The 57038-nt window shown below is 73.0% G+C and carries 49 protein-coding genes and 3 pseudogenes (1 of these 52 cut by a window edge); 27 read left to right on the top strand and 25 right to left on the bottom strand.

Features of this window, described 5'->3' with window-relative positions:
* Positions 1–175: 175 nt before the first annotated feature.
* The 4 genes and pseudogenes from ACFYNS_RS28255 to ACFYNS_RS28270 all read left to right on the top strand — a co-directional run.
* Positions 176–1027 (top strand): hypothetical protein, encoded by an 852-nt coding sequence (locus ACFYNS_RS28255; protein WP_388605642.1) that lies wholly within the window; start codon positions 176–178, stop codon positions 1025–1027.
* Between the two features lie 35 nt (positions 1028–1062).
* Positions 1063–1908: a DegV family protein gene (locus ACFYNS_RS28260; protein ID WP_388605644.1), complete on the top strand. Its 846-nt coding sequence runs from the start codon at positions 1063–1065 to the stop codon at positions 1906–1908.
* A 1117-nt stretch (positions 1909–3025) separates the two neighbouring features.
* Positions 3026–3727 (top strand): ComEA family DNA-binding protein, encoded by a 702-nt coding sequence (locus ACFYNS_RS28265; protein ID WP_360297647.1) that lies wholly within the window; start codon positions 3026–3028, stop codon positions 3725–3727.
* A gap of 119 nt (positions 3728–3846) precedes the next feature.
* A pseudogene (locus ACFYNS_RS28270) lies at positions 3847–6489 on the top strand (ComEC/Rec2 family competence protein); the annotation flags it as partial.
* Between the two features lie 79 nt (positions 6490–6568).
* Here the strand turns inward: ACFYNS_RS28270 and ACFYNS_RS28275 are convergent.
* Positions 6569–6814: a hypothetical protein gene (locus tag ACFYNS_RS28275; RefSeq protein ID WP_360297661.1), complete on the bottom strand. Its 246-nt coding sequence runs from the start codon at positions 6812–6814 to the stop codon at positions 6569–6571.
* Positions 6815–7335: 521 nt separating this feature from the next.
* On the opposite strand from ACFYNS_RS28275, the pseudogene holA reads away from it, so the two are divergent.
* A pseudogene (gene holA / locus ACFYNS_RS28280) lies at positions 7336–8259 on the top strand (DNA polymerase III subunit delta); the annotation flags it as partial.
* Between the two features lie 331 nt (positions 8260–8590).
* Here holA and rpsT read toward each other — a convergent pair.
* The gene (gene rpsT, locus ACFYNS_RS28285) at positions 8591–8857 is read right to left on the bottom strand and encodes a 30S ribosomal protein S20 (RefSeq protein WP_074998680.1); all 267 of its coding nucleotides are present in this window, start codon (positions 8855–8857) and stop codon (positions 8591–8593) included.
* A 254-nt stretch (positions 8858–9111) separates the two neighbouring features.
* Here rpsT and lepA point away from each other — a divergent pair, with 254 nt between their 5' ends.
* The 3 genes from lepA (at position 9112) to ACFYNS_RS28300 (ending at position 15955) form a co-directional block, all read left to right on the top strand.
* The gene (gene lepA / locus ACFYNS_RS28290) at positions 9112–10986 is read left to right on the top strand and encodes a translation elongation factor 4 (protein ID WP_360297644.1); all 1875 of its coding nucleotides are present in this window, start codon (positions 9112–9114) and stop codon (positions 10984–10986) included.
* A 291-nt stretch (positions 10987–11277) separates the two neighbouring features.
* Positions 11278–13170, top strand: a complete 1893-nt coding sequence (locus tag ACFYNS_RS28295; protein WP_388605646.1) for an AMP-dependent synthetase/ligase — start codon at positions 11278–11280, stop codon at positions 13168–13170.
* 796 nt (positions 13171–13966) lie between these two features.
* On the top strand, positions 13967–15955 hold the full coding sequence (locus ACFYNS_RS28300) for a SpoIIE family protein phosphatase (protein ID WP_388605647.1): 1989 nt from the start codon (positions 13967–13969) through the stop codon (positions 15953–15955).
* Between the two features lie 178 nt (positions 15956–16133).
* Here ACFYNS_RS28300 and hemW read toward each other — a convergent pair whose 3' ends face one another.
* The 3 genes from hemW to ACFYNS_RS28315 all read right to left on the bottom strand — a co-directional run bounded on the left by hemW (position 16134) and on the right by ACFYNS_RS28315 (position 19209).
* Positions 16134–17381, bottom strand: a complete 1248-nt coding sequence (hemW, locus tag ACFYNS_RS28305; RefSeq protein ID WP_388605649.1) for a radical SAM family heme chaperone HemW — start codon at positions 17379–17381, stop codon at positions 16134–16136.
* A 194-nt stretch (positions 17382–17575) separates the two neighbouring features.
* Positions 17576–18424 carry a DUF3097 domain-containing protein gene (locus ACFYNS_RS28310; RefSeq protein WP_388605650.1) on the bottom strand — a complete coding sequence of 283 codons (849 nt, stop codon included), beginning with the start codon at positions 18422–18424 and terminating at the stop codon, positions 17576–17578.
* A gap of 41 nt (positions 18425–18465) precedes the next feature.
* A complete protein-coding gene (locus ACFYNS_RS28315; RefSeq protein WP_388605652.1) occupies positions 18466–19209 on the bottom strand; it encodes an MBL fold metallo-hydrolase in 744 nt (247 codons plus the stop codon).
* Between the two features lie 279 nt (positions 19210–19488).
* Between ACFYNS_RS28315 and hrcA the strand changes: the two genes are divergently transcribed.
* From hrcA to ACFYNS_RS28345, 6 genes are all read left to right on the top strand, one after another.
* Positions 19489–20505 (top strand): heat-inducible transcriptional repressor HrcA, encoded by a 1017-nt coding sequence (hrcA, locus tag ACFYNS_RS28320; protein ID WP_026004907.1) that lies wholly within the window; start codon positions 19489–19491, stop codon positions 20503–20505.
* A gap of 1 nt (position 20506) precedes the next feature.
* On the top strand, positions 20507–21640 hold the full coding sequence (gene dnaJ / locus ACFYNS_RS28325) for a molecular chaperone DnaJ (protein WP_360298832.1): 1134 nt from the start codon (positions 20507–20509) through the stop codon (positions 21638–21640).
* A gap of 88 nt (positions 21641–21728) precedes the next feature.
* Positions 21729–22814, top strand: coding sequence for a nitronate monooxygenase (locus tag ACFYNS_RS28330; RefSeq protein ID WP_388605654.1), 1086 nt, complete (start codon positions 21729–21731; stop codon positions 22812–22814).
* A complete protein-coding gene (locus tag ACFYNS_RS28335) occupies positions 22811–23548 on the top strand; it encodes a 16S rRNA (uracil(1498)-N(3))-methyltransferase (protein ID WP_360298838.1) in 738 nt (245 codons plus the stop codon). Before ACFYNS_RS28330 ends, ACFYNS_RS28335 begins: the two co-directional genes overlap by 4 nt.
* A 54-nt stretch (positions 23549–23602) precedes the next feature.
* Positions 23603–23986, top strand: a complete 384-nt coding sequence (locus ACFYNS_RS28340; RefSeq protein ID WP_074998670.1) for a histidine triad nucleotide-binding protein — start codon at positions 23603–23605, stop codon at positions 23984–23986.
* A 14-nt stretch (positions 23987–24000) separates the two neighbouring features.
* The gene (locus tag ACFYNS_RS28345; protein ID WP_360298841.1) at positions 24001–24975 is read left to right on the top strand and encodes a ribonuclease Z; all 975 of its coding nucleotides are present in this window, start codon (positions 24001–24003) and stop codon (positions 24973–24975) included.
* Between the two features lie 52 nt (positions 24976–25027).
* On the opposite strand, the gene era is transcribed toward ACFYNS_RS28345, so the two are convergent.
* The 3 genes from era to ACFYNS_RS28360 all read right to left on the bottom strand — a co-directional run bounded on the left by era (position 25028) and on the right by ACFYNS_RS28360 (position 27372).
* Positions 25028–25999, bottom strand: coding sequence for a GTPase Era (era, locus tag ACFYNS_RS28350; RefSeq protein WP_360298843.1), 972 nt, complete (start codon positions 25997–25999; stop codon positions 25028–25030).
* Positions 26000–26087: 88 nt separating this feature from the next.
* Positions 26088–26459, bottom strand: coding sequence for a cytidine deaminase (locus ACFYNS_RS28355; RefSeq protein ID WP_276475329.1), 372 nt, complete (start codon positions 26457–26459; stop codon positions 26088–26090).
* A gap of 31 nt (positions 26460–26490) precedes the next feature.
* A complete protein-coding gene (locus ACFYNS_RS28360) occupies positions 26491–27372 on the bottom strand; it encodes a helix-turn-helix transcriptional regulator (RefSeq protein ID WP_388605656.1) in 882 nt (293 codons plus the stop codon).
* 84 nt (positions 27373–27456) lie between these two features.
* Between ACFYNS_RS28360 and ACFYNS_RS28365 the strand changes: the two genes are divergently transcribed.
* Positions 27457–28938: an MFS transporter gene (locus tag ACFYNS_RS28365; protein ID WP_388605658.1), complete on the top strand. Its 1482-nt coding sequence runs from the start codon at positions 27457–27459 to the stop codon at positions 28936–28938.
* Between the two features lie 46 nt (positions 28939–28984).
* On the opposite strand, the gene ACFYNS_RS28370 is transcribed toward ACFYNS_RS28365, so the two are convergent.
* The 6 genes from ACFYNS_RS28370 to ACFYNS_RS28395 form a co-directional block, all read right to left on the bottom strand.
* The gene (locus ACFYNS_RS28370) at positions 28985–29800 is read right to left on the bottom strand and encodes a hypothetical protein (RefSeq protein ID WP_388605660.1); all 816 of its coding nucleotides are present in this window, start codon (positions 29798–29800) and stop codon (positions 28985–28987) included.
* A gap of 105 nt (positions 29801–29905) precedes the next feature.
* A complete protein-coding gene (locus ACFYNS_RS28375) occupies positions 29906–30268 on the bottom strand; it encodes an MmcQ/YjbR family DNA-binding protein (protein ID WP_360298856.1) in 363 nt (120 codons plus the stop codon).
* A gap of 67 nt (positions 30269–30335) precedes the next feature.
* Positions 30336–31673, bottom strand: coding sequence for a hemolysin family protein (locus tag ACFYNS_RS28380; RefSeq protein WP_360298859.1), 1338 nt, complete (start codon positions 31671–31673; stop codon positions 30336–30338).
* The gene (gene ybeY, locus ACFYNS_RS28385) at positions 31670–32170 is read right to left on the bottom strand and encodes an rRNA maturation RNase YbeY (protein ID WP_360298862.1); all 501 of its coding nucleotides are present in this window, start codon (positions 32168–32170) and stop codon (positions 31670–31672) included. The genes ACFYNS_RS28380 and ybeY overlap by 4 nt, the downstream gene beginning before the upstream one ends.
* 12 nt (positions 32171–32182) lie before the next feature.
* Positions 32183–34270 (bottom strand): PhoH family protein, encoded by a 2088-nt coding sequence (locus ACFYNS_RS28390; RefSeq protein WP_388605678.1) that lies wholly within the window; start codon positions 34268–34270, stop codon positions 32183–32185.
* Positions 34271–34558: 288 nt separating this feature from the next.
* Positions 34559–35344 carry a helix-turn-helix domain-containing protein gene (locus ACFYNS_RS28395; RefSeq protein WP_388605680.1) on the bottom strand — a complete coding sequence of 262 codons (786 nt, stop codon included), beginning with the start codon at positions 35342–35344 and terminating at the stop codon, positions 34559–34561.
* A 226-nt stretch (positions 35345–35570) separates the two neighbouring features.
* On the opposite strand from ACFYNS_RS28395, the gene ACFYNS_RS28400 reads away from it, so the two are divergent.
* The 3 genes from ACFYNS_RS28400 to ACFYNS_RS28410 are packed head-to-tail and all read left to right on the top strand — an operon-like array spanning position 35571 to position 38008.
* The gene (locus ACFYNS_RS28400; RefSeq protein ID WP_360298002.1) at positions 35571–36230 is read left to right on the top strand and encodes a DUF4097 family beta strand repeat-containing protein; all 660 of its coding nucleotides are present in this window, start codon (positions 35571–35573) and stop codon (positions 36228–36230) included.
* Between the two features lie 27 nt (positions 36231–36257).
* Complete coding sequence (locus ACFYNS_RS28405) at positions 36258–37223, top strand: ATP-binding cassette domain-containing protein (protein ID WP_360297999.1); 966 nt, start codon at positions 36258–36260, stop codon at positions 37221–37223.
* Entirely contained in the window at positions 37220–38008 is a 789-nt protein-coding gene (locus tag ACFYNS_RS28410; RefSeq protein WP_360297997.1) for an ABC transporter permease, read from the top strand. The genes ACFYNS_RS28405 and ACFYNS_RS28410 overlap by 4 nt, the downstream gene beginning before the upstream one ends.
* Positions 38009–38179: 171 nt before the next feature.
* Here ACFYNS_RS28410 and ACFYNS_RS28415 read toward each other — a convergent pair whose 3' ends face one another.
* Positions 38180–39412, bottom strand: a complete 1233-nt coding sequence (locus tag ACFYNS_RS28415; protein WP_388605662.1) for a carbohydrate kinase family protein — start codon at positions 39410–39412, stop codon at positions 38180–38182.
* 307 nt (positions 39413–39719) lie between these two features.
* Between ACFYNS_RS28415 and ACFYNS_RS28420 the strand changes: the two genes are divergently transcribed.
* On the top strand, positions 39720–40520 hold the full coding sequence (locus ACFYNS_RS28420; RefSeq protein ID WP_360297994.1) for an HAD family acid phosphatase: 801 nt from the start codon (positions 39720–39722) through the stop codon (positions 40518–40520).
* Positions 40521–40608: 88 nt separating this feature from the next.
* Here ACFYNS_RS28420 and ACFYNS_RS28425 read toward each other — a convergent pair whose 3' ends face one another.
* Positions 40609–40887, bottom strand: coding sequence for a protealysin inhibitor emfourin (locus ACFYNS_RS28425; RefSeq protein ID WP_360297992.1), 279 nt, complete (start codon positions 40885–40887; stop codon positions 40609–40611).
* 86 nt (positions 40888–40973) lie between these two features.
* A complete protein-coding gene (locus ACFYNS_RS28430) occupies positions 40974–42071 on the bottom strand; it encodes a M4 family metallopeptidase (protein WP_388605664.1) in 1098 nt (365 codons plus the stop codon).
* A 370-nt stretch (positions 42072–42441) separates the two neighbouring features.
* Here ACFYNS_RS28430 and leuA point away from each other — a divergent pair, with 370 nt between their 5' ends.
* The 5 genes and pseudogenes from leuA (at position 42442) to ACFYNS_RS28455 (ending at position 48669) form a co-directional block, all read left to right on the top strand.
* Positions 42442–44235, top strand: a complete 1794-nt coding sequence (gene leuA / locus ACFYNS_RS28435) for a 2-isopropylmalate synthase (RefSeq protein ID WP_360297987.1) — start codon at positions 42442–42444, stop codon at positions 44233–44235.
* A 270-nt stretch (positions 44236–44505) separates the two neighbouring features.
* Positions 44506–45171: a TerB family tellurite resistance protein gene (locus ACFYNS_RS28440; RefSeq protein ID WP_388605666.1), complete on the top strand. Its 666-nt coding sequence runs from the start codon at positions 44506–44508 to the stop codon at positions 45169–45171.
* A gap of 130 nt (positions 45172–45301) precedes the next feature.
* A complete protein-coding gene (locus ACFYNS_RS28445; RefSeq protein WP_388605668.1) occupies positions 45302–46723 on the top strand; it encodes a glycoside hydrolase family 1 protein in 1422 nt (473 codons plus the stop codon).
* A 188-nt stretch (positions 46724–46911) separates the two neighbouring features.
* A pseudogene (gene recO, locus ACFYNS_RS28450) lies at positions 46912–47658 on the top strand (DNA repair protein RecO); the annotation flags it as partial.
* A gap of 171 nt (positions 47659–47829) precedes the next feature.
* Positions 47830–48669, top strand: a complete 840-nt coding sequence (locus tag ACFYNS_RS28455) for an isoprenyl transferase (protein WP_360297979.1) — start codon at positions 47830–47832, stop codon at positions 48667–48669.
* Positions 48670–48729: 60 nt separating this feature from the next.
* On the opposite strand, the gene ACFYNS_RS28460 is transcribed toward ACFYNS_RS28455, so the two are convergent.
* Together ACFYNS_RS28460 and ACFYNS_RS28465 are read right to left on the bottom strand one after the other, a co-directional pair.
* A complete protein-coding gene (locus ACFYNS_RS28460; protein WP_388605682.1) occupies positions 48730–49041 on the bottom strand; it encodes a DUF4190 domain-containing protein in 312 nt (103 codons plus the stop codon).
* Complete coding sequence (locus ACFYNS_RS28465; protein WP_388605684.1) at positions 49038–49217, bottom strand: hypothetical protein; 180 nt, start codon at positions 49215–49217, stop codon at positions 49038–49040. The genes ACFYNS_RS28460 and ACFYNS_RS28465 overlap by 4 nt, the downstream gene beginning before the upstream one ends.
* Positions 49218–49340: 123 nt before the next feature.
* Between ACFYNS_RS28465 and ACFYNS_RS28470 the strand changes: the two genes are divergently transcribed.
* Positions 49341–49994 (top strand): TetR family transcriptional regulator, encoded by a 654-nt coding sequence (locus ACFYNS_RS28470; protein WP_388605670.1) that lies wholly within the window; start codon positions 49341–49343, stop codon positions 49992–49994.
* 6 nt (positions 49995–50000) lie between these two features.
* On the opposite strand, the gene ACFYNS_RS28475 is transcribed toward ACFYNS_RS28470, so the two are convergent.
* Together ACFYNS_RS28475 and ACFYNS_RS28480 are read right to left on the bottom strand one after the other, a co-directional pair.
* A complete protein-coding gene (locus ACFYNS_RS28475) occupies positions 50001–50756 on the bottom strand; it encodes an ABC transporter permease (RefSeq protein ID WP_360297973.1) in 756 nt (251 codons plus the stop codon).
* Positions 50749–51690, bottom strand: a complete 942-nt coding sequence (locus ACFYNS_RS28480; protein WP_388605672.1) for an ATP-binding cassette domain-containing protein — start codon at positions 51688–51690, stop codon at positions 50749–50751. The genes ACFYNS_RS28475 and ACFYNS_RS28480 overlap by 8 nt, the downstream gene beginning before the upstream one ends.
* 135 nt (positions 51691–51825) lie before the next feature.
* On the opposite strand from ACFYNS_RS28480, the gene ACFYNS_RS28485 reads away from it, so the two are divergent.
* Positions 51826–52617, top strand: a complete 792-nt coding sequence (locus tag ACFYNS_RS28485; RefSeq protein WP_360297969.1) for a TetR/AcrR family transcriptional regulator — start codon at positions 51826–51828, stop codon at positions 52615–52617.
* A gap of 139 nt (positions 52618–52756) precedes the next feature.
* On the opposite strand, the gene ACFYNS_RS28490 is transcribed toward ACFYNS_RS28485, so the two are convergent.
* The 4 genes from ACFYNS_RS28490 to ACFYNS_RS28505 form a co-directional block, all read right to left on the bottom strand.
* Positions 52757–53170: a transcriptional repressor gene (locus ACFYNS_RS28490; RefSeq protein WP_360297967.1), complete on the bottom strand. Its 414-nt coding sequence runs from the start codon at positions 53168–53170 to the stop codon at positions 52757–52759.
* A 108-nt stretch (positions 53171–53278) separates the two neighbouring features.
* Entirely contained in the window at positions 53279–54208 is a 930-nt protein-coding gene (locus ACFYNS_RS28495; protein ID WP_360297964.1) for a metal ABC transporter permease, read from the bottom strand.
* Positions 54205–55005 (bottom strand): metal ABC transporter ATP-binding protein, encoded by an 801-nt coding sequence (locus tag ACFYNS_RS28500; RefSeq protein WP_388605674.1) that lies wholly within the window; start codon positions 55003–55005, stop codon positions 54205–54207. Before ACFYNS_RS28500 ends, ACFYNS_RS28495 begins: the two co-directional genes overlap by 4 nt.
* An 11-nt stretch (positions 55006–55016) precedes the next feature.
* A complete protein-coding gene (locus ACFYNS_RS28505) occupies positions 55017–56021 on the bottom strand; it encodes a metal ABC transporter substrate-binding protein (RefSeq protein ID WP_388605675.1) in 1005 nt (334 codons plus the stop codon).
* Between the two features lie 207 nt (positions 56022–56228).
* On the opposite strand from ACFYNS_RS28505, the gene ACFYNS_RS28510 reads away from it, so the two are divergent.
* A protein-coding gene (locus ACFYNS_RS28510) for a glycine--tRNA ligase (protein WP_360294676.1) crosses the window boundary here: on the top strand, positions 56229–57038 show its 5' portion. 573 nt of this gene lie beyond the right edge of the window; 810 of the gene's 1383 nt are visible here — the first part of the coding sequence; it begins with the start codon at positions 56229–56231; its stop codon lies beyond the right edge, outside the window.

Below are 57038 nucleotides of genomic sequence, written 5' to 3' on the forward strand. Positions count from 1 at the left end.
GCGCGCCCCGGGGGGGGGGGCGGCGGGGGGGGCGGCGCGGCCGCGGCGTCGCCCCCCCCCCCCCCCCCCCCGCCCGGCCGGCGGCCCCCCCCCCCCCCCCCCCCCCCCCCCCCCCCCCCCCCCCGCCCGTTTACGCTGAACGGAGAAGGGGCGACGGACGACTAAGGAGCGATCTGTGGACGTGGGAGTCGTCATCGGCCTGATGTTCGTGCTCGCCGTTTTCATCTTCGGCACGATCATCACGCTGCGTGTCGTGCGAGCCGTCAAGCGCGGGGTGGAGCGCACCGGGGCGCAGGTGCGGCGCACGACGGAGGAGACCCTGCTCAAGGCCCGCTCGGCACAGCCCGGTCCGGTCGGCCAAGCAGCCCGCATCCGCCTGGAGTTGCGCTCCTCGATCGACAGCACGCGGGCGGCGCTGGAGACCGAGGCGCAGCACGACCAGGGCCTCGGCGAAGCCGTCGAACTCCTCGACAGTCTGCACGAGCACGCGCGCCACCTGGACCGGGAACTGCGCGTGCTGATGGAGCGCGAGCCGGACCACTCCCGCATCGCCGCCCGGCTGCCGGAGGCGCGCGAACGCATGCGGCACATCAAGGAGTCCGCGGACTCGCTGCGCTTCGCCGCCCAGGACCGGGCGCGCCGGTTCGACGCCGAGGGGCTGGGCGCCCTGCGGGACCGGATCGACATCGAGTCCGGTGCGCTGCGCCACTGGGCGCCGGGCCCCGGCGGCCAGCGGCACGAGGCCGCCGCTGCCGACGGCTCCCCCGCCACGGAGGCCGCGGCCGACCGCCGTGCCGAACCGTCTGCGCCGGACGCCCACTCGGAGACGCAGGAGAAGCACGAGAAGTCTGCTCAGCCGGCTCAGCCGGCTCAGCCGGAACTCGGGCCGTCCGGGCAGGGCTCCGGCCTCTCGGCCGCCGACCTGACCGGCTCGGACCTGACCGGCTCCGATCCGGTCGGCCGGGCGGCCGACCGCAGGGACACCACCGGGGTCTTCGAGAAGCGGCGGCCGCGGAACGCCTCCTGAGGCGCTCCGTTCGCCCGCCCGATACCCTCCGTTCCATGCACGGCCCTCTCGCGATCGTCACGGATTCCACCGCCTACCTGCCGCCGGAGGCGCTGAGCAGGCATGGGATCGAAGCCGTGCCGCTGACCGTCGTCCTCGGCGACCGGGCCCTGGAGGAGGGGACGGAGATCTCCGCGCGGTCACTGGCCACCGCGCTGCGCGAGCGGCGCCCGGTCACCACCTCGCGGCCCAGCCCCGAGATGTTCGCCCGCACCTACCGGGCCGCCGCCGAGGCGGGCGCGGCGGGAGTCGTCTCGCTGCACCTGTCCGCCGAGTTCTCGGGAACCTACGACGCCGCGGTGCTGGCCGCCGCGCAGTCGCCGGTTCCGGTGCGGGTGGTCGACACCGGGGTCGTGGCCATGGCGCTGGGGTTCTGCGCGCTGGCCGCAGTGGAAGCGGCCGAGGCCGGTGCCTCGCTGGACGAGGCGGTGGCAGCCGCCGAGAAGCGTGCCGAGGGCATCTCTGCGGTTTTCTATGTCGACACTCTGGACTACCTGCGCAGGGGCGGCCGGATCGGCGCAGCCCAGGCGCTGCTGGGCTCCGCGCTCGCCGTCAAGCCGCTGCTGGAGGTCGCGGACGGCCGGATCGGGATGCTGGAGAAGGTGCGGACCGCCTCCAAGGCCATCGGGCGGCTGGAGGAGATCGTCGTGGAGCGCGCCGGGGACGCGCGGGTGGACATCGCCGTGCACCATCTCGCCGCCGCCGAGCGCGCCGAACAGCTCGCCGAGCGCTTCCGGGCCCGGGTGCCCGGCCTGCGTGAACTGCATGTGAGCGAGGTCGGAGCGGTCATCGGCGCCCACACGGGTCCGGGGCTGCTGGGAGCCGTGCTTTCCCTCGGATGAGTGAGCGAGATATCCACAACCCGCGGGTTTTCCACCGGAACTGAGCAAGATCACCGGCAGCTGTCGAGGCTGCCTACCGTCGGTGGGCATGAGCGAACGAGCAGCGGGAGCAGCCCCCACCCGGGCCCGCCGAGCCCGACCGCAGGAGCCGTGGGAGACGTCGTGGGGGATGCCGCCCCCGGACATTCCGGGGGAAGGCGAAAGCGCCAGGAGCCGCCGCGCGGAGCGGGACGGTGAACGCCCGGACGGTGGAGGGAAGGGCGGACGACGCGGAGAGCGGGACGGGGCGCCCCCTGGCGGTCGTCGGGAGGCCGGACCACGAGGAGAACAGGACGGTGGACCGGACGCGCCACGGGAGCCGTACGCGGCGGGCGCCGCTGCCGAGCCCCCGGGCACGGGCGGTCGCCCCCGGCGCCCGTCGCGGCGCCGACCGCCTCGGGGCCCCAGGGCCGCTCCGGGCACGCGTCCGACCCGACGGGGCACGCACCGGCTGCCGGTGCGCCCACCGGCCGCGGGGCCCCACGCGGCGGCCCGTGCCCGGTCGCTGCTGACCGAGCAGCCTCCCACCGGCGCCAACCCGCCCGGACCGGACCTCCGGGACCGGCCACCGAGCGAGCGGCGCGCCGATCGCCACCGTGCCGCTCTCCCGGATCCCCGCGGGCCCGCCATCGCACCGGACGCGAGTGAGCGGCGCGTCACCGAGGACCCGAGCAAGCTGCGCACCACCGAACCGGACGTCGCTGTCATGCCGCGAGCCGAGGCCGTCGCAGCGGCGCGTTCGGCCGTGCGGCGAAGCAGGGAGCGCAGGCACCGACGCGCAGCGCCGGAAGGCCCGGCCGGTGCGCAGAGCCCGTCGCCGCTCGCGCCACAGCCGCCCGGATTCGGACCGGGTGAGGGCATCGAGCGCCGCGGGAATTCCTTCACGGAGCGGCGGGATCGGCCGGAAGCGGATCCGCTGGTCCCGACCCCGGTCCGGGTCCCGGCCCCGTCTTCAGGCCCGTCTCCGGGCCCGGCCCCGTCTCCTGCCCGGGACTCGGACCCGGCCCCGGCCCCGCCCCCGCCCCCGGACTCGGAGCCCGCTGCGGCCCTCCCCGCGCGGGAACGCTGGGGGCTCGCGGTGGCGGACCGGATGCCGGCCTGGCTGCGAGTGCGCTGCGGTATGGAGCCGAAGACGCTGGTCGCGCTCTGTCTGGTGCTGCTGGTCGGACTCGGCTTCGCGGTCCACCACTTCTGGACGGGTCGGCCGCAGGGCGTTCCCGTCCCCGGCGTCTCCGGCCCGTCCGGTGCGCCCGCCGGAGCCTCCGCGCATCCTGGGAGGAGCGCTGGGCCCTCGACGGCTCCTGTCGCCGACGGTGCGGCACCCAGCGGGCGGCTGGTGGTGGACGTGTCCGGGAAGGTGCGCGAGCCCGGGCTCCAGCAGCTGCCCGCCGGCTCGCGCGTGGCCGACGCGCTCGAGGCCGCCGGGGGGCTCCGCAAGGGAGCGGACACCGAGGGACTGAACCAGGCCCGGCCGTTGGTCGACGGTGAGCAGATCGTGGTGGGCGAGCCGGGCCGGTCCCGAACCGCCGGGAGTGCCGCCCCGAGTGGCGGCACTTCGGGGTCCGGAAGCGCGGGCGGCCCCTCGGGTGCCATGGTCAGCCTCAACTCGGCCACCCGGGAGCAGTTGGAGACGTTGCCGGGCGTCGGGCCGGTCCTGGCGCAGCACATCGTGGACTACCGCACGCAGCACGGTGGGTTCCGTTCAGTCGACCAGCTCAAGGAGGTCAACGGCATCGGGGAGAAGCGGTTCGCGGACATCCAGCCGCAGGTGACGCCGTGAACCGTCGTCGAACACTCGCCGGATCCAACGCCTGCCCGACCCGCGCGGCCTCGCGGGCCGGCCCCCGCAGCGCCGCCGACAAGGGGCCGGAGCCTGATGGTTCGGCTGCCGGTCGGCCGGTGCGGGACGGGGCGGAGCCACCGGATCTGCGTCTGGTGCTGCCCGCCGGGGCGGCATGGGTGGCCGCGGCCCTGGCTCTTGGCGCCACGGCGGAACAGGCGGTGCTCGGCGTCATCCTCTGCGCGGTCGCCGGGCTGGCCCTGCTGGCCGGGGCCCTCCGGCGCCGGGGCCCCGCGACTCCGTCGCCCACCGGGCCGGGACGCGCCGGGTCCGGCGGGCGCGGCGCCGCCACGGCGCGGGGCGCTGCCGGACGCGGCCCCGGCCGGAGGGGTTCGGCGGGCCCGACGCTCTCGGTAAGCGCTGCGGTGGCCCTGCTGTGCGCCGCGGCAGCGGGCGGAACGGCGGCCCTGCACGCGGCCGATCTGCACCGGGGCCCGTTACCCGGACTCGCCGCCGACCACGCGCGGGCGACGGTCGAGGTCGCCGTCACCGAGGACCCGCACCCCACGCGGCCCAGGACGCTCGGTGCACGGCAGCTCGCGGGAAGGGTGGTGGTCCGCGCCGACGCGACCGCGGTGGTGGGCGCATCCGGCAGCCGGACGCGTCTGCGGACGCCGGTGCTGCTGCTGGTGCGCCCCGAGCGGGACGGCGGCCCGGCCGACCGGAAGCGGACCGGGGCCGAAGACGCCCGGGAATCCGGCGGTGGCCGGGAGGCGGACAGCGCGGCGCGGAGCGCGTGGTTGCGGCTGCTGCCCTCCACCCGGCTGCGGGTGGAGGCCGACCTGATGCCCCCTGCGCCGGGCGGGCGGGGCGGTCAGGACATCGCGGCGGTACTGCGGGTGCGGTCCGGCCCGCCGCGGATCGTGGCGGGCCCCACCGCGGTCCAGCGGGCAGCGGGTGCGCTGCGCGCCGGACTCCGGGAGGCGAGCGAGGGGCTGGAGGCGGACGCGCGGGGGCTGCTGCCCGGGCTGGTGGTCGGGGACACCTCCCGGCTGAGCCGGGAGCTGGCGGACGCCTTCCGGGCGGTCGACATGACGCACCTGCTCGCGGTGAGCGGAAGCAACCTCTCGATCATGCTGGCTCTTCTCATCGGTCCGCCCGGCCTCGCCCACCGGGCGGAGCGGCGGGGTCTCGCACCCCGGATCGGCCTTCCGCTGCGGGCCACCGCGGTGGTGGCCGCGCTGCTGACGCTGGGATTCGTCGTGGTGTGCAGACCGGACCCGAGCGTGCTGCGGGCGGCGGCCTGCGGACTGATCACGGTGTGGGCCATCGGTACCGGGCGGCGGCGCTCCCTGCTGCCCGCGCTGGCAGCGGCCGTGCTGCTGCTGGTGTGCTACGACCCGTGGCTGGCCCGCGACTTCGGATTCCTGCTCTCCGTGCTGGCCACGGCCTCCCTGCTGACGGTGGCACCCCGCTGGTCGGAAGCGCTGCGGCGGCGCGGCTGGCCCGGCAGGGCAGCGGAGGCACTGGCCGCCGCGGCCGCGGCGCAGGCAGCCTGTGCACCCGTGGTGGTCGTGCTGGCCGCGCACGTGAGCCTGCTCGCGGTGCCCTGCAACCTGCTGGCGGAGTTCGCGGTCGCACCGGCCACCGTGCTGGGATTCGCCGCGCTCGCGGCGGCCCCGGTCGCGATGCCCGCAGCGGAGGGGTTCGCCTGGCTGGCGGGATGGCCGGTGCGTGCCGTCGCCGGTGTCGCGCGCACGGGCGCCGGCCTGCCGGGCGCGGAGATCGGCTGGCCGGGTGGCTGGACGGGCGCGCTGGCGCTGGCGGCCCTGCTGGCCGGGGTACTTGCGGTGCTGCACGTGTCCGCGGCGTGCCGCCCCTGGCTGGGGGCCGCCTGCGCGCTGGGTGTACTGATGGCCGTGCTGCGCCCTCTTCCGCTGGTGCGGCCGTTCACCGGGTGGCCTCCCACGGGCTGGCGAATGGTGGCCTGCGACGTCGGGCAGGGGGACGCGCTGGTGCTCGCGCTGGACGGGGAGCGGGGCGGCGCGGGCGGGGCGGTCGTGGTGGACGCGGGACCCGAACCCGGCGCCGTCGATCGGTGCTTGCGAGATCTCGGAGTGCGCAGCGTTCCGCTGGTCGTCCTGACCCACTTCCACGCCGACCATGTGGCCGGGCTCCCCGGGGTGCTGCGCGGGCGAAGCGTCGGGGAGATCCGCACGACAGCGCTGGCGGAGCCGCCCGGCCAGGCGGCGTTCGTGCGCGGCACGGCCCGCGGCGCGGGAGTTCCGGTACGCATCTCGCACGCGGGGGAGCGGCAGCGTGCCGGGGACCTGCGGTGGGAGGTGGTGTGGCCCCCGCCGGAGCCGGCGGGCGGGGGTGCTGCCGGAAGCGGTGCCAGTGGCGGCGGAACCGATGGCGACGGAGCCAACGACGCCAGCGTCACCCTGCTCGTCCGCGTGGCGGGCCTCCGCCTCTTCCTCCCCGGCGACCTCGAACCCGAGGCGCAGCAGGCGCTGCTCGCCGCGCGGCCCGACCTGCCGCGGGTGGACGTGCTCAAAGTCGCGCACCACGGGTCGCGCTTCCAGGCCCCGGCACTGCTGCGGCGGCTCCGGCCCCGGGTGGCGCTGGTCTCGGCGGGCCGGGAGAACCCGTACGGGCACCCCGCGCCCGAGACGCTGGACGCGTTGGCCGCTGCGGGCGCCCTCGTGGCGCGGACGGACCGGCACGGGGCGCTGGCGCTGACCCGGCGCCCGGACGGCACCCCCGCCGTGGTGACCCGGCGGGGCACCCCCGGCGCCGCCGACGCCCCCGCGCGTCCTGCCGCGACCCCCGGCGGGCGGGTCAGTCGCGCTCCAGCCAGCCCTCGTGCGCTGCCGCGACCTCTTCCAGCAGGGCCGGGTCACAGGCGGCGGGCGGATCTTCGAGCACCACCAGCCACTGGGCGTCCTCGGCGTCGTCCTCTCCGGCGAGGGCGTCGCGGACGAGGTCGGGCTCCTCGGCGAGTCCGAGGCGCTCCTCCAGCGTCGCGGCGACCGCCTCGGCCGCCTCCCGGTCGGGAAGCACCAGCACATGCCGTACGTCATTCACCGGGGCATTCTCTCAACCGCCCCCCGGGGCCCCACCCGACCCCACCCGGCAGCCGACCGGCCCCGCCCGGCAGCCGACCGCAGACCACCACGCCCCTGCCCGTCCTGCGGCCCGCGGTGGTCCTCCCGGTGCCTGATTCGCCTCCTGGCCCCGGTAGAGCCTCTGGCCCCGGGGCCGACCCCTCGGTACCGTCCCGGCCCTCGGCCTGTCCTCGATCCGCCACCGGCGCTCGGGTTTCCCGAGCCGGGGCCGGGCCCGCCGGCCCCCCCGGGCTGCGGCCGGAGGGTCCGGCTCCGGCTCGGATCCGCGTTCCGGCGAGCCGATCGCGTCGGGTGCCCGGCCCGCCGGTGCCCGGCCCGCCGGTGTCCCGGAGGTGCGGGTGCACCGGATCGGAGACGTGGACGGCGGAGGCTCTTCGGGCCGTTGTGTCGGTGCGGCGTGGGATGCTGTTCGCGATGGCTGGTACGCGTAAGAAGACCTCGGACGATCCGCTCGCCCCCGTGACCGTGGCGGTGGGGCAGGAGGAGCTGCTCATCGAGCGTGCCGTGCGGGTGGTGATCGATGCCGCACGCGCCGCGGACGCCGACACGGACGTGCGGGACCTGGCGCCCGGCGAGCTCCAGCCCGGCACGTTGGCCGAGCTGACCAGCCCCTCGCTCTTCGCCGAGCGGAAGGTCGTCGTGGTGCGCGCTGCGCAGGACCTCGCGGCGGAGACGGCCAAGGACGTGAAGGCGTATCTGACGGCGCCGGTGGAGGAGATCACCCTGGTGCTGGTGCACCCGGGCGGTGCCAAGGGCAAGGGGCTGCTGGACGCGGCGCGGAAGGCGGGTGCGCGCGAGGTCGAGTGCCCGAAGATGACCAAGCCCGCGGACCGGCTCGCCTTCGTCCGGGGCGAGTTCCGCGCCCTGGGACGGTCGGCGACGTCCGAGGCGTGCCAGGCGCTGGTGGACGCCATCGGCAGTGATCTGCGCGAGCTGGCCTCTGCCTGCCGGCAGCTCACCGCCGATGTCGAGGGCACCGTCGACGAGGCCGTGGTCGGCCGGTACTACACCGGCCGGGCCGAGGCGTCCAGCTTCACCGTCGCCGACCGGGCGGTCGAGGGGAAGGCCGCCGAGGCGCTGGAGACGTTGCGCTGGGCGGTCTCCACGGGAGTGGCACCGGTGCTGATCACCAGCGCACTGGCACAGGGGGTGCGGGCCATCGGCAAGCTGGCCGGGGCTCCACGCGGGGCGCGGCCGGGCGATCTCGCGCGGGAGCTGGGCATGCCCCCGTGGAAGATCGACCGGGTGCGTCAGCAGACCCGCGGCTGGACGCCGGACGGGGTGGCCGTCGCGCTGCGGGCCGTCGCCGCGGCGGACGCGGCCGTCAAGGGCGGCGGGATGGATCCGGAGTACGCGCTGGAGAAGGCCGTCGTCACCATCGCGAGCGCTGCCCGCTCCCGCTGACCGCGCACCCGCCGTCGCCTCCCGCGGGTGTCCGCCTCCCCTGCGCCCTGGGGGCGGGTGCCCCGGGCGCCCGGGGCTGCGCCGTCGGCCCACCGCGATGGGCGGCACGACAAAGGCCCCGCCCGAGCCCTGGGGAGGGGCTGGGGCGGGGCCTTCGCTGTCTGTCCGGTGCGCCGCACCCGCGTGGCGAACGCAGGCCGCGTGCGGCGCCCTGTCTCAAGCGGTTGCTCGGACGTACGGCGGATGAGAGAGGGCCCGCCACATGTCGTCCGAGCGGTCAGTCCGAGCGGTCAGGGAGACCGACGAGCTGCGGAGTGCTCCGAGAGGGCGGTCAGCCCTTGAGGGTGGCCACGTGCTTGGCCAGCGCCGCCTTCTTGTTGGCGGCGTTGTTCTTGTGCAGGACACCCTTGCTGGCGGCCTTGTCGAGCTTCCGGGCGGCGACCTGCTGCGCCTCGGCCGCCTTGGCGGCGTCACCGGCGGAGACGGCCTCGCGGGTGCGACGGATCGCGGTCTTCAGCTCGGACTTCACGGCCTTGTTGCGCTGCCGGGCCTTCTCGTTGGTCTTGATCCGCTTGATCTGGGACTTGATGTTCGCCACGAATGAGCCTTTGCGGTTCGGAGTTTCAAACGCTGGTGCCGAGCAGGCACCCTTCAGTGCCATAAGGCACAGTCGGTCAGGCTACCAGTCGGGGCAGCACCCCTCCCAATCCGGCCGGTGCCCCGTGCGCATGGGACCATGGGATGCGACACATCCGTCTCGACGGGCCCGCACCGGGCCGCCGAAGGTGTTCGAGACCTCGCCGTAAGAACCGACAGCCCGAAACCGACAGGCCAGAACCGACAGGACACTGCGTGCCCGCGACCCCAACGAACGCGCCGGAGCCGAGCCGTACCGACCCGGCGCTGATCCGTAACTTCTGCATCATCGCGCACATCGACCACGGCAAGTCCACGCTTGCCGACCGGATGCTCCAGCTCACCGGCGTCGTGGACAAGAGGCAGATGCGTGCGCAGTACCTCGACCGTATGGACATCGAGCGCGAGCGGGGCATCACGATCAAGTCCCAGGCCGTGCGAATGCCCTGGGCCCCCACGGACGACGCGTCCACCCCGCACGTCCTGAACATGATCGACACCCCCGGGCACGTGGACTTCACCTACGAGGTCTCCCGTTCGCTCGCGGCCTGCGAGGGGTGCATCCTCCTGGTGGACGCCGCGCAGGGGATCGAGGCGCAGACCCTCGCCAACCTCTACCTGGCGATGGAGCACGACCTCACGATCATCCCCGTGCTGAACAAGATCGACCTGCCCGCGGCGCAGCCGGAGAAGTTCGCCGCCGAGCTGGCGCACCTCATCGGCTGCGAGCCGGGTGACGTGCTGCGCGTCTCGGCCAAGACCGGTGAGGGCGTCGAGGAGCTGCTGGACCAGGTCGTGCGCCAGGTCACCCCGCCGACCGGGAACGCGGAGGCGCCGGCCCGCGCGATGATCTTCGACTCGGTCTACGACGCGTACCGCGGTGTGGTCACCTACATCAAGGTCGTCGACGGGATGCTCGGCAGGCGCGAGCGGATCCGGATGATGTCCACCGGGGCCACGCACGAGCTGCTGGAGATCGGTGCGAACTCACCGGAGATGACGCCCGCCGACGGGCTGGGCGTGGGCGAGGTCGGCTATCTGATCACCGGGGTGAAGGACGTCCGCCAGTCCAAGGTGGGCGACACCGTCACGCTGCTGGCCAAGGGCGCCGAGAAGCCGCTGCCCGGCTACAAGGACCCCAAGCCGATGGTGTTCTCGGGCCTGTACCCGCTGGACGGCTCCGACTACCCCGAGCTGCGCGACGCCCTGGACAAGCTGCTGCTCAACGATGCCGCGCTGACCTACGAGCCGGAGACGTCCGCGGCGCTGGGCTTCGGCTTCCGGGTGGGCTTCCTGGGACTGCTGCACCTGGAGGTGATCCGGGAGCGGCTGGAGCGGGAGTTCGGCCTCGACCTGATCGCCACGGCACCCAACGTGATCTACCGCGTGGAGATGGAGGACGGCACCGAGCATGTGGTGACCAACCCCAGCGAGTTCCCCACCGGGAAGACCACCACGGTGCACGAGCCGGTGGTGCGGGCGACGCTCATCGCGCCCAGTGAGTTCATCGGCGCGATCATGGAGCTGTGCCAGTCGCGGCGCGGCTCCCTGCAGGGTATGGACTACCTGTCCGAGGACCGGGTGGAGCTGCGGTACACGCTGCCGCTCGCGGAGATCGTCTTCGACTTCTTCGACGCGCTGAAGTCCAAGACCCGTGGCTACGCCTCGCTGGACTACGAGCCGACCGGCGAGCAGACGGCCGACCTGGTCAAGGTCGACATCCTCCTCCAGGGCGACAAGGTGGACGCGTTCTCCGCGATCGTGCACAAGGAGAAGGCGTACTCCTACGGCACCCGGATGGCCAACAAGCTGCGGGAGCTGATTCCGCGGCAGCAGTTCGAGGTGCCCATCCAGGCGGCTGTCGGCGCCCGCATCATCGCCCGCGAGACGATCCGCGCGATCCGCAAGGACGTCCTGGCCAAGTGCTACGGCGGCGACATCTCGCGGAAGCGGAAGCTGCTGGAGAAGCAGAAGGAAGGCAAGAAGCGGATGAAGGTCGTCGGGCGGGTGGAGGTGCCGCAGGAGGCGTTCATCGCGGCGCTCTCCAGCGACGACTCCGGCGGCGACGCCAAGGCCAAGGCCAAGAAGTAGTCCGGCGCGCGCCGCGGAGGCGGCCGGTCCGCACCCCGGCCGCCTCCGCATCCGCCTCCGCGTCCGCCTCCGCCGTGCCGCTGCCGTCGGCCCGGCGGCGGCTCTGTCGGCGGTATCCGTGTGCGCTCCGCAGCAGCCCCCTTACGTAGCGGTAGACCCCTTACGTAAGGGGGCTGCTGCCTTTACTCTGATCACTGCTCAGTAGTTACTCGTGAGTCAATAAGCGCGAGCCGACACGCAGCAGGACGAGAAGCAGGACGACCAAGCAGGACGCGGGTCCCGGAGGATGTCGTGAGCGAGCCACAGTCCCTGATCGAGAACCGGCCGCCTTCCGTGGCCACGCTCTTCCTGGAGCGGGTCGAGGCCACACCCGACGCGGAGGCGTACCGCTATCCGGTGATCCGGCCCGCGGGCGAGGACCAGGGCCCGGACGAGTGGCGCTCCTACAGTTGGCGCGAGGCGGCCGAGCGGGTGTTCTCGATCGCGGCGGGGCTCATGGACCTGGGGGTGCGTCCCGAGGAACGGGTCGGCATCGCCTCCAGCACCCGGGTCGAGTGGATCCTCTCCGATCTGGGCATCCTGTGCGCGGGCGCCGCCACCACCACCGTCTACCCCAGCACCAACGACTCCGAGACGGCCTACATCCTCGCCGACTCCGACAGCAAGGTGCTGATCGCCGAGGACGCCGATCAGCTCGCCAAGGTCCGCGCGCACCGGGACGAGCTGCCGAACCTGGCGCATGTGGTGCTCGTCGACGGGGAGCCCGGAGCCGAGGACGCGGCGGGCGACTGGGCGCTGAGCTTCGCGGAGCTGGAGCGGCGGGGCGCCGCCTACCGGGAGAAGCACCCCGACGCCGTCACCGAGACGGTCCAGGGGCTGCGCTCGGATCAGTTGGCCACCCTCATCTACACCTCCGGTACGACCGGAAAGCCGAAGGGTGTCCGGCTGGCACAGGACGCCTGGTCGTACATGGCCCGCGCGGTGCCGCAGACGGGCCTGCTGAACAGTGACGACGTGCAGTACCTGTGGCTGCCGCTGGCGCATGTCTTCGGCAAGATGCTGATCTCCGTGCAGATCGACTCCGGACACGTCATCGCGGTGGACGGCCGGGTCGACAAGATCATCGAGAATCTCCCGATCGTCCAGCCGACGAAGATGTGCGCGGTACCGCGGATCTTCGAGAAGGTCTACAACGGCGTCGCGCAGAAGGCGCGGGCCGGCGGCGGCGCCAAGTACACGATCTTCCAGTGGGCGGCCGAGGTGGCCCGCGAGTACGCGCGGACGACACAGGACAACCAGCGCCGCACCGGGGTGCCGGACGCGCCCACCGGGCTCAAGGTCAAGCACGCGCTGGCCGATCGGCTCGTCTACAGCAAGCTGCGGGACGCGTTCGGCGGCCGGATGGTCGGCTGCGTCTCCGGTTCGGCCGCGCTCGCGCCGGACCTGGGCTACTTCTTCGCCGGTGCGGGCATCCCGGTCCTGGAGGGCTACGGACTCACCGAGTCGTCCGCCGCCAGCTTCTGCAACCGCACCGACAACTTCCGCACCGGCACCGTCGGCAAGCCGATGCCCGGCACCGAGGTGCGGATCGCGGACGACGGCGAGATCCTGCTGCGCGGTCCCGGCATCATGCAGGGGTACCACGGGCTGGCGGACAAGACCGCCGAAGTGCTGGAGGAGGACGGCTGGTTCCACACCGGCGACATCGGCGAGCTGTCGGACGACGGCTACCTGCGGATCACCGACCGCAAGAAGGACCTGATCAAGACCTCCGGGGGCAAGTACATCGCGCCCGCCGAGGTGGAGGGCCAGTTCAAGGCGATCTGCCCGTACGTCTCCAACATCCTGGTGCACGGCGCGGGCCGGAACTACTGCACCGCTCTGATCACACTGGACGAACCGGCGATCACGGCGTGGGCGGCGGACCACGAGGACCTCAAGGGCAAGCCCTACGCCGAGGTGGTCGCCTCCGAGCAGGTGCGCGCCCTGGTGGACGGCTATGTCGAGCAGCTCAACGCGGGGCTCCAGCGCTGGCAGACGGTCAAGAAGTTCCGGGTCCTGCCGCGCGATCTGGACATCGAGCACGGTGAGCTGACGCCCAGCCTGAAGATGAAGCGCCCGGTGGTGGAGCGGGAGTACGGCGAGCTGATCGAGGAGATGTACGAGGGCACTCGCGAACGCTGAGGCCCCGGGCCGCATGCCACGGCCCGCAGCTCGACGGGGGGTGCGGCAGCGGCCCGCCCCCTACGGCGCGCGGGCCGTGGAGCGGTGGCCGTCAGGATCCGCGCGACGCGTCCGGGGACGCGGCCGGGGCAGCCGCTTCGCGGGCCGGCCGCGTGTCGGCGCATCCGCCCGCCGCCGGGCGGGGCTCCACCGTCGACAGCCGCCCGGCGGTGGCGTCGGGGAAGCGGAGCAACCGGCCGCCCCCGCGGTGCGGATCGCGGAAGAAGGACACCTCGGTGCGCCACCCAGGCGCCGAACGGTTCGGGCACGCAACCCGCCGCCCTCCGTCGCGTAGTCGGGCGGCCGGCGTATCCCGGGCCCCGTGCTGTGGCCCCCGGAGCCGGTCGGCAAGATGCTCGGGGTGTGACCCGGTCCGCTCGCCGCGCCTGATGCGCTTCTGCTGTCTCGAAACCGTCCACCCCGGGCACCACCGTGTCCAGCAGCGTCGACGCGAACTCCTGCCGCAGCAGCGCCCGTCGGTGTGGTCCTCGCCGCCCCGTCCGCTGTCGCCGTTCCGGCCGGTCGCGGGCCGAGCGCCGAGCGTGGATCCCGAATCGGGGGCCGGGAAGAGAAGCAGAGTATCCGGCTGCCGGGCGATGTCAACCGCGCACGGGCGAGAACGGCAGTCTTCGGCCACCATTTCCGTGACTCGGCGCATATGAGCGGGCCCCTTCTGTCACCCTTGCTCTACCGCGCCGAGCGTGGTGAGGGAACGGCCGGGGGGTGTGTGCCCGGGAAAGGCCCGGGGAGGGGTGCGATGAACAGCGTGGACGAGGCGCGGATGGCGCAGTTGGTGGAGATGAAGGACAGCGCCGCGGCGGACACGGGGGTCTTGGTGCACGGCGGGGGCGGGATGCCGCATGCCGTGCGGACGGAGCTGCCGGGCAATGCGCTCGCCGCGGGCGCGGCCCGCCGCTTCGCCCGGGTGGCGCTGGGCCGCTGGGGCGTGCACGGCACCCCGGCGGACGACGCGGTGCTGCTGGTCAGCGAACTGGTCACCAACGCGGTGGTGCACGCGGGGACATCAGTCGGGGTGGAGTGCCGTTACGCGGCGGGGGTCGTCTACACGGAGGTCGCCGATCGCCATCCGGCCCGCCGGGTGGCCGCGCACGGCGAGGAGGGGCACGGCCTGCGGCTGGTCGGTGCGCTCGCCAAGGAGTGGGGTATCAGCTACCGCAGGGACCGCAAGTCGGTGTGGTTCCAACTCGGCACGGCAGCCCGCCCTCCGGACGCGGACGCGGACGAAGACGCTGAGGCAGTCGCAGCGACAGCCGCAGGCACTCACGCGGCCGCCGACGCCGTACGGGAGACGGACGCCGTACGGGAGAGGCCGCGCGTGCCCGTCGCGGGCGGTGCGGCATCCGGCGCCCTTCCCGGCAGTGCCCTGCGCGAGGGGCCCGGCGACGGCCTGTCGCGGAGCCCGCACCCGTGCCCGCCCGGAAGCCCGCCGGAGGGGCCGGGCGGCGCCGGGCCCGCCGCGCAGTGCCCGGCACCCCGGCTCCCGCACCGGGACTGGATGTGCAACGGCGTGCTCTCCTTCCTCGCGGAGGCGTCCGACCTGCTGGCCGGGCACACGGACGAGGACAAGGTCGCCTCGCTCGCCGGGCAGTTGATGGTGCCCCGCTTCGCCGACTGGTGCGCCGTGTGGCTGCGGGACGACGAGCGCTCCCGGCTGCCCCGGCTGGCCCGGGTCTGGCACGCGCAGGAAGGCCGGATCGAGGAGCTGCGCGCCCGGCTCGCCGAAGAACCGCCCGCCCCCGCGGACCGTGTGCTGCCGGGGCAGGCGTCCCCCTGGCGCTGGCCGGAGGGCGCCGCGGAGGGCGGCGGCAGCGGCGCCTCGGCCCGGTGCGATCTGGTCGTCGGCGGCCGCCCGGTGGGCACGCTGGTGATCGGCCGTGCCGGGCTGCTGCGGATACCGGACGAAGTGCTGGGTCTGATGGAGGACTTCGCCCGTCGGGTGGCGCTCGCGGTGCTCTCCGCCCGCCGATACGCGCTCCAGGAGAACATCAGCCGGATCCTCCAGCGCGGGCTGCTGCCCAGCGAGGAGATGCACGTTCCCGGTCTGGACACCGCGCTGGTCTACGAACCGGTCGGGGAGGGCACATGGGCAGGTGGCGACTTCTACGACCTGCTGCGGTTGCCCGATGGCCGCTGGCGGTTCGCACTCGGTGATGTCTGCGGCAACGGCCCCGAAGCCGCCGTGGTCACCGGACTGGCCCGCCCGGTGCTGCGGCTGCTGGCCCGCGAGGGCCACTCCGTGCCCGAGACCCTGGACCGGCTCAACCGGGAGGTCGGTGAGCAGGCCCGGTTCCTGTCCGTCGTCTACGGGGAACTCGCCTTCCGCGACGGCCTGGTGGACTGCACGCTCACCTGCGCCGGGCATCCGCTGCCGCTCGTCCGGGACGCTGCGGGGCAGGTGCGGACCGCCGCGCTGCCGCAGTTACTCCTCGGGGTCGCCCAGCAGGTCAGCTACGAGTGCCAGTCCTTCACGCTGCACCCCGGCGACACGCTGCTGTGCGTCACCGACGGGGTGACCGAACGGCGCTGCGGCCGCCGGCTGTTCGACGACAGCGACGGGCTGGCGGCCCGCTTCGCCGACTCCGCGGGGCTGGACGCGGGCGGCACGGCCGAGCGGCTGCGCCGCGCGGTGTACGCCTTCGCGCCGGATCTGCCCGCCGACGACCTGGCGATGCTGGTGCTGCGGCTGCCGGAGGCCACCGGCGCCGCCGCCGCGCACACCGGCTGACCGGCCGGCATCGCGCGGCGCGACCGGGAACCGCGTCGCGCGCCCGCGCGGGCGGCTCTGGGCGCGCTGCCCGAGCGGCCTCATGGGCACCCGCGCGCCCGCGCCCGCGCGGGCGGCTCCCGGTGGCGACCGAGTCGTCCCAGCAGTAGCCCCGCACTCGCGCGCCCGCGCGGGCGGCTCAGTCCACCAGCTCCCGGACGACCGCGTCGGCCAGCAGGCGGCCGCGCAGCGTGAGCACGGCCCGGCCCGCTGCGTACGGGCCCGGTTCCAGCAGCCCGTCGGCGCGGGCCCGGGCGGCCGCCCGGGCGCCGTCGGGGGCCAGCAGCGAGAGGGGGCAGCCCTGGCGGAGCCGCAGCTCCAGCAGGATCCGCTCGACCCGCCGGTCCTCGGCGCCGAGCAGCTCCCGGCCCGCACCGGGTGAGCGGCCCTCGGCCAGCGCCCGCGCGTAGCCGGCCGGGTGCTTGACGTTCCACCAGCGCACCCCGCCGACATGGCTGTGGGCGCCCGGCCCGGCGCCCCACCAGTCGGCGCCCGTCCAGTACAGCTCGTTGTGCCGGCACCGGGCGGCCGGGTCGCCCGGTGCCGCCCAGTTGGAGACCTCGTACCACTCCAGGCCGGCGGCGGTCAGCCGCTCCTCGGCGATCAGATAGCGGTCGGCGTGCACGTCGTCGTCGGTCATCGGCACTTCGCCGCGCCGCACGCGCCGGGCGAGCCGGGTGCCCTCCTCCACGATGAGCGCGTACGCCGAGATGTGGTCCGGGCCCGCGGCCAGCGCGGCGTCGAGGGAGGCGCGCCAGTCCTCGTCCGTCTCGCCCGGCGTCCCGTAGATCAGATCCAGGTTCACGTGCGCGAAGCCTGCCTCGCGGGCCTCCGCGACGCACTCCTCCGGCCGGCCGGGTGTGTGGGTGCGTTCCAGCACCCGCAGCACGTGCTCGCGTGTGCTCTGCATGCCGAAGGAGATCCGGTTGAACCCCGCCTCCCGCAGCTCGGCCAGATAGCCCGGGTCGACCGAGTCCGGGTTCGCCTCGGTGGTGATCTCGGCGTCCTCGGCCAGTCCGAACTCCTCCCGGACGGCCGCCAGCATGCGGCCCAGGTCGGCGGCGGGCAGCAGGGTGGGGGTGCCGCCGCCGACGAACACCGTCCCGACCCGGCGCGGATCCTCGCCCAGCACCCGGCGGGCCAGCCGGATCTCCTCGATGAGGCTGTGTGCGTAGTTCTCCTGCGAGGCGGCCACCCCGCCGTCGGCACCGCGCAGCTCGGTGGCGGTGTAGGTGTTGAAGTCGCAGTAGCCGCAGCGGGTGGCGCAGTACGGGACGTGGATGTAGACGCCGAGCGGGCGTGCGCTGTGGGCGCCGCGGGTCAGCGCGTGCGGGGGGAGCGAACCGTCGTGCGGTACGGGCTCGCCGTCGGGCAGTGCGGAGGGCATCCGTCCATTGTCCCCGGTCCGCGTGCGGATGTGGCAGCCGCCGGTTCCGGGGGCCGCACGGGCGCGCCCGGACCGGCCGCGGGCACCTCGCGCGTGCCCGGACCGGCGCACCCTCCCGCGGTCCGGGCGCGCCCGCTCCCGCGGTCCGGGCGCGCGCCTCCGCGGGCCCGGGGCCGGGCGGCTCGCCGGGCCGGTCAGGTGTGGTCCGGGGCCGTCACGAAGTCGATCAGTTCCTCCACGCGGCCCAGCAGCGCCGGCTCCAGGTCCTTGTAGCTGCGCACCCGGCCCAGCAGCTGCTGCCAGGCGGCCCCGGTGTGCTCCGGCCAGCCGAGGGCGCGGCACACCCCGGTCTTCCAGTCCTGGCCGTGCGGAACGTGCGGCCAGGACCGGATGCCCGCCGACGCGGGTTTCACCGCTTCCCAGATGTCGATGTACGGGTGCCCCACCACCAGCACGTGGTCCCCGCAGACCTCCGCGGCGATCCGGGACTCCTTCGAGCCGGGCACCAGGTGGTCCACCAGCACTCCGAGGCGGGCTCCGGGGCCGGGCGAGAACGCCTCCACGACGGCGGGCAGGTCGTCGACGCCCTCCAGGTACTCCACGACCACCCCCTCGATGCGCAGGTCGTCGCCCCACACCTTCTCGACCAGTTCGGCGTCGTGCCGCCCCTCGACGTAGATCCGGCCGGCGCGTGCCACCCGGGCCCGGGCGCCCGGTACGGCCAGCGAGCCGGAGGCCGTCCGCGGCCGCCCGGCCGAGGCGCCCGCGTCGGGCCCGCTGCCGGGCGTGGGCCGCACCAGCGTCACCGTCCGCCCCTCCAGCAGGAAGCCCGCCGCCGCCATGGGGAAGACCCGGTGCTTGCCGAAGCGGTCCTCGAGGGTGACGGTCGGGCCCTCGGCGGTCTTCTCGCACCGCACGACGGCCCCGCAGAAGCCGGTGCTGATCTCCTCCACCACCAGGTCCGGCTCGGCGGCCACCTCCGGCACGGCTCGGGGCCGCTTCCACGGAGGGGTCAGGTCCGGATTGTCGTAACGGCTGCGCATGCCGCTCATTCTGCTACGTGCCCCGCGGCCGGCTGCCTCCCTCACGGCGTGGAGCGGCGCGCCAGCTCGTCCCGCTGCGTGCGTACGAACGCCGCGTCGACCAGCGCTCCGTGTCCCGGCACGTACACCGCGTCCTCGCCGCCCAGGGCCAGCAGCCGGTCCAGCGCGACAGGCCAGCGGGCGAGGTGGGCGTCCGCGCCGGCCTGCGGCGCACCGGACTCCTCCACCAGGTCGCCGCAGAAGACGACGTCGGGGGAGCCGGGCACCAGGACGGCCAGGTCGTGCTCGGTGTGCGCGGGGCCCACGTTCACCAGCACGACCTCGCGTCCGCCCAGGTCGAGGGTGAGCTGCCCGCTGACCGGATGGTGCGGGCGCACCAGCACGTCGGCCGCCTCGCCCGCCTCGTCCTCCAGCAGGCCGTGCGCCACGGCGTCGTCGCGGAGCACGTCGGTGCTGCGGGCCAGCAGTTCGCGGACACCGACGGCCGCGTACACCTGGGCGCCGGAGAAGACGGCGGTGCCGAAGATGTGGTCGAAGTGCGGGTGGGTGAGGACGATCCGTGTCACCCGGCGCCCCAGCAGCGCGGCCACGTCGGTGCGGATTCCGGCGCCCTCCCGCAGGCTGGACCCGGTGTCGACGAGCAGCGCGCCGCTGTCCCCGGCGACGGCTCCGACCGTCGCGTCCCACTGCGGCAGCCTGCGCCGCAGCACCCCGGGGGCGATCTGCTCCCAGCGGCTGGCGGCGGCCGACGGGTCCTGCCTGGCGTCTTCTGCGAACGGCTGCATGGGACGACGCTAACCGCAGCGCCCGGGTGCGGCGCTCTCGGCCGCTCCGGAAGCAGCTCCGGAAGACGGCCCGCCAGCGGCCTCCGAAGCCGCTCCCGGAAGCCGCGTCCGGGAGTGCGTGCGGGGTACCGTCGGGCCCGCGGGCGGGCGGCCCTTGCCCCGGCTGTGGTGACCGGCCGTACACTGGCCCAGGGGCTTGGCACTCCGGCACGAAGAGTGCCAGGGGACAGCCGCCGGAAACGGGACCTCGGATCAGCGGCCGGACGGGAGGTGTGCGCCGTGCTCAGCGAGCGTCGACTTGAAGTGCTCCGCGCCATCGTCCAGGACTATGTCGGCACGGAGGAGCCGGTGGGCTCCAAGGCCCTCACCGAGCGGCACAACCTCAAGGTGTCCCCGGCCACGGTCCGCAACGACATGGCGGCGCTGGAGGACGACGGATTCATCGCCCAGCCGCACACCAGCGCGGGCCGCATCCCCACCGACAAGGGGTATCGCCTCTTCGTCGACAAGCTCGCCGGGGTCAAGCCGCTCTCCTCGCCCGAGCGCCGTGCCATCCAGAACTTCCTGGAGGGCGCCGTCGACCTCGACGACGTCGTCGGCCGCACGGTGCGGCTGCTGGCGCAGCTCACCCGGCAGGTGGCCGTGGTGCAGTACCCGTCGCTGACCCGCTCGACGGTGCGGCACGTGGAACTGCTCGGGCTGGCTCCCGCGCGGCTGATGCTGGTGCTGATCACCGACACCGGCCGGGTCGAGCAGCGGCTGATCGACTGCCCGGCGCCGATCGGCGAGGCGGTGCTGGCCGACCTGCGCGCCCGGCTCAACAGCCGGGTGGTCGGCGAGCGGTTCACCGAGGTCCCCTCCCTGGTGCAGGACCTGCCGGAGGCGTTCGACGCCGACGACAGGGGCACGATCCAGACCGTGCTGGCCACCCTGCTGGAGACCCTGGTCGAGGAGACCGAGGAGCGGCTGATGATCGGCGGGACCGCCAATCTCACCCGCTTCGGGCACGACTTCCCGCTCACCATCCGGCCCGTTCTGGAGGCGCTGGAGGAGCAGGTCGTGCTGCTGAAGTTGCTCGGAGAAGCCAAGGATCCGGGTATGACCGTACGAATCGGGCATGAGAACCAGCACGAGGGGCTGAGTTCCACATCGGTCGTCTCGGTCGGTTACGGTTCGGGCGACGAAGCAGTCGCCAAACTCGGCGTGGTCGGACCGACCCGCATGGACTACCCCGGAACGATGGGAGCTGTACGCGCAGTGGCACGGTACGTCGGACAGATCCTGGCGGAGTCATAAGGTGGCGACGGACTACTACGCGGTCCTCGGCGTGCAGCGTGACGCCTCGCAGGACGAGATCAAGAAGGCGTTCCGCAGACTCGCGCGCGAGCTGCACCCGGACGTCAACCCGGATCCGAAGACCCAGGAGCGGTTCAAGGAGATCAACACCGCCTACGAGGTGCTCTCGGACCCGCAGAAGAAGCAGGTCTACGACCTGGGCGGGGACCCGGCCTCGGGTGCCGCGGGCGGCGGCGCCGGCGGGTTCGGCGGGGGCTTCGGCAACTTCAGCGACATCATGGACGCCTTCTTCGGCACGGCGGCGCAGCGCGGCCCGCGCTCGCGCACCCGCCGGGGCCAGGACGCCATGATCCGGCTGGACATCGACCTGGAAGAGGCGACGTTCGGCACCACCAAGGAGATCCAGGTCGACACGGCCGTCGTCTGCAACTCCTGCAGCGGCGACGGTGCCGCGCCCGGCACCTCGGCGCAGACCTGCGACATGTGCCGCGGCCGGGGCGAGGTCTCCCAGGTCACCCGGTCCTTCCTGGGCCAGGTCATGACGTCCAGGCCGTGCCCGCAGTGCCAGGGCTTCGGCACCGTGGTGCCCACCCCGTGCCCGGAGTGCGCCGGGGACGGCCGGGTGCGCTCGCGGCGCAGCCTCACCGTGAAGATCCCCGCCGGTGTCGACAACGGCACCCGCATCCAGCTCGCGGGCGAGGGCGAGGTCGGCCCGGGCGGGGGCCCGGCCGGCGACCTGTACGTGGAGATCCATGAGAACGCCCATTCGACCTTCCAGCGCCGCGGCGACGATCTGCACTGCACCGTCACCATCCCGATGACGGCGGCGGCGCTGGGCACGAAGGTGCCGCTGGAGACGCTGGACGGCATGGAGGAGATCGACATCCGTCCCGGTACCCAGTCCGGCCAGTCGGTCCCGCTGCACGAGCGCGGCGTCACCCACCTGCGCGGCGGGGGCCGGGGCCAGCTCATCGTGCATGTCGAGGTGACGACCCCGACCAAGCTGGAGGCGGAGGAGGAGGAGCTGCTGCGGCGGCTGGCCAAGCTCCGCGGCGAGGAGCGGCCCACGGGCCAGTTCCAGCCGGGGCAGCAGGGGCTGTTCTCGCGCCTGAAGGACGCCTTCAACGGACGCTGAGCGCGGGCGGCGGGGCCGCGGGTCCCCCGGGCCGGGGGACCGGGGACGGTGCGCCGGGGCCGTACAGGGGACGTGACAGGATGTGGTCATGTCCACCTCGCCGCCTTCGCTCTCCGAGCTGACTGCGCATCCCCTCATCCAGGCGCCGATGGCGGGCGGGGTCTCCCGCCCCGAGCTGGTGGCGGCGGTGTGCGAGGCCGGGGGGCTGGGCTTCCTCGCCGCCGGATACAAGACGCCGGAGGCGATGTACGAGGAGATCCGGCAGCTCCGGCAGCTGACCGGGCGCCCCTTCGGCGTCAACCTGTTCATGCCGCAGCCCCGCAGCGCCGACCCCGCCGCGGTCGAGGTCTACCGCGAGCAGCTCACGGGTGAGGCCGCCTGGTACGAGACGGAGCTGGGCGACCCGGAAGGCAAGACCGACGACGCCTACGAGGCGAAGCTCGCGATCCTGCACGACGATCCGGTGCCGGTCGTCTCCTTCCACTTCGGCTGCCCCGCCCGCCGGGTGCTGGAGCGGTTCGCGGCGCTGGGCACCTGCACCGTCGTCACCGTGACCTCGGTCGCCGAGGCGCGGGCGGCGCAGGCGGCCGGTGCCCGGGCCCTGTGCGTGCAGGGCGTCGAGGCGGGCGGCCACCAGGGCACGCACCGGGACGATCCGGAGGGCGACCGGGGCAGCGCCGGCATCGGGCTGCTGTCCTTGCTCGCGCAGGTCGGGGAAGCGGTGCAGCTTCCTCTCGTGGCCGCGGGCGGACTGATGCGCGGCCGGCAGATCGCCGCCGTGCTCGCGGCGGGTGCCGTCGCGGCCCAGTTGGGCACCGCGTTCCTGGCCACCGAGGAGTCCGGCGCCCACGCGCTGCACAAGCGGGCGCTGACCGACCCGCACTTCACCCGCACCGAGCTGACCCGCGCCTTTTCGGGGCGCCCGGCGCGCGGGCTGGTCAACCGCTTCGTGCGCGAGCACGGCCCGTACGCCCCCGCCGCCTATCCGCAACTGCACTATCTGACGGCCGGGCTGCGCCGGGCGGCGGCGAAGGCGGGCGACCCGCAGGCGATGGCGCTGTGGGCGGGTCAGGGGCACCGGCTGGCCCGGGAGTTGCCCGCCGGGCAGCTCGTGGAGGTGCTGAGGGCGGAGTGCGACGAGGCACGTGCCGAGCTGCGGGAGGTGGGATCGTGAGCGCGCCGGTGTTCCTGGCCGACGCCGGGCTGCTGCGGCCCGGCACGGTGGTGCTGGACGGTCCGGAGGGGCGGCACGCGGTCTCGGTCCGCAGACTGCGGCCGGGTGAGGAGGTCGTCCTCACGGACGGCGCGGGCACCGGTGCGTACGGGAGTGTGACCGCGGCCGAGGGCAAGGACCGACTGGAGGTCGCCGTCCGCGAGGTGCGCACCGAGCCCGCGCCCCGCCCGCGGATCACCGTCGTCCAGGCGCTGCCCAAAGGGGACCGCGGGGAGTTGGCCGTGGAGACGATGACGGAGACGGGCGTGGACGCCGTGGTGCCGTGGGCGGCGTCCCGCGCGGTGACCCGATGGAAGGGGGAGCGGGCGGCCAAGTCGCTCGCGAAGTGGCGGAACACGGCGCGGGAGGCGGGCAAGCAGGCCCGGCGGCTGCGGTTCCCCGAGGTGGCCGAGTTGGCCTCCGGCCGGGAGGTCGCCGCGCTGCTGGAGTCCGCCGACTTCGCCGCCGTGCTGCACGAGGAGGGCAGCACGCCGCTGGCCTCGGCGGCCCTGCCGGAGGCGGGGGAGATCGTGCTGGTCGTCGGCCCCGAGGGCGGCGTCGCGCCGGAGGAACTGGAGCTCTTCGCGCGGGCCGGGGCCGCGCCGCTGCGGCTCGGGCCGAGTGTGCTGCGGACCTCCACGGCCGGTACGGCGGCCACCGCGGTGCTGCTCGCCCGGTGCGGGCGGTGGGGGTGAGGGGACCCCGTCCGGACACCCGGGACAGCGCCGTCCCTCGGGTAGCATCCCGGCATGGCTTCCAACGGAGAACCGCAGCAGGACTGCCTGTTCTGCAAGATCGTCGCGGGTGAGGTGCCCGCGACGCTGGTGCGGGAGACCGACACGACCGTCGCCTTCCGGGACATCAACCCCCAGGCGCCCACCCATGTGCTGGTGATCCCGAAGGCGCACTACCCGGACGCGGCGTCCCTCGCGGCGGCCTCCCCGGAGCTGATCGCCGACGTGGTGCGGGAGGCCGGGGAGGTGGCGGCGCTGGAGCGGATCGCCGTACCGGACGGCGGGCCGGGCACCGGGTACCGGGTGGTCTTCAACACCGGTTCCGGCGCCGGTCAGACGGTCTTCCACGCGCACGCGCACGTGCTCGGCGGCCGCGGTCTCGAATGGCCCCCCGGATGAGGTGCTGAGGGACGGTGTCGGCGCGCGAACTGGTCGTCCTGGGCACCGCCAGCCAGGTTCCCACCCGGCAGCGCAACCACAACGGGTACGTCCTGCTGTGGGACGGCGAGGGCATCCTGTTCGACCCCGGTGAGGGCACCCAGCGGCAGATGCTGCACACCACCGTCGCGGCACACGATCTGACCCGGATCTGCCTGACGCACTTCCACGGCGACCACACCCTCGGCCTGCCCGGCGTCATCCAGCACATGAGCCTCGACGGGGTGCCGCACGAGGTGACGGCCCACTACCCGGCGAGCGGGCAGCGGTACTTCGAGCGGCTGCGGCACGCCACCCCGTTCCACGACACCCTCCGGCTGCGGGAGGCGCCCGTGCAGGAGCCCGGCGTCCTGGTGGCCGCTTCCGGGCAGCACCTCACGGCCGCGGGCCGGGAGCGGATCCCGGAAGAGCACGGCGCGCGGCAGCCGGGGGTGCCCTTCACCCTGGAGGCGCGTCGGCTCTCGCACCGCATCGACACCTTCGGCTACCGGCTGACGGAGCCCGACACGCGGCGGATGCTGCCCGGACGGCTGGCCGAGCGGGGGATCCGCGGACCGGACGTGGGCCGCCTCCAGCGGGAGGGGGAGCTGCGGGGGGTGCGGCTGGAGGAGGTCAGCGCGCCGCGCCGCGGGCAGCGCTTCGCCTTCGTCATGGACACCCGGCTCTGCGACGGGGTGCGGGAGCTGGCCGAGGGCTGCGACCTGCTCGTCATCGAGTCGACCTTCCTGCGGGCCGAGTCGGAACTGGCCGAGGTCTCCGGCCATCTGACGGCCTTCCAGGCGGGCCGGGTGGCGGCCGAGGCGGGCGTACGCCACCTGGTGCTCACGCACTTCTCGCAGCGCTACCAGGACACCGCGCTGTTCGCTGCCGAGGCCCGCTCGGCCGGGTTCCGGGGCGAACTGACCGCGGCGCGTGACCTGATGCGCATCCCCGTGCCCCCGCGCGGCTGAGGAGCGCGGGCGCCGAGGCCCGGGCCGCGGCGGTGGGATACCCGACGCGGTGTCAGAAGCCGAGTCGGCGCAGCTGCTTGGGGTCGCGCTGCCAGTCCTTGGCGACCTTGACATGCAGATCGAGATAGACGGGGGTGCCCAGCAGGGCCTCGATGTGCCGGCGCGAGGCGCTGCCCACCTCCTTGAGGCGCTTGCCCTTGGGACCGATGACGATGCCCTTCTGGCTGGGCCGCTCCAGGAAGATGTTGGCGTGGACGTCGAGCAGCGGGCGGTCGGCGGGCCGGTCCTCGCGGGGCACCATCTCCTCGACCACCACCGCGATCGAGTGCGGCAGCTCGTCCCGCACCCCCTCCAGCGCCGCCTCCCGGATCAGCTCGGCGACCATGACCTGCTCCGGCTCGTCCGTCAGGTCCCCGTCCGGGTAGAGCGGCGGCCCCTCGGGCAGCAGCGGCACCAGCAGGTCGGCCAGCAGGTCCACCTGGGAGCCCTCGGTGCCGGAGACCGGGACGATCTCTGCCCACTCGATGCCCAGCTCCCGCCCGAGCCGGTCCACGGCGAGCAGCTGCTGGGCGAGTGCCTGCTGGGAGACCAGGTCGGTCTTGGTGACCACCGCGACCTTCGGGGTGCGCTTCTTCAGCTCGGCCAGCTCGGCCGCGATGAACCGGTCGCCGGGCCCGATCTTCTGGTCGGCCGGTACGCAGAAGCCGATGACGTCGACCTCCGCCCAGGTGGTGCGCACCACGTCGTTGAGGCGCTCGCCGAGCAGGGTGCGGGGCTTGTGCAGGCCGGGGGTGTCCACCAGGACGAGCTGCGCCTCCGGCCGGTGCACGATGCCGCGCACCGTGTGCCGGGTCGTCTGCGGGCGGGTGGAGGTGATCGCGACCTTCGTGCCCACCAGCGCGTTGGTCAGTGTCGACTTGCCCGCGTTCGGGCGGCCCACGAAACAGGCGAAGCCCGAGCGGTGCGGCGCCTCGCCCTGGGTGCGGCCTTCGGGGTCGCCGGTGGTGGCGGAGGATGCGTTCATGACGACCATTGTCCCTGATGGACGGTGCGGCCCCGGCCGCCGAGGTCCCCTCCCGGGGACCGGCGGCAGCGGGCGGCCGTCCGGCGGCTCAGCCCGCCGGCACCGTCGAGTGCACCTCGCCGTCCGGGCCCGCGAGCAGCACCGGGGTGGCCGGCCCGCCCAGGTCGCGCACGGTCGCCAGGTCCTCGGCCGGGACCTGCGCGGCCTCCGAGACCACGGCCGCGGCCTCCAGGGACGTGGCGCCCGAGGCCACCGCCATGGCCACGGCAGTGCGCAGTGCCGACAGCCGCAGCGAGGGCAGCGCCACCGACCCGGCGACGTAGGTGCGGCCCGTCTCGTCCCGGACGGCGGCGCCCTCCGGGACGGCGTTGCGGGCGCGGGCGCTGCGCGCCAGGGTGACGATCTTGCGGTCCTCCGGGGTCGGCCCCGCGGTGCTCTGGTCGCTCATGACGGCGAGCATATGCGCTGCCCGCGGTGCCCCGACGGCCGCCTCATCCGGCGACCTGGCGGAGGGCCGCGCGGCGGGCCTCCGGCTCGGCCAGCCGCTGCAGCTTCTCGGCCGTGCCGGTGCCGGGGATCGGGTTGTGCAGAATGAGCCGCAGATCGGGGCGGGCCGGCACCTGGAGCGTCGTCGACTCGAAGTGCAGCGCGCCCACGGCCGGATGATCCAGCTCCTTGACCCGCTGACCGGGCCGGCACACATCGCCCAGCTCCCACAGCTCGCGGAACTCCGCGCTGCCCGCCAGCAGATCCTCCAGCAGCAGTTGGAAGCCCTCGTCCGTGGGCCACTCCGCCAGCGAGGCGCGCAGTTCGGCCACCACGCCCGGTGCGTTCTGCTCCCAGCTCACCGCGCGGGCCCGGTACCGCTCGTCGCAGAAGAAGTTGATGATGCAGTTCTCCTGCGCGTTCATGCCCATCACCAGTTGCGCCGACGCGTTGAGCCCGACGGCGCTGAAGTACGGGTCCATGATGTGTGCGGGGTACGGCATCCAGCTGTCCATCAGCCGCTGCATCCCCGCGCACAGGTAGTCGGGGTCGTACTCCGACTCGGGCAGCGGCGGGTTGAGTCCGGCCAGCACGTACAGGTGCCGCCGCTCGGCGGGGCTCATCCGCAGCACCCGCGCCACCGCGTCGAGGACCTGCGGCGAGACGGTGATGTCCCGGCCCTGCTCCAGCCACTGGTACCAGGAGGCGCCCACCCCGGCGAGCACCGCCACCTCCTCCCGGCGCAGTCCCGGCGTCCGGCGCCGGGGACCGCCGTCGGGCAGCCCCGACTCGGCGGGCGAGACCCGTGCCCTGCGCGAGCGCAGGAACGTGCGCAGCTCCTGTCCGCGCCGGTGTCTCTCCGGCCGGCTCTCTCCAGCACTGGCCACCTGTTCCCCTCCCTGAGTGGTGGTGCGGGCACCACCATAAACAGCAGCTCCCCATGGTCTGTTCCGCGCCAGCAGGCTGTGATCATGCCAACGACCGCTTCTGCACCGGAGACGGCCGCACCCGCGTCCGCACCGGTCTCCCCTCCCGCCGCCCACCGCTTCACCTCGCGCGAGATCCTGCTGCTGGTGGTGCTGTGCGCCTCGCAGTTCCTCGTCGCGCTCGACTTCTCCGTCCTGAACGTCGCCCTGCCCGTCCTCGGGCCCGACCTGGGGCTGGGGGAGGCGGGACTGCAGTGGGCCGTGACCGCTTTCGCGCTGCCCACCGGCAGCTTCCTGCTGCTCTTCGGGCGGCTGGGCGACCAGCTCGGCCGTCGCCGGACCTTCCTGACCGGCCTGGCGCTGTTCACCGGGGCTTCGGTGCTGGCGGCCCTCGCGCCCGCCGCACCGCTGTTCCTGGCGGGCCGCGCGCTGCAGGGGCTCGGCGCCGCCGCGCTGGTCCCCACCGGGATGGCCCTGATCACCACCTCGTTCGCCGAGGGGCCCAAGCGCACCAAGGCGCTGAGCATCAACGGCTCGCTGATGGCGCTGGGCTTCACCGTCGGCATGGTCGTCGGCGGTGTGCTGACCGACACGCTCGGCTGGCGCTCCACCATGGGCCTGCTCGGCGTCGGCGGCCTCCTGGTGCTGCTGGTGGCACCCCGGCTGCTGGCCGAGAGCCGGGGGGCGCGCACCCGGCTGGACGTGCCCGGGGCGCTGACCGTGACCGGCGGGCTGTTCGGCGTCGTCTACGGGCTGTCCACCGCAGCCGAGGAGGGCTTCGGACGTCCGGACGTACTGGGTGCGATCGTCGCCGGACTGCTGCTGCTCGTGCTGTTCGTCCGGGTGGAGGCGCGCAGTGCCGAGCCGCTGCTGCCGCTGTCGCTGCTGCGGCGCCCCACTGTCGCCTTCGGCAACCTGGCCGGGCTCGCCACCGTCTCCATGATGACCGCCGTGGTCTTCCTGATGACGCTCTACCTGCAGGAGCTGCTGGACGTCTCCCCGCTGGTCTCCGGGCTCGTCTTCGGCGTGCAGGGCCTCGCCTCCGTCGCGGGCGGCGCGCTCGCGCCCCGGCTGGCCCGCAGGCTCGGCGCGCCGCGCACCCTCGCGCTCGGGCTGCTCGGCCAGGGCGTGCTGACGGCCGGGCTGCTGGGCCTGGGCACCGAGGGCGGGCTGTGGCTGGTGGTGATCGCCATCTCGCTGGCCAGCGGACTGCATCTGGTGGCCGTCGTCACCTACGGCGTCACCGCCACCTCCGGCCTCGACGACGCGGACCAGGGCCGGGCCACCTCCCTGGTCACCAGCGCCATGCAGCTCGGGCTGGCGCTCGGCATCCCGCTGCTGAGCGCGCTGTCGGTCGGCCGGGCCGCGGCGCTGCGGGACGCGGGAACGCCCGCTGCCGACGCCGCGCTGGGCGGCATCAAGCTGGGCCTCGCCGCCGACACCGCCGTCCTGCTGGCCGTCGGAGCTCTGGTGGCCCTCGTGCTGGGCCGCGCGCGGGCCGCCCACGCCCGGCGGGAGACGTCCTGACCGGGCCTGCCCGGTCCGGGCCGGTCCGGACGCTCGGCCGGCCGGCTCAGTCGTCCTGCTCGGGCGGGACGGTCGGGCTGGGCGTGCGCCCGGCCGTCACCTCCTTCAGCCGCTCGGCGGCCGCCCGGGCCGCGCGGCGGGCGAGCCCGGTGTCGCCGTCGCCGGTGGAGAGCAGGGCCACTCCGGTCGTGGACTGCTTCACCCGCGAGAGCACCAGGTCGAGGGTGAGCTGCTGCCCGTCGGCCGGGCCGCCCCGGGCGGTGCCGCGCAGCCGGGCGCACGCGCTGTCGCCGCCGGGCCCGGCCTTCAGCCGGGAGACGGTGAAGTCGACGGTCACTGCGTCGTTCTCGGCGGTGAACGTCCGGCAGCTCGCCCGCACACTCCGGAAGGTGCTCAGCGCCCGCTTCGAGCCGTCGCCGCCCTCGCTGTCGTAGGAGGCGACCTCGCTGGAGAGGTACGGGCCGTCCGCGCTCCCGCGGTAGCCGCGGGAGGCGGCGGTCCGCGCCTCGTGTGTGTCCGCGTCCCCGCGGAGCACGTCGAACAGCTGCCGGCAGTTGCGGTCGTCGGTCCGCAGCTCCTCGGGGGCGGCTCCCGCGGGTGCGGCGTCGGCCAGGTCCGCGTGCCGCCATCCGGCGGGCAGGTTGCCCTCGGCCAGCAGTGCGGCGCGCGCCTGCTGCTCGCTGAGCGGTCCGGCCACCTCCGAGGGCGAACCGGTCGGGGTGGCGCCGGACTTCGACGGCGGCGGCGAGGGCGAGGAGGTCTCGGCCGACTCCGCGGCACCGTCTCCGCCGCACCCCGCCAGGGACAGCACGGCGACGGTGGCGGCGGTGGCGACGAGGCGGGAGCAGCGTGCAGCGGGCATGGGAGCGCCTTTCGGGACGGCCTGCCCTCCAACCCACCAGCGTCGGCCCCCGGCCGCGATCCGGCGGCCGCCGAACAGGTGACCGCGGCGCCGCTCCGGGGCGCGTCAGTCCCGGCCCAGCCGCAGCCGCTCCCAGCGCGGCAGTCCGGCCACCACCAGGTCGTAGGAGTCCTCGATCATCTCCCGCACGGCCCGGTCCGGCAGGCTCCCGTCCAGCTCGACGGTGTTCCAGTGCCGCTTGTTCAGGTGCACGCCCGGGCGCACCGCCGGAGTGGAGGCGCGCAGCCGCACGGCGCTCTCCGGATCGCACTTGAGGCTCACCCGCAGCGGGTCCTCGTCCAGCCCGCTGAAGGCGAAGATCTTCGCGCCGACCTTGAAGGTGGACAGGCCCGGGTTCGCCGGGAAGGGGTGGTCCTCCCACGCCCCGTTCTGCTCCAGGCAGCAGGCTCTGAGCTCGTCCGGCGTCATGGTCTCAGCGTAGGTCAGCGGAGGCGTCCTGCCTTCGGCGCAGGGGCGGGTCCCCCGGGTCCGGCCGTCAGCCCTCGCTGAGCGCGGTGCTCTCCTCGGCGTCCGTGTGCACCGGTTCGCGGACCGGCTCGACGAGCACCGTCACGATCTTGTTGCGGCGTCCGGCCGGGGACTCGGCCGTCAGCCGCAGACCCGTCAGGGCGGGGTCGGAGTGGTCCTCGGTGACGTCGACCGTGCTGGCCGCACCGGCGATCGGCACCCGGCCCAGCGACTTGGCGAGCAGCCCGCCCACCGTCTCCACGTCCTCGTCGTCCAGGCCCGTCAGCCCGTACAGCTCTCCCAGGTCACCGATGTCCAGGCGGGCGGTGACCCGGTAGCGGCCCTCGCCCAGCTCCTCTACCGGCGGCAGTTCGCGGTCGTACTCGTCGGCGATCTCCCCGACGATCTCCTCCAGGATGTCCTCGATGGTGACGATCCCGGCCGTGCCGCCGTACTCGTCGATCACCACGGAGACGTGGATCCGGTCCTGCTGCATCTCCCGCAGCAGGTCGCCCGCGTTCTTGGTGTCGGGGACGAAGGTCGCGGGCCGCATCGCGGTGGAGACCAGTTCGGTCTCCGCGTCCCGGCTGATGTGCACCTTCCGCGCCAGGTCCTTGAGGTAGACGACGCCCACCACGTCGTCCTCGCTCTCGCCGACCACCGGGATCCGTGAGAACCCCGAACGCAGCGCCAGGGTGAGCGCCTGCCGGATGGTCTTGAACCGCTCGATCGTGATCAGGTCGGTGCGCGGCACCATCACCTCGCGCACCAGCCGGTCGCCGAGCTGGAAGACGGAGTGCACCATCTTCCGCTCCTCGGCCTCGATCAGCGACTCCTGCTCGGCGAGGTCCACCATGGCGCGCAGCTCCGCCTCACTGGCGAACGGCCCCTTGCGGAAGCCCTTGCCCGGGGTGAGCGCGTTGCCGAGCAGGATCAGCAACTGCGGTACCGGGCCCAGGATGCGCGCCAGCGGGAGCAGCACATACGACGCGGCCGTCGCCGTGTTCAGCGGATGCTGGCGGCCGATCGTGCGCGGCGAGACGCCGATGGCGACGTAGCTGACGAAGACCATCACCCCGATGGCGACGGCCAGCGCCTGCCAGGTCCCCTCGACGGCCCGCAGGCACGCGTAGGTGACCAGGGCGCCGGCGGCCACCTCGCAGGCCACCCGCAGCAGCAGGGCCAGGTTGAGGTAGCGGGTCGGGTCGGCGGCCACCGCGGCCAGTTTCGTGCCGCCGCGCCTGCCCTGGCGCACCGCCTCCTCGGCCCGGTAGCTGGTGGTACGGGCCAGCCCCGCCTCGGCGCACGCCGCCAGCCATGCCACGACGACCAGCAGGACGACGGCGGCGGCCAGGGGCGTGCTCACGAGGTCGTCGTCGGGGCCGGAGAGGGCCCGGACAGGCCGCGCTCGGCACGCCAGCCGTCGACGATCGCGGATTGCAGGCCGAACATCTCGGCCCGCTCCCCGGGCTCCTCGTGGTCGTAGCCCAGCAGGTGCAGCACTCCGTGCACGGTGAGCAGTTGCAGCTCCTCGTCCATGGAGTGCCGCGTCGGCGCGTCGGCGCCCTGCTTCTCGGCGACCTCCGGGCACAGCACGATGTCACCGAGGAGGCCCTGCGGGGGCTCCTCCTCGTCCCGGGCGGGCGGGCGCAGCTCGTCCATCGGGAAGGACATCACGTCCGTGGGCCCCGGCAGATCCATCCACTGCCGGTGCAACTGCTCGATGGTGCCCGCGTCGACGGCGATCACCGACAGTTCCGAGAGCGGATGGATGCGCATCCGGGTCAGGGCGTAGCGGGCGATGTCGAGCATCGCCTCCTCGTCGACCCGGCGGCCGGACTCGTTGTTGACGTCGATCGACATGGTGGGTGCCGGTTACTTCCTCTTGCGGTGGCCGCGGTTCGCGTTCGGCTGCGGGGCCGCGGTGTCGCCCTCTGCCGGGGCCGGATCGGCCTGCTGCCGGGCGTCGTCGTAGCGCTCGTACGCGTCGACGATACGGCCCACCAGCTTGTGCCGGACGACGTCGGTGCTGGTCAACTGCGAGAAGTGGACGTCTTCGACGCCCTGCAGGATGTCCCGCACCTGGCGCAGCCCGCTCTTCGTCCCGCCGGGCAGGTCGATCTGGGTGACGTCGCCAGTGATCACGATCTTGGAGTCGAAACCGAGCCGGGTGAGGAACATCTTCATCTGCTCGGGGTTGGTGTTCTGCGCCTCGTCCAGAATGATGAACGCGTCGTTCAGCGTGTTGTGCGTGAGCAGGTAGTCCTGAGTGACGTAGAGCGAGTCCTCGGCCGCCACCTGGATGCACACGCACTCCTCGCGGCCTGCGGGTTCGATGGAGTCGACGAACCGCATGGGGCGACCGCCGCCTCCAGCCGCGTGGTACGTGTCGCGCTTGCGGGCCAGGCGGAAGGGCTCGATGCCTTCGGGGAGGCGGATGTCGAGGACGTGGGAGTCGTGCCGGTGGGCAGCCCGGGCTGTACTGCGGTTACGTCCCGCAGCCGGCCGTCGCCGTGCGTAAGCCGTCCCGCCCAGCGACTGGACGAGTGCGATCACGTCGTCCCGCAGAAGAATCGATGTCGTCGAGAACTGGATGCGGCAGGTGCGGTCGGGCTGTGTGACGGGTCCGCCGTCCGCGTCCAACAGCCCCTGCAGGAGGGCGGTCCGGACCTCGGCCGAGTTGTGGAGGTATACGTCCGGGACGAGCTTTGTGTGCGAGCGCGTGCCGAGCAGATCGAGCGTTCGCAGCGCCCCGGTGACCGGATTCTCCGTTCGCACGGACTCGCCCGGGCGTCGTACACGGTTGAGCACGTAGTCCACGCCGCCCTTGTGCCGCATGGTGGTGCCGGGCAGCGCGCCCTCCAGGGCGGTTACGAGTTCCGGGTCCGCGGTGGCGAACGACGGGGTTGTCTTCCCCGTGATACAGCCGTCTCCGAGTAGCAGCCCGAGCGCGTACGGGTCCATCGGGACCTCGCGCGCCGGGTGACAGACCGGTGCGGTGAGCATCGGCAGCTCATACCGGCGGGCGTGCGCCGCCCGGAGGTTGCCGATCATCTCTTGGGTCTCCATGACCCGCCACGGCTTGTTGCGGCGCTTGTCCGAAGCGGTACGGACCGTCCACAGGTGTTCGCCGCAGGCCAGAGTCCAGGCGCCGTCCTGGGCTGTGACGCGGTAGACGTCCTTCTCGCCCTGCGGGTAGACGCCGAGGACGGGTGTCGGCTCGCCGTTGGAACCGATCACCAGGTCACCGACGGCGAGGTCACCGATGGGACGCCAGCCGTCCGGCGTCATGACCTGCGTGAACGTTGGCATCGCACGGCCGCGCATATACGCCAGCGGCGCCACCTCGATCGTCCCGGCCGCCATCAGGCGGGGGATCGAGTCGGGGTCGAGCATGTCGTGCAGCGCGTCGTAGAGCGGCCGCAGATACGGGTCGATCTTCTCGTAGAGCGTGCCGGGCAGGAAGCCGAGCCGCTCGCCCGCCTCGACCGCGGGCCGGGTCAGGATGATCCGGGTGACCTGCTTGGCCTGCAGCGCCTGCACCGCCTTGGCCATGGCCAGATAGGTCTTGCCGGTGCCGGCCGGGCCGATGCCGAAGACGACGGTGTGCGAGTCGATCGCGTCCACGTAGCGCTTCTGGTTGAGCGTCTTGGGACGGATCGTGCGGCCACGGTTGGAGAGGATGTTCTGGGTGAGCACCTCGGCGGGTGTCTCGTCGACGGCACCTGTGCCGTTCTCCTGCGCGCGCAGCATGGAGATCGAGCGCTCCACGGCGTCCTCCGTCATCGGCTGACCGGTGCGCAGCACCAGCATCATCTCGTCGAAAAGGCGCTGGACAAGGGCGACCTCCGCGGCGTTGCCGGTCGCGCTGATCTCGTTGCCCCGGACGTGGATGTCCGTACCGGGGAACGCGTTCTCGATCACGCGCAGCAGGGAGTCGCCTGAACCCAGCACCGTCACCATGGGGTGCTTGGGCGGCACGGTGAAGCGGGCTGTCTCCTGCCCGGGTCCGGCCTGGGATGGGGTTGTCTGCGTCATGGGCGGCCTCTGGGCCTGCTCATCTCCCTCACTGCGGCGTGCTTCCACTACGGCTCCAGGGTACGACGCCCCCGCGGGCGGAGGCGGCCGGTTTTCCCGCGCCCGGGTGGGGGCGCCCCCCGTGTGCGGCGGCGCCGGAGCCCTCCGGCGCGGTCCGCGGAGCCCGCGGGCCCGGCCGGGTGCCGCGGGCCGGGCAGGACCCGGCGCCCGACCCTAACCGCGGTCCGCGGGCCGCGCGGCGGCGCCCTCGGGGGAGGGCGCCGGGTGGGACGCGGGCTCCGCGGGGGCGGGTTCCGTGTGCAGCACGTCGCGGGCCTGCTCCATGGCGCGGGCGAGGCTCTCGGAGACGAAGTCGAGGAAGCGGGCGGTGTTCTCCAGGCGGACGGCGGCCGGGGTGCCGGAGCCCAGGACGTCGACGCCCCGCCGTGAGATCTCGACCTGCTGGTCCAGGGCCCGGACGCTGGCGGCCATCGACTGGTACCAGAGGCTCTCGTCGACGATGTAGCGCTCGCGGCGGCGCTCGTCGCGCTCCCTGCGGATCAGGGACTGGCCCTCCAGGAAGGCGACGGATTTGGAGACGGAGGCCGGGCTGACCTGGAGGCGCCGGACCAGCTCGGCCGCGGTCATGCTGCCGGAGTCGGCGGTCAGGAGGCAGACCAGGATCCGCGCCATCATCCGGTTGGAGAGCCCCGACTGCATCAGGACGTCGGTGAACTGCTCCTCGTACTCGGCCACGGCCTCGGGGTCGCGCCCGTGCGGCAGGGCGACCGGCTCCGGCTGCCGGGAGGTGCCGGTCCTGCGCCGCTGGGCGCGGCGCTCGGTGGCCCGGTGCGCGGGCTCCGCGCGGTAGTCGGAGGGACCGCCGTTGCGCAGCACCTCCCGCGTGATCGTCGAGGTGGGACGCTCCAGCTGCCGGGCGATCTCGGCGTAGGGGAGGTCGTCGGCCAGCCCCTGTGCGATCTGCTGGCGGTCCTTGCGGGTGAGCCTGCCTCCCGGCATCGCTGCCTCCTCCGTGTCGTCGTGCGCGGCTCCCAGGATAGCGTTCATCTTCATTTCATTGCAACGTCTGGGCGAGTGTCGTTGCATTACCTTTCAGGGTCGCCGCAACGATTCAGACCTTCTGAACTGCTCTTTTGCGTTTCCAGAAAGAAAAGAACGTTGCGAGATTCGTGAACGCAACGTAGCTTTTCCATTGTTCGAAACAGCGACCCGCAAGGAGAACACGATGCAGACCTTCGACACCCCCGCCCCGATCGCCGCCGTCCTGGACGTCCCCGCCGGCCGCATCCAGGTCATCGCCGCCGACCGCGTCGACACCGTGGTCGAGATCCGCCCCTCGAACGCCTCGAAGAGCCGCGACGTGCAGGTCGCGGAGCGGGCCACGACCGAGTACGCCGACGGCGTCCTGCGGATCGGGCTCCCGGACGAGAAGCAGTACTTCGGCCCCTCCGGGTCCGTCGAGGTGACCGTCCAACTGCCCGCCGGCTCCCGTGTCGAGGCGAAGGCGGCGAGCACCGAGTTCCGGGCCGTCGGCCGGCTGGGCGACATCGACTTCGACGGCGCGTACCGCCGGATCAAGATCGACGAAGCGGCGGCGGTCCGCCTCACCGCGGTCGACGGCGACGTCGAGATCGGCCGGCTGGGCGGCCCCGCGGAGATCAGTACCGCAAGAGGCGACATCCGGATCGCCGAGGCCGCGCGCGGCAAGGTCGTGCTCCGCACCCAGCAGGGCGACATCTCGGTCGGCGCCGCCACCGGCGTCTCGGCCGCACTGGAGGCCACCTCCTGGGGCAGCGTCAGCAACTCCCTCAAGAACGACGGCACCACCGAACTCGACATCCACGCGACCACCTCCCAGGGCGCCATCGCCGCCCGCAGCCTCTGACCCGCAGCTTTCGAAGGAGCACCTGTCATGACCAGCTTGGCCATCGCGGCGAAGGGGCTGCGCAAGTCCTACGGCGACAAGGTCGTGCTCGACGGCATCGACCTGTCGGTGCCCACCGGAACGATCTTCTCCCTGCTCGGACCGAACGGCGCCGGCAAGACCACCGCCGTCAAGATCCTCTCCACCCTCGTCGCTCCGGACGGCGGTGACCTGCGCGTCGGCGGCCACGACCTGGCCGCCGAACCGCAGGCGGTGCGGGCCGCGATCGGGGTCACCGGGCAGTTCTCCGCGGTCGACGGGCTGATCACCGGCGAGGAGAACATGCTCCTGATGGCGGACCTGCACCGCCTCCCCAAGCAAGAGGGCCGCCGCACCGCCGCCGCGCTGCTGGAGCGGTTCGACCTGGTGGAGGCCGCGAAGAAGCCCGCGGCCGGCTACTCGGGCGGCATGAAGCGCCGGCTGGACATCGCCATGACCCTGGTGGGCGGCCCGCGGATCCTCTTCCTCGACGAGCCGACCACCGGCCTCGACCCGCGCAGCCGCCACACCATGTGGCAGATCATCCGCGAACTCGTCTCCGACGGCGTGACCGTCTTCCTCACCACCCAGTACCTGGAGGAGGCCGACGAACTCGCCGACCGCATCGCGGTGCTCGACAACGGCACGCTCGCCGCCGAAGGGAGCGCGGAGGAACTCAAGCGGCTCATCCCCGGCGGACACGTCCGGCTCCGCTTCTCCGACCCGGCGGCCTACCGGTCGGCGGCCTCCGCGCTGCGCGAGACGGTCCGGGACGACGAGGCGCTGGCGCTGCAGATCCCCAGCGACGGCAGTCAGCGCGAACTGCGCTCCCTCCTCGACTGGCTGGACTCGGCCGGTGTCGAGGCCGACGAGCTGACCGTGCACACCCCCGACCTCGACGACGTGTTCTTCGCCCTGACCGGCTCCACCACCGTGCCCGCCCAGAACCACCAGCCCGAGGAGGCAGCGCGATGAGCGCACTCACCCTCGCCGTACGCGACTCGTCCACGATGCTGCGCCGCAACCTGCTGCACGTGCGCCGCTACCCGTCGCTGACGCTCAACCTGCTGCTCACCCCGGTGATGCTGCTGCTCCTGTTCGTCTACATCTTCGGGGACGCGATGAGCGCGGGGATCGCCGGCGGCTCCGACCGCTCCGCCTACCTCGCCTACATCCTCCCGGGCATCCTGCTGATGACCATCGGCAGCACCGTCGTCGGCGCCGCGGTCTCCGTGGCCACCGACATGTCCGAGGGCATCGTCGCCCGCTTCCGCACCATGGCCATCCACCGCGGGTCCGTGCTCATCGGGCACGTCGTCGGCAGCGTGATCCAGTCGATCGCCAGCGTCGTGCTGGTCGGTGCCGTCGGTGTGGCCATCGGCTTCCGCTCCACGGACGCCACCGTCCTGGAATGGCTGGCCGCGTTCGGCTTCCTGACACTGTTCGCCGCGGCCGTCACCTGGATCGCGGTCGGGATGGGAACGGCCAGCCCGAACGCCGAGGCCGCCAGCAACATGGCGGTTCCGCTGTTCCTGCTGCCGCTCATCTCCAGCGCCTTCACACCGATCGAATCGATGCCGGGCTGGTTCCAGCCGATCGCCGAGTACCAGCCCTTCACTCCCGCCATCGAGACCCTGCGCGGGCTGCTGCTCGGCACCGAGATCGGCCACAACGGGTGGCTGGCGCTCGCCTGGTGCCTGGTGCTCGGTGCACTCGGCTACCGCTGGTCGACGGCGGCCTTCAGGCAGGATCCCGAGTAGCCCGCGTGCAGTCGCCGGCCACCCTCCGTACTTCCCGCACCGCGTCCCACCCGGGGCGGCGCCCACCGGCAACACGCCGCGGACGCCGCCCCGTCGGCGTTCCGGTGCGGGATCTCCCGCCGCGCCGGCGCACGGTCCGTACGGGCCAGCACCGGGCTGCCGCTGCCGGTCTCAGTCGTCGTCGCCGGTGCGGCGGAATCCGAGCGTGGGGACGGCGCGCCGCGGAGGTGCCGAGGCCGCGCAGTCGGTGAGGATGCGGTCCAGGAAGGCGTAGTGGCCGCAGTCGGCCTCCTGGCAGCCCACCCGGCGCCACCAGGCGGCGATCTCGGGCCAGCCGGGTGCCGACAGCGAGCCGCCGAACTCCTGGACGGACAGCGCGGCGGTCAGCCCGGCGAAGGCGAGCCGGTCGGCCAGCGGCCATCCGGCGAGGCTGCCGGTGACGAACCCGGCGACGAACACGTCCCCGGCGCCGGTGGTGTCCAGCGCCTCCACGGTGATCGCCGGAACGGTGGCCGACTCCCCGCTGCGCGCGTCCACCGCGTAGGCGCCGTCCGCTCCCATCGTCACCACGGCCACCGGTACGTGCTCGGCCAGGGCGTGCGCGGCGGCCTGCGGGGTCTCGGTGCGGGTGTAGCGCATCGCCTCGGCCGCATTGGGCAGGAACGCCTCGCAGTCGGGCAGTTCGGCCAGCGCCGCCGGGTCCCAGCGGCCGGTCTCGTCCCAGCCGACATCGGCGAAGATGCGGCTGCCGCGCCGCGCGGCGGTCCCGATCCACTCCTGGGGGCGGCCCGGCACCAGCGAGGAGACGCACGCGGTGGCCGGGGGCGGGCACTCGGGCGCGTCCGGATCGTAGGCGGTCGCGGCGCTCTTCGGCGGCGCCTCGTGGCCGTGCGAGATCATCGTGCGCTCGCCCTCGTACGCCATCGAGACGGTGACGGGGGAGTGCCAGCCGGGGACGGTGTGCGACAGCGACAGGTCGATGCCCTCGCCCGCCTCCAGCTCCTCCCGGCAGTAGTCGCCGTACATGTCGTCGCCGAACGCGGCTGCCAGTGAGGTGCGCAGTCCCAGCCGGGCGAGCGCCGTCGCCATGTTGGCGATGCCGCCGGGCGAGGAGCCCATGCCGCGGGCCCAGGACTCGGTGCCGCGCACCGGCGCGGAGTCGAGCCCGGTGAAGATGATGTCCAGGAAGACGGTGCCGGTCAGATAGACGTCCCAGCGCGGCGCGTCGGACGGGCGGACGGCGGCCAGCGGGTCGAAGAGCGGGCGGGAGAGCGCGGCGCGGTGCGGCTGCCGGGGGTGCCCGTGCGAGGGGTGCGGACGGGTCGGATGGACGAGGCCGGGTCCCGGCCGGCCGGGCAGGGGCGGACCGGCCCCGGGGCTCCCGCGCGTGCTCACCGTGCTCACCGTGCCTTCCCCGTCGATGCCCGTCGATCCCCGTCGAGTGCTGCCGCTGCCCCGGCCTGCGGGGACGCCCGGTATGGCGGACCGGGCCCGCGGTTCGTTCCCGACCATAGTGCCTCCGGGGCCCGGACCGGTGCTCTCGCCCGGACCGGTGCTCTCGTCGGGAGCGGTCCGCTGCGGAGGTTTCGCTCCGGTGCCGGGGGCAGGTTTTGCGAAGCATTGAATCTTCGCGCGTAGATGGGGCGCCGGGCGCACTGCTACGTTCCCCGAGTTCTCATGCCCCTGCCAACTCGCCGCGAGGAGCCGTGCAATGCCCCGACCTCTCCGTTCCGTTCTGCCGCTCGTGGCCGTCGCCGCCGTCGCCGGCACGGCCTTCTTCGGCGTCGGCCAGGCCACGGCCGAACACGCCGTGCCCAGGACCGACAAGGAGATCCCCAACCTCGACCAGGTGAAGACGAAGATCGAGGCGTACTACGGCGACATCGAGACCCCGGACGGCGAGCACTACGCCTCGCCCCACAGCAACTACGCGAAGCAGACCCGCCGCATCGCCGCGAAGGCCCGCAAGGACCTCACCCGGGACCTGCGCCGGTACGACGGGCACGGATCACGGCACGGCTCCGACGACAAGCCGGCCCTCGTCGTCGACGTGGACGACACCACCCTGCTCACCTACAACTTCGAGCGGCGGATCGGCTACCACTACACACCGCAGGCGCAGGACGACTATCTGCGGACCACGGACATGGACCCGGTCTTCGGCATGCGCAAGCTCGTCAACTGGGCGCATGACAAGGGCATCACCGTCTTCCTGGTGACCGGACGCAAGGAGTACCAGCGCGACTGGAGCGTCCGGAACCTCAAGAAGGTCGGCTACCGCACCCCGGTCGACAAGAGGCACTTCTTCCTCAAGGACGAGGAGAACCCGCCGCCCTACCTCAAGTGCGGCAGCGAGTGCACGACGATCGAGTACAAGTCGGGCACCCGCAAGCACATCGAGGCGCAGGGCTACGACATCCTCGCCAACTTCGGCGACCAGTACAGCGACCTCAAGGGCGGACACTCCGGCCGCACGGTCAAGATGCCCAACCCCATGTACTACCTGCCCTGACGGGACCGGTACCTGCCCTGACGGGACCCGGCCCGCGCGGAGCCGGAGCCCGGGCAGGGGCGGCCGGGCCCGGGCGGGACCGCACCGCTCACGCGCCCTCCCTGAGCACCTTTCTCACCAGTGCCGACTGCGCCTCGGTGAGCTTGGGGTCGGCGAAGTGAGCGGAGGCGGCCGACTGGTCGGTCGCCACATCGACCTCGTAGTGGAACCCGTCGGGCACGCCCGTCGGCGCCTCGCTGAGGCCCTCGCGCACCGCCTGGTCGGCGAGTTGCGCGAGTTCCTCGGCGTCGGGCCGGTCGGCGGTCTCGACGGTGGCCCGACGGGTGAGCCCGGCGAAGCCGCCTGTGCGGATGACAGTGATACGCATGGCTCCATCCTCCCCGCCCGGCGGCCGCACGGTAAGGGCCGGACGGGCGGGTTCGGGCGGACGGGGTCAGCCGGCTGCCGCCGCGGTCACTCTGTCGTCACACCCACCTCGGACCAGCACTTGCGCACCGCCTCGTGCTCGTCGCTGCCGTCGCCGTAGCGGGCCGAGGCGGCCTCGGCGGTCGCCGTGGCGAACCCGGCGAAGTCGGTGTCCGGCTGCAGCGAACCACCCGTGAGGGTGTCGTACCAGATCTGACCCGCGCGCTCCCAGGCGTTGCCGCCCAGGTCCACGGCGAGCCGGTAGAAGGCGTGGTTGGGGATGCCGGAGTTGATGTGCACCCCGCCGTTGTCCGCGCCGGTGGAGACGTAGTCCTCCATCGTCGCCGGCTGCGGGTCCTTGCCGAGCACATCGTCGTCGTAGGCCGTGCCGGGCGCCTTCATGGAGCGCAGCGCCGCGCCCTCCACCCGGTCGGTGAACAGCCCGGAGCCGATCAGCCAGTCGGCCTCCTGCGCGCTCTGGGCCAGACTGTGCTGCTTGATCAGGGCGCCGAAGACATCGGAGACCGACTCGTTGAGCGCCCCGGACTGACCGTAGTACTCCAGGTTGGCGCTGTACTGCGTCACGCCGTGGGTCAGCTCGTGCCCGATGACGTCCACCGGCAGGGTGAAGTCGCGGAAGATCTCGCCGTCTCCGTCGCCGAAGACCATGCGCTCGCCGTCCCAGAACGCGTTGGCGTACTCCTCGCCGTAGTGCACCGTCGCGTCCAGGGGCAGTCCGGCGCCGTCGATGGAGTAGCGGTCGTAGACGCTCAGATAGAGTTCGAAGGTGGCGCCCAGGCCGGCGTAGGCCCGGTTGACCGAGGCGTCCTGGACGGGCTCGCTGCCCTCGGCGCGGACCACCTCGCCCGGCAGCCGCTCCTTGTTGTCCGCGTCGGAGATGGTCCGCTGCGGGGTGCGCTCGGCGGGGTCGATGTCCGGTGCGACCGGTGCCCCCGCGAGCAGACCGTGACGCACAGTGGTGATCTGGCGTCGGGTTCGCTGGGTCGCGTCCTGCTCCAGAGTGCGCCGCGCGGGCCGGGAGAGCAGGTCGTCGCTGTTCCTGGACACCTGGTCGAGGAGGTGCGGGGGCACGATCGTGCAGAAGACGGGGTGGGTCTGCGATGAGTGCGCGCGAGGTGCGTTCATACAGAGCAATGTGGCACTGAGTCACCGGCCTGTCACCGGTTGCGGCGATGATTCGCACAAAACGGTGTTGAACGCGGCGCCGCTTCCTCCGGGTTCGCCCGGTGCGCCGCCCGGCCACGCACCCGTCCGGGCCGCCGGGCGGACGCGCCCCGCGGCCGTGTTCCGGCGGCTCCCGTCCGCATCCCGCATGCTGATACGCCCCACGGATACCGTGCGGTCCTCGGTTATGCTGCCGACATCATGCGTTTCGGGCTGCTTCTTCTTAGCTGCCGCGGCGAGGGTCTGTAGCCACCGCAAGGCCGACCCCCTCCCCGCGGAGTTCAGTGCTGTCGTCGGTCTTCGAGCAGTCACCTCACAGGAGCCTGTACGTATGACACCCCAGCAGCAGGACCGGTCCGCCCGCTCGACGCAGGCCCCCGTCGGCCGCGCGACCCCCCTCACCGCCGCCACCACGCGTCAGCGGCCCTCGGGAATGCCGTTCCACCGGTACGGCAGGTACGAGGCCGTCGACCTGCCCGACCGCACCTGGCCCGGCAACCGGATCACCGCGGCGCCCCGCTGGCTCTCGACCGACCTGCGGGACGGCAACCAGGCGCTGATCGACCCGATGTCCCCCGCCCGCAAGCGCGAGATGTTCGACCTGCTGGTGCGGATGGGCTACAAGGAGATCGAGGTCGGCTTCCCCTCCTCGGGCCAGACCGACTTCGACTTCGTGCGCTCCATCATCGAGGAGGACGCGATCCCCGAGGACGTGACGATCTCCGTCCTCACCCAGGCCCGGGAAGAGCTGATCGAGCGGACGGTGGAGTCCCTCAAGGGCGCCCACCACGCCACGGTGCACCTGTACAACGCGACGGCCCCGGTCTTCCGCGAGGTCGTCTTCCGCGGCACCCGCGACCAGGTCAGGCAGATCGCCGTGGACGGCACCCGGCTGGTGGTGGAGTACGCCGAGAAGCTGCTGGACGAGCGCACCGTCTTCGGCTACCAGTACAGCCCGGAGATCTTCACCGACACCGAGCTGGACTTCGCGCTGGAGGTCTGCGAGAGCGTCATGGACGTGTGGCAGCCCGAGGACGGCCGCGAGATCATCCTCAACCTGCCCGCTACCGTCGAGCGCTCCACCCCCAGTACCCACGCCGACCGCTTCGAGTGGATGGGGCGGCACCTCTCCCGCCGCGAGCACGTCTGCCTGTCGGTGCACCCGCACAACGACCGCGGCACCGCCGTGGCCGCCGCCGAGCTGGCCGTGATGGCGGGCGCCGACCGCGTCGAGGGCTGCCTGTTCGGGCAGGGCGAGCGCACCGGGAACGTCGACCTGGTCACGCTGGGGATGAACCTGTTCAGCCAGGGAGTCGACCCGATGATCGACTTCTCGCAGATCGACGAGATCCGGCGCACCTACGAGTACTGCAACCAGATGGAGGTCCACCCGCGCCACCCGTACGTGGGCGACCTGGTCTACACCTCCTTCTCCGGCTCCCACCAGGACGCCATCAAGAAGGGCTTCGACGCCATGGAGGCCCGGGCGGCCGAGGCGGGCCGGCCGGTGGAGGACGTCGAGTGGGCCGTCCCCTACCTGCCCATCGACCCCAAGGACGTGGGCCGCTCCTACGAGGCCGTCATCCGCGTCAACTCGCAGTCCGGCAAGGGCGGTATCGCCTATGTCCTCAAGGGCGAGCACAGCCTGGACCTGCCCCGCCGGATGCAGGTGGAGTTCTCCAGGATCATCCAGGAGAAGACCGACGCGGACGGCGGCGAGATCACGCCCGCCGCCATCTGGGAGATCTTCCAGGACGAGTACCTGCCGACCCCCGGGAAGAGCTGGGGCCGCATCGCGCTGCGCGGTGCGCAGACCTCCACCACCAGCGACGGCGCCGACGCGCTCACGGTGGAGGCCGTCGTCGACGGGGCGCCCGTGACGCTGAGCGGCACCGGCAACGGCCCGCTGGCGGCCTTCTTCGACGCGCTGCACGCCGTCGACGTGGACGTGCGGCTGCTCGACTACGTGGAGCACACCATGAGCGAGGGCGTCGGCGCCCAGGCCGCCGCCTACATCGAGTGCGCCATCGGCGGGCAGGTCCTGTGGGGCGTGGGCATCGACGCGAACATCGTGCGGGCCTCCATCAAGGCCGCCGTCTCGGCCGTGAACCGCGCCGCCAGGTGACGCGGGGGCCCGGGGTGACCCGGGCCGAGCGCTGATACCCGGGTCGGAGCCGCGCAGAGCCCGGCCCGGGGCCCGGCACCCGGGATCAGCCGAGCCCGGCACCCGCCCGGCCCGGCACCCGCACCGCCCCGGAACGCGCCGCCGCGAGCCGGAGGCACCTGACACCCGGAGGGACCGAAATCCCTCCGGGGGGTGTCTCCGGCCCCCCGGCTGTGGTTAATATCACGTCACCCGGCGACGTTGCCGAATCGTGATGGAGGTGCGAGGCCCATGCGCCAACGACCCTTCCGAGTATGCCTGGCAGGGGTCCGCACGAGCTGGCGCACCCTCGACGACGGCGACTTCTTCTGCCCCGGCTGCGGCGGAGACCGCCGCTACCGCAGGCGCAGCGGGCGGCGCAGATTCGTCGTCCTCAATGTTCCGCTGATCCCACGGGGTGCGGCCGGACCGGTCGTCGAATGCGTCGCCTGCCGCGGCCATTTCGGCCCCGAAGCGCTCGAGCGGCCCACCACGGCGCGGCTCGCCGCCATGCTGCGCGAGGCGGTGCACAGCGTGGCGCTCGCCGTGCTGGCCGCGGGCGGCTCGGACGCGCGTGCCGCCCGCGAGACGGCCGCGGAGACCGTGCGGGCCGCCGGCTTCCCCGGCTGCGCCGAGGAGGAGCTGACCGCGCTGCTCGCCGCCGTCACCGCGGAGAGCAGGCAGCGCGGCCGGAGCATCTCCCTGGAGATCGAACTGCACGAGGTGCTCGCGCCGCTCACCCCGCATCTGGCCGTGCCCGGCCGCGAGAGCCTGCTGCTCCAGGGCGCACGGATCGCGCTCGCCGACGGCATGTACTGCTCGGCGGAGCGCGAGGTGCTCGCCACCGTCGGGCGGGCGCTGCGGATCGGAGCCGACGACGTGGACCGGCTGCTGCTCCAGGCCCGCACCCCCTCCTGACCGGCCGGCACCTGCCGCGGGGCCGGTGCCCCGGGCTCCGGTGGCCCGTCGGGGCTCCCCATGGCGTCGGTCAACGGCGTTGCTACGCACGGGTATTGACGCGGCGGGCGCCCGCTGATGGGCTCCCGGGATGACGAGTCATCAGCCGCTGCCGGTCTTCCCCGACGGATTCCTGTGGGGCGTGTCGACCTCCGCCTTCCAGATCGAGGGCGCGCTCGACGAGGACGGGCGCGGCCCCTCCGCCTGGGACGCCTTCGTCCGGCAGGAGGGCCGGATCAAGGACGGCAGCGACGCCTCGGTCACCACCGACCACTACCATCGCTGGCCCGAGGACGTGGCACTGCTGCGCGAACTCGGCGTCGGCGCCTACCGGTTCTCGGTCTCCTGGCCCCGCGTCCTGCCCTCCGGTGCCGGCCGGGTCAACGGGCCCGGACTCGACTTCTACGACCGGCTCGTCGACGCCCTGTGCGAGGCCGGCATCCAGCCCGTACCGACGCTCTTCCACTGGGACACCCCGCTCGCACTGGAGGAGCGAGGCGGCTGGCTGCGGCGCGACACCGCGCAGCGGTTCGCCGACTACGCCGACACGGTCGCCGCCCGGCTCGGGGACCGCGTCGCGCACTGGATCACGTTGAACGAGCCCGCCGAGCTGACACTGCTGGGCTACGGCCTCGGCGCGCACGCGCCCGGCGAGCGGCTGCTGTTCGACGCGCTGCCGGTCGCGCACCACCAACTGCTCGGCCATGGGCTGGCGGTGCGGGCGCTGCGAGCGCGCGGCGTCCCCTCCATCGGCATCGCCAACTCGCACGGCCCGGTGCGGCCGCGGACGGACAGCGCGGCGGACGCCGAAGCCGCGGACCTCTACGACACCCTGACCAACCGGCTGTTCGCCGATCCGCTGCTGCTGGGCCGCTATCCGGACGAGGGACTGGCCGCGCTGCTGCCGGGCCCGGTCGATGAGGATCTGAAGGCCGTCAGTGAGCCCCTCGACCGGTACGGCGTCAACTACTACCAGCCCACCCTGGTCGGCGCCCCCGGGATGCGGCCCGCAGCGGACGGCGGATCCTCGGGCGGCGGGCCCGCGGGCGGTGGCTTCGCGGGCGTCGGGATACCCGCCGAACTCCCCTTCACCCTGCACGAGCTGCCGGGGAGGGAGCGCACCGGATTCGGCTGGGCGGTCGTCCCCGAGGGGCTCCCGGAGACGCTGCACATCCTCCGGGACCGGTACGGCGACCGGCTGCCCCCGGTCCTGGTCACCGAGAACGGCTGCTCCTACCCGGACCGCACCCGCGACGCGCGCCGCATCGCCTTCCACGACGCCCATCTGCGCGCCCTGCACCGGGGGATCGGCGAGGGCCTCGACGTCCGCGGCTACTTCGTCTGGTCGCTGCTGGACAACTTCGAGTGGGCCGAGGGCTGTGCGCAGCGCTTCGGCCTGGTCCACGTGGACTACCCGATGTGCGAGCGCACCCCGAAGGACTCCTTCCACTGGTTCCGCCGCGCCCTGCGCGAGCAGCGTGGCGAGCAGCGCACCGGCCCGCCCGCGCGGTGACCCGCCGCTCCCGGCGGAGCACAGCCGGGGTGGAAGGCGACCGGTGCGAGCCCTCGGTGCGCGTGCGCGCGCACTCGGTGACCGCCGCCTACCACGCGTCGGGCCTCATCACCCCGGGAGCGGCCGGCTGACACCGGGGTGCGGGACAATGCCCGCATGTGCTGCATCCGGAACGCGTCGGTGATCGCGTGAGCCTCTTCCGTGACGACGGCATCGTCCTGCGCACCCAGAAGCTGGGCGAGGCCGACCGCATCATCACGCTGCTCACCCGCGGCCACGGGCGGGTGCGGGCCGTGGCGCGGGGGGTGCGGCGGACGAAGTCGAAGTTCGGAGCCCGGCTGGAGCCGTTCTGCCATGTCGACGTGCAGTTCTTCGCACGGGGCAGCGAGCTGGTGGGCAGGGGTCTGCCGCTGTGCACGCAGACGGAGACGATCGCCCCGTACGGTCAGGGCATCGTGGCGGACTACGACCGCTACACCGCCGGTACGGCCATGCTGGAGACCGCCGAGCGGTTCACCGACCACGAGGGCGAGCCGAACGTGCAGCAGTACCTGCTGCTGGTCGGCGGCCTGCGGACGCTGGCGTCGGGTGAGCACGGGCCGGGGCTGGTGCTGGACGCCTTCCTGCTGCGCTCCCTGGCGATGGGCGGCTACGCGCCCAGCTTCGCGGACTGCGCCAAGTGCGGTCTGCCCGGTCCGAACCGGTTCTTCTCCGTCGCGTCCGGCGGTGTGGTGTGCGCGGACTGCCGGGTGCCGGGCAGCGTGGTGCCCTCCCCGGAGGCGCTGCGGCTGCTGGGCGCGCTGCTGACCGGCGACTGGGAGACGGCGGACGCCGCGGAGCACCGGCACCGCCGGGAGGGCTCGGGGCTGGTCTCGGCGTACCTGCACTGGCACCTGGAGCGCGGGCTGCGCTCCCTGCGGTACATCAGGCAGGCGTCCAGCGGGCAGGACCTGCCGGCCGGGTCCGGGGGGCTGCGTCCGGCCGGGTCCGCGGGGCTGCCGCGTCCGGCCGGATCCGCGGGGACCGGGCCGGACGGCGGCCCGGGGAGCGGTTAGGCTCGGGCGGTCAGACTGTCCCCCTGTCCCGCCCGCTGGAGATGAGTACCGATGGCACGCCGCGGAATGCTGCCCTGGTCGCAGCAGCGCGAGTACGAGGCGCCCGAGCCGCACCCCTCGGGTGCCCGGCCGCCCAAGATCCCGGGCGAGCTGGTCCCGAACCATGTGGCGGTCGTCATGGACGGCAACGGCCGGTGGGCCAAGCAGCGGGGGCTGCCGCGCACGGAGGGTCACAAGGTCGGTGAGGGCGTCGTCATGGACGTGCTCAAGGGGTGCATCGAGATGGGTGTGAAGAACCTGTCGCTGTACGCCTTCTCGACCGAGAACTGGAAGCGCTCGCCCGAAGAGGTGCGCTTCCTGATGAACTTCAACCGGGACGTGATCCGTCGGCGCCGCGACGAGATGGACGCGCTGGGCATCCGTATCCGCTGGGTGGGCCGGATGCCCAAGCTGTGGAAGTCCGTCGTCCAGGAACTCCAGGTCGCCCAGGAGCAGACCGAGGACAACGACGCGATGACGCTCTACTTCTGCGTCAACTACGGCGGCCGTGCCGAGATCGCGGACGCGGCGCGGGCCGTCGCCGAGGAGGTGGCGGCGGGGCGGCTGGATCCGGCCAAGATCAGCGAGAAGACGTTCGCCAAGTACCTGTACTACGGCGACATGCCGGACGTGGACCTGTTCCTGCGCCCCTCGGGCGAGCAGCGCACCTCCAACTACCTGATCTGGCAGAGCGCCTACGCGGAGATGGTCTACCAGGACGTGCTGTGGCCGGACTTCGACCGGCGCGACCTGTGGGACGCCTGCCTCCAGTACGCCCGGCGCGACCGCCGCTTCGGCGGTGCGCGGGACGAGCGGAGCGGGAGCGGCGAGCAGGGCACCGCCGCCGGTTGACGCCCGCGGGCGGTCGGCGGGCAGCGGTGCCGCGGCCGCCGGGCGGCCGCGGCGTTCCGGTCAGCCGGTGAAGTTCCAGGAGACGGTGCCGTTCGCGGTCATCAGCACCGCCAGCACGAGCAGATCGGCGGCGCCGAGGGCGGTGCCCAGCAGCGCGCGTCCCCGGCGGGTGGTGCCGCGGGCCAGGGCCAGTCCGCCCAGGACCAGCGCGCAGGGGCCGAGGACGACGTTGAAGACCAGCAGTCCGACCAGGCCCATGACGAACGAGGCCACGGCCATGTCGTCGGTGTCGCCCAGCCGGGTGCGGCCCTTGCGCAGCGGCGTGGTGAGCGGGCGGTGGTTCTCGGTGGCGTCGGCGGTGGTCACGGTCAGCTCCTCTGCCGGTGGCGGCGGATGCGCTCGCGGGCGGTGAAGACGAGCAGCCAGGCGGCGATCACCGCGGCTGCCGGGACGGTCACCTCGGGCGGGAGTTGGGCCGGTGGGCCCACCAGGACTCCCAGCAGGAGGAACGCGGCGACCAGGAAGATCATCTGTCCTTCCCTCCCCATGCGTCGGGTTGTCGGCGGTCGTCGGGTGCGTGCGATGTTCAGTGAACAGCTGTGGTGACAACTGTTCACTGAGTTGGAGACTACAGCATTGCGGCGTTCGGCGCACAACTGTTTACTGAAACCATGAGCAGCAGCACCCCTCACTCGCAGCGGGACCTCCAGAAGGCCCGGACCCGCCGCGCACTCCTGGACGCGGGCCTGGCGCTGCTGGAGGAGCAGAGCCTCAGCAGCATCGGACTGCGGGAGATCACCCGTGCCGTGGGCATCTCGCCCGCCGCCTTCTACCGGCACTTCCGCGACGTGGCCGACCTGGGGGTCGCCCTGGTGGAGGAGTCGCTGGGCAGCCTGCACACGGTGATACGGGCCGGGCTGACCGAGCGCAGCGACGACGGCGAGCGCATCGACCACCTCGTCGACGCCATCGCCCGCTTCGTGCGCGAACACCCCGAGCACATCCGCTTCGTGGTGCGCGAGCGGCACGGCGGGGTGGCTGCCGTGCGGACCGCCATCGGCGCCCAACTCGACCGGTTCGCGCAGGAGGTGGCCGAGGTGCTCGCCCGCGACGAGGTCTCCCGGGGCTGGAGCCCGGAGGATCTGCGGATGCTGGGCGAGACCTACGTCGACCACATGGTGATGACCGCCTCCGCCTTCCTGGAGGCCGCACTGGGCGAGGGGCCGCCGGAGGGCGTCGTCGCGGGGACCGCGCGCCGCCAGCTCCGTCTCATCAGTCTGGGCCGCCGCCACTGGACCTCCGACCCGGCGGTCTCCGCCTCGTAGCCGAGGTCAGCCGGTGCGCCGGCGGAACAGCATCGCGCACAGCGGCAGTGCCACCGCCAGCAGTCCCAGGCACCACGCGAGCGCCAGCCAGGGGCTGTTGCCGGTGGGCTGGTCCAGCAGCAGGCCGCGCAGGGACTCGATCACGGGGGTCACCGGCTGGTTGTCGGCGAAGCCGTGCAGCCAGCCCGGCATGGTGTCGATGGGGACGAATGCGCTGCTGGGGTAGGGCAGGAAGAGCATCCCGAAGGTGAACCCGCTCGCGGCCTCCGGGGTCCTGGCCAGCAGACCGGCCGCCGCGCCGAGCCAGGAGAGCGCGGTGAGGTAGAGCAGCAGAATGCCGCAGGCCGCCAGCCAGTCGGCCGCCCCCGCCCGGGGCCGGAATCCGATCGCGAACGCCACGGCCAGCACGGCCGCCGTGGCCGCCGCGTTGCGTGCCACGCTCGCCGCGACGTGGCCGCTCAGTACGGCGGTGGGGCTGGTGTCCATCGAGCGGAAGCGGTCGATGATGCCGCCGGTCATGTCGTCGGAGACGGTGGTCGCCGTCATCGAGGCGCCGTATCCCGCGCACAGGATCAGCACCCCGGGCGCCACGTACGTCACATATTTCCCGGTGCTCGTCTCGATGGCACCGCCGAAGAAATAGACAAACACCAGCATCAGCAGCACCGGCAGCACCAATGCCGTGATCACGGCGTCCGGGTTGCGCCGGGTCAGCCGGACGCCCCGCCCGGCCAGCACGGTGTAGGCGGCGAGATCACTCATGGGTCAGCTCCAGGAAGACGTCGTCCAGGGTGGCGCTGTGCAGCGAGAAGTGCGCGACCTGCTCGCGCCTGGGGTCCAACTCGTCCAGCAGCGACCGGACATGCGCGGCGCTGCCGTCAGTCGCCACGCCCAGCACCAGCTCCTCGGGGGCCTGGTGCAGCGCGCGCCCGCCGAGTCGTCCGGCCAGCTCCGCATAGGCCGACCGACCAGTCATGGTCATGTCGAGCCGCTGGGCTGCGACCGTCTTCTTCAGCTCCTCGGGAGTGCCCTCCGCCCGCACCCGGCCGCCGTCCAGTACTGCGACGTGGTCGGCCAGTCGGTCGGCCTCCTCCAGATACTGCGTGGTGAGGAAGACGGTCACGCCCGCCCGGGTCAGCGAGCCGACCGTCTCCCACATCGTGCGGCGGCTCCGCGGGTCGAGTCCCGTCGTCGGCTCGTCCAGGAAGACCACCTGCGGATCGACGACAAGCCCGGCCGCGATGTCCAGCCTGCGCCGCATCCCGCCCGAGTAGGTCGACACGCGCCGTCGGCCGGCCTCGGTCAGGGCGAACCGCTCCAGCAGCTCCGTGGCGCGGTTGCGGGCCGCTGACCGCGAGTGGCCGCGCAGGCGCGCCATCATGCGCAGGTTCTCCTCGCCCGTCTGCTCCTCGTCCAGCGCCGCGTACTGCCCGGTGAGGCTGATGGCGCGGCGTACCCGGGACCGTGCGGCGGTCACGTCGTGCCCGGCCACGACGGCCTGCCCCGCGTCGGCGCGGGTGAGTGTCGCCAGGATCCGGACGGTGGTGGTCTTGCCCGCCCCATTCGGTCCCAGCAGTGCGAAGACACTGCCGCGCCGCACCCGCAGGTCGAGCCCCGCGAGTACCTGGACGGAGCCGTACGCCTTGCTCAGCCCGCGCGTCTCGATCGCCCAATCCGCTTCTGCCGCTGGGTGCATGGCACTTCCCCCCTCATCGTGTGTATCCGATACACGAACCTGTGTATCTCATAAACCTTACTGCGTATGCTATACACGAACCGGGTGTGCGACGGCAACCCCGAAGGGTCGAGAGGAAGGGTGGAGAGGCGGGAGATGGCGAAGCGGGAGCAGGGGCCGGCACCGGACGGCCTGCCGGCCGGTGTGGCCGCCGCCTGGGGGCTGCGGGAGCGGCCCGGCAGAGGCCCGGCGCGCGGACTGGACGTGCGGCGGATCGTCGCCGCCGCGATCGGCGTCGCCGACGCCGAGGGGCTCGCCGCGCTCTCGATGAGCCGCGTCGCCGCCGAGGTCGGCGTCTCGACCATGGCGCTCTACCGCTATGTCGCAGGCAAGGACGACCTGCTGATCCTCATGGAGGACGCGGCGATCGGCACCCCGCCGCCGGGACCGGAGCCCTCGCCGGAGGGCTGGCGGGCCGGACTGGAGCACTGGGCCCGCGCCTACCGCGACGTCCTGCTGAGCCACCTGTGGATCGTCCGGATCCCCATCGGTACCCCGCCGCTGTCCCCGCACGGCGTGGAGTGGATGGAGCAGGCGCTCGCCCACCTGCGGGGCACCGGGCTGGACGCCGAGCGGAAGCTGGGTGCGCTGATCACGCTGAGCGGTTACATCCGCAGCAGCGTTGCCCTCCTCGCGGACATCGCGGAGGCGAGTCGGCAGCAGGGCTCGGGCTGGGAGGACGCGGAGCGCCGCTACTGGCGCCTGTTGAGCGAACTCACCGCAACCGGCGGGTTCCCTGCCGTCCGCGAGCTGCTGGCCTCCGGCGAGGTGCACGAGACCGCCCCCGGTGACACCGAGGGCACGGCGGACTTCGCCTACGGCCTGGGCATCGTGCTGGACGGAGTCGGCGCCAGGATCGCCGACTGTGCGCCCGGCGACGGAGGGTGACCGCGGGCCCGCGGAATGTTCTTGGCAGCTGCCGCGGCGGGCCGGTGATGCTCAGCGACGCGAACGGGGCCAGGGGGTGTTCTCCGCAGGTGCGGCGGCGGGCGTCCGCGGCTCCGTACCCGCGCCGGGCCCGCGGGGGCTATCCCGAGGCGGCGCAGTCCCCGCAGGTGCCGAAGATCTCCACGGTGTGCCCCACGTTCACGAAGCCGTGCTCGGCCGCGACGGAGGCAGCCCACTTCTCCACCACCGGGCCCTCGACCTCCACGGCCTTGCCGCAGGCGCGGCAGACCAGATGGTGGTGGTGGTCGTCGCTGTGGCACCGCCGGTAGACGGCCTCGCCTTCGTCCGTGCGCAGCACGTCCACCTCGCCCGCGTCGGCGAGGGACTGGAGGGTGCGGTAGACCGTGGTGAGCCCCACCGAGTCGCCGCGGTGCTTGAGCATGTCATGCAGTTCCTGCGCGCTGCGGAATTCCTCGACCTCGGCGAGTGCCGCCGAGACGGCGGCGCGCTGCCGGGTCGACCGGCCGCGTACGGGGGGACCTGCGGTGGTCACGCTCTGGCTCCTTAACGTTCGTCGGCTCCGGGGAGGCGCCGAGGCGGCTCCGGGTCGGCGCGGCGTTCGCGGCCCCCCATTGTGCCAGGCGCCCCCGGTGGGCGGGTATTACACCCTGCGCGGGCGATCCACCGGCCCGGTGCCGCCGTCTGCCTGCGCGCTCCCGTCCGCTACCAGAGTGCCCTCTTCCTCCCCTCCGGCGACAGCCCCGCCCCCGCTGCGGAACCTGCGCCGCGCCAGGGGCGCGGCCAGCGCGGTGACGATGCCGAAGAGCAGGATCGCCAGGACGACGATGCTCGCCCCGGGCGGCACGTCGGCGAAGTAGGAGGTCACCGTGCCCGACAGGGTGACGGCGACGCCGAAGCCCACGGCCAGTCCCAGCGTGGCGGCGAAGCCGCGGGTGGCCTGCTGCGCTGCGGCGACCGGGATCACCATCAGTGCGCTGACCAGGAGCAGCCCGACCACCCGCATCGCCACCGTGACGGTGACCGCGGCCGTGACGGCCAGCAGCAGGTTCAGCAGCCGCACCGGCAGTCCGGTCACCCGGGCGAACTCCTCGTCCTGGCAGACGGCGAACAGTTGTCGCCGCAGCCCGAGGGAGACGAGCAGCACGAAGGCGGACAGCCCCACGATGGCGACCAGGTCCTCGGCGGAGACGGTGGTGATGGAGCCGAAGAGGTAGGTGGTGAGGTTCGCGTTGGAGCCGTTCGGCGACAGGTTGATGATCATGACGCCGCCCGCCATGCCGCCGTAGAACAGCATCGCCAGCGCGACGTCGCCCCGCGCCTTGCCGTACCAGCGGATCAGCTCCATCGAGATCGCGCCGAGCGAGGCGACCAGCACCGCCATCCACACCGGATTGGTGCTCAACAGGAAGCCGAGTGCGACACCGGTGAGTGCGACATGGCCGATCCCGTCGCCCATGATCGCCTGGCGGCGCTGGACGAGGTAGATCCCCACGGCGGGTGCCGCGATGCCGACCAGCAGCGCGGCCAGCAGCGCGCGCTGCATGAACGCGAAGCCGAGCATCTCGATCATGAGAGGAATCCCGTTCCGATCTTGGACGTCGGCTCGGCGGCCGACGCGGAGTCGTGCGGATGGCAGGCCGGGTCGTGCAGTGTGGCGGGGTCCGCCACCCGCTCGACCACGCCGTCCCGCAGGACCACGGCACGGTCGATCAGCGGGGCGAGCGGGCCGAGTTCGTGCAGGACGAGCAGGACGGAGGTGCCCTGCTCCACCTGCCGGCGCAGGGTCTCGGCCAGCACGTCCTGGCTGGTGACATCCACCCCGGCCAGCGGCTCGTCCATGATCAGCAGTTCGGGTTCGGCGGCCAGCGCCCGGGCGATCAGTACCCGCTGGTGCTGCCCCCCGGAGAGCGCGTCGACCGGGTCCCGCATCCGGTCCGCCATGCCGACGAGTTCGAGGGCGTGCCGCACCGCGGCCTTGTCCTCGCGGCTCAGCGGGCGGAAGCGCCGCCGGGCCAGCCGGCCGGCCGAGACGACCTCCCGCACGGTGGCCGGTACCCCGGCCGCCGCCGTGGAGCGCTGCGGTACGTATCCCAGGCGCCGCCAGCCCCGGAACCGGGCGGCCGGGGTGCCGAACAGCTCCAGTTCACCGCCGGTGAGCGGGACCTGCCCCAGCACGGCGCGGACGGTGGTGGACTTGCCCGAGCCGTTGGCTCCCAGGAGCGCGACGGTCTCGCCGCGCTCCACGGTCAGCCCCACGCCGCGCAGCACGGGCCGTCCGCCCAGCGAGGCAGTGGCTTCGCGCAGTGCGACAGCGGGTGCTCCGTCGGCAGTGGCGGCGCCGTCCCGGGCCGCGGTCGTCCTCGTCATGCCTCACGCCCTCACTGCGCGCCGAGCGCGGTCTCGAGTGCGGTCAGATTCTGGTGCATCACCGAGAAGTAGTCCTGCTTCTTGGGGTCCTTCACGCTCTCCAGCGGGCTGAGCACCGAGGTCTTCAGCCGGAGGTCGTCCGCCAGCGTCCTGGCGGTCTTGTCGCTGGCGTTGTTCTCGAAGAAGACGGTGTCCACGTCCTCCTTCTTCGCGATCTTGTGCAGCTTCTTCATCCGGGCCCCGCTGGGCTCCGCCTCCGGGTTGATGCCGGCGACCGCCGCCTGACGCAGCCCGTACCGCTCCGCGAGGTAGCCGAAGGCGGCGTGCGTGGTGATGAAGGTGTCGGATTTCCGGTCCCGGAGGCCGTCCTCGAAGTCCCCGTCGAGGGTCTTGAGGCGGGAGACGAGGTCCGCGGTGTTCTTCTTGTAGTCGTCCTCGTGGTCGGGGTCGGCCTTCTGGAGCTGCTTGCCGACCCCCTTGGCGACCTCGGCGTAGCGCACCGGGTCGAGCCAGATGTGCGGGTCGCCCGCGGTGTCGTGGTCGTGGCCCGCGTGCTCGTCGTGGCCGTCCTCGCCGTGTTCCCCGTGCTCGTGGTCCCCGTGCTCGTCGTGGCCCTCCTCGCCGTGCACGTCGGTGCCGTGGTCCTCCAGGGTGGTGAAGGAGGAGGCCTCGGCCAGATTCTTGACGCCCGACTGCTCGACGGCCTCGTCGACCGCGGGCTGGAGCCCCTTGAGGTAGACGATCAGGTCCATCTCGCTGAGCTTCCCGGTCTGCTTGGGGCTCAGCTCCAGGTCGTGCGGCTCGGTGCCGGGCTTGGTCAGGTTGCTGACCTCGACGTGGTCGCCGCCGATCTGCTGCGCGAGGTATGCCATGGGGTAGAAGGACGCGGCCACCTGCACCTTCCCGCTGTCGCCGCTGTCGCTGCCGCAGGCGGCGAAGGTGAGGGAGGTGAGCCCGAGGGCGCTCAGGGCTGCGCTGGTACGTATGAGCCGACGGGGGCGGTGGCCGATGTTCATGACACTCATTTTCATCGAAACTGGAAACGATTGTCAACTAAAGCTTTGCGCTCCGTGATCACGGTGCGCTGCCGGAAGGGATCTTCCGGGGCGGTCCCGATGACTCCGGACAAGAGGTCCCGATGCGAGCCGGAACCGATTTGCCGCGCCCCCTACGGCCCCCAGTAATCTGAGGTATTCCGTCTCGCCGTCAATGAAGAGAGCACCGTGGCCGCCGACAAGATCGACACAATTGTCAGCCTCAGCAAGCGCCGTGGCTTCGTCTACCCGTGCAGTGAGATCTACGGCGGTCAGCGTGCCGCCTGGGACTACGGGCCGCTGGGCGTGGAGCTGAAGGAGAACATCAAGCGTCAGTGGTGGCGCTCCATGGTCACCTCCCGCGACGACGTGGTGGGCATCGACTCGTCGGTGATTCTGGCCCCCGAGGTCTGGGAGGCGTCGGGCCATGTCTCCACCTTCACCGATCCGCTCACCGAATGCACCTCGTGCCACAAGCGCTACCGCGCCGACCACCTGATCGAGGCGTACGAGGCCAAGCACGGCCGCGAGCCGGAGAACGGCCTGGCCGACATCAACTGCCCGCACTGCGGCAACAAGGGCGGCTTCACCGAGCCCAAGCAGTTCTCCGGGCTGCTCTCCACCCACCTGGGCCCCACCCAGGACTCCGGCTCGGTCACCTACCTGCGTCCCGAGACCGCGCAGGGCATCTTCACCAACTTCGCGAACGTCCAGCAGACCTCGCGCAAGAAGCCGCCGTTCGGCATCGCGCAGACGGGCAAGTCCTTCCGGAACGAGATCACACCGGGCAACTTCATCTTCCGCACCCGCGAGTTCGAGCAGATGGAGATGGAGTTCTTCGTCAAGCCGGGCGAGGACGAGGAGTGGCACCAGTACTGGATGGACCAGCGCTGGGCCTGGTACCGGGACCTCGGCATCCGCGAGGAGAACATCCGCTGGTACGACCACCCGAAGGAGAAGCTCTCCCACTACTCGAAGCGCACCGCCGACATCGAGTAC

Origin of the sequence: Streptomyces sp. NPDC006925 (genome assembly GCF_042869575.1) — a bacterium.
Classification (GTDB): Bacteria; Actinomycetota; Actinomycetes; order Streptomycetales; family Streptomycetaceae; genus Streptomyces.

Coding starts and splice junctions, on each gene's coding strand:
- ACFYNS_RS28390 (WP_388605678.1), bottom strand. CDS start 34,270: ATGGTGACGGTGCTGGGTTCAGGCGACTCCCTGCTGCGCGTGATCGAG.
- ACFYNS_RS28480 (WP_388605672.1), bottom strand. CDS start 51,690: ATGCACCCAGCGGCAGAAGCGGATTGGGCGATCGAGACGCGCGGGCTG.
- ACFYNS_RS28410 (WP_360297997.1), top strand. CDS start 37,220: ATGAGCGCACTCACCCTCGCCGTACGCGACTCGTCCACGATGCTGCGC.
- hemW (WP_388605649.1), bottom strand. CDS start 17,381: ATGCCCTCCGCACTGCCCGACGGCGAGCCCGTACCGCACGACGGTTCG.
- ACFYNS_RS28330 (WP_388605654.1), top strand. CDS start 21,729: ATGTCCACCTCGCCGCCTTCGCTCTCCGAGCTGACTGCGCATCCCCTC.
- ACFYNS_RS28300 (WP_388605647.1), top strand. CDS start 13,967: ATGAACAGCGTGGACGAGGCGCGGATGGCGCAGTTGGTGGAGATGAAG.
- ACFYNS_RS28405 (WP_360297999.1), top strand. CDS start 36,258: ATGACCAGCTTGGCCATCGCGGCGAAGGGGCTGCGCAAGTCCTACGGC.
- leuA (WP_360297987.1), top strand. CDS start 42,442: ATGACACCCCAGCAGCAGGACCGGTCCGCCCGCTCGACGCAGGCCCCC.
- ACFYNS_RS28495 (WP_360297964.1), bottom strand. CDS start 54,208: ATGATCGAGATGCTCGGCTTCGCGTTCATGCAGCGCGCGCTGCTGGCC.
- ACFYNS_RS28430 (WP_388605664.1), bottom strand. CDS start 42,071: ATGAACGCACCTCGCGCGCACTCATCGCAGACCCACCCCGTCTTCTGC.
- ACFYNS_RS28470 (WP_388605670.1), top strand. CDS start 49,341: ATGAGCAGCAGCACCCCTCACTCGCAGCGGGACCTCCAGAAGGCCCGG.
- ACFYNS_RS28475 (WP_360297973.1), bottom strand. CDS start 50,756: ATGAGTGATCTCGCCGCCTACACCGTGCTGGCCGGGCGGGGCGTCCGG.
- ACFYNS_RS28440 (WP_388605666.1), top strand. CDS start 44,506: ATGCGCCAACGACCCTTCCGAGTATGCCTGGCAGGGGTCCGCACGAGC.
- ACFYNS_RS28500 (WP_388605674.1), bottom strand. CDS start 55,005: ATGACGAGGACGACCGCGGCCCGGGACGGCGCCGCCACTGCCGACGGA.
- ACFYNS_RS28355 (WP_276475329.1), bottom strand. CDS start 26,459: ATGCTCGCCGTCATGAGCGACCAGAGCACCGCGGGGCCGACCCCGGAG.
- ACFYNS_RS28505 (WP_388605675.1), bottom strand. CDS start 56,021: ATGAACATCGGCCACCGCCCCCGTCGGCTCATACGTACCAGCGCAGCC.
- ACFYNS_RS28465 (WP_388605684.1), bottom strand. CDS start 49,217: ATGGGGAGGGAAGGACAGATGATCTTCCTGGTCGCCGCGTTCCTCCTG.
- ACFYNS_RS28395 (WP_388605680.1), bottom strand. CDS start 35,344: ATGCCGGGAGGCAGGCTCACCCGCAAGGACCGCCAGCAGATCGCACAG.
- ACFYNS_RS28425 (WP_360297992.1), bottom strand. CDS start 40,887: ATGCGTATCACTGTCATCCGCACAGGCGGCTTCGCCGGGCTCACCCGT.
- ACFYNS_RS28260 (WP_388605644.1), top strand. CDS start 1,063: ATGCACGGCCCTCTCGCGATCGTCACGGATTCCACCGCCTACCTGCCG.
- era (WP_360298843.1), bottom strand. CDS start 25,999: ATGAACGCATCCTCCGCCACCACCGGCGACCCCGAAGGCCGCACCCAG.
- ACFYNS_RS28420 (WP_360297994.1), top strand. CDS start 39,720: ATGCCCCGACCTCTCCGTTCCGTTCTGCCGCTCGTGGCCGTCGCCGCC.
- ACFYNS_RS28485 (WP_360297969.1), top strand. CDS start 51,826: ATGGCGAAGCGGGAGCAGGGGCCGGCACCGGACGGCCTGCCGGCCGGT.
- ACFYNS_RS28340 (WP_074998670.1), top strand. CDS start 23,603: ATGGCTTCCAACGGAGAACCGCAGCAGGACTGCCTGTTCTGCAAGATC.
- ACFYNS_RS28445 (WP_388605668.1), top strand. CDS start 45,302: ATGACGAGTCATCAGCCGCTGCCGGTCTTCCCCGACGGATTCCTGTGG.
- ACFYNS_RS28375 (WP_360298856.1), bottom strand. CDS start 30,268: ATGACGCCGGACGAGCTCAGAGCCTGCTGCCTGGAGCAGAACGGGGCG.
- ACFYNS_RS28370 (WP_388605660.1), bottom strand. CDS start 29,800: ATGCCCGCTGCACGCTGCTCCCGCCTCGTCGCCACCGCCGCCACCGTC.
- ACFYNS_RS28455 (WP_360297979.1), top strand. CDS start 47,830: ATGGCACGCCGCGGAATGCTGCCCTGGTCGCAGCAGCGCGAGTACGAG.
- ACFYNS_RS28310 (WP_388605650.1), bottom strand. CDS start 18,424: ATGCGCAGCCGTTACGACAATCCGGACCTGACCCCTCCGTGGAAGCGG.
- ACFYNS_RS28365 (WP_388605658.1), top strand. CDS start 27,457: ATGCCAACGACCGCTTCTGCACCGGAGACGGCCGCACCCGCGTCCGCA.
- ACFYNS_RS28400 (WP_360298002.1), top strand. CDS start 35,571: ATGCAGACCTTCGACACCCCCGCCCCGATCGCCGCCGTCCTGGACGTC.
- ACFYNS_RS28315 (WP_388605652.1), bottom strand. CDS start 19,209: ATGCAGCCGTTCGCAGAAGACGCCAGGCAGGACCCGTCGGCCGCCGCC.
- ybeY (WP_360298862.1), bottom strand. CDS start 32,170: ATGTCGATCGACGTCAACAACGAGTCCGGCCGCCGGGTCGACGAGGAG.